Annotated in this window: 48 protein-coding genes; 19 read left to right on the forward strand and 29 right to left on the reverse strand. The window is 64.4% G+C overall.

Annotated features, from left to right (window positions below):
* The first annotated feature begins 198 nt into the window (after positions 1 to 198).
* A complete protein-coding gene (locus tag H8A92_RS12500) occupies positions 199 to 1,587 on the forward strand; it encodes a cation diffusion facilitator family transporter (protein ID WP_229196082.1) in 1,389 nt (462 codons plus the stop codon).
* A gap of 192 nt (positions 1,588 to 1,779) precedes the next feature.
* Positions 1,780 to 4,101, forward strand: coding sequence for a sensor histidine kinase (locus tag H8A92_RS12505; protein ID WP_229196083.1), 2,322 nt, complete (start codon positions 1,780 to 1,782; stop codon positions 4,099 to 4,101).
* A 9-nt stretch (positions 4,102 to 4,110) separates the two neighbouring features.
* Here the strand turns inward: H8A92_RS12505 and mdoH are convergent, their stop codons facing one another.
* The 3 genes from mdoH to H8A92_RS12520 all read right to left on the reverse strand — a co-directional run bounded on the left by mdoH (position 4,111) and on the right by H8A92_RS12520 (position 8,839).
* On the reverse strand, positions 4,111 to 6,228 hold the full coding sequence (mdoH, locus tag H8A92_RS12510; RefSeq protein WP_229196084.1) for a glucans biosynthesis glucosyltransferase MdoH: 2,118 nt from the start codon (positions 6,226 to 6,228) through the stop codon (positions 4,111 to 4,113).
* Entirely contained in the window at positions 6,216 to 7,730 is a 1,515-nt protein-coding gene (locus tag H8A92_RS12515; protein ID WP_229196085.1) for a glucan biosynthesis protein G, read from the reverse strand. Before H8A92_RS12515 ends, mdoH begins: the two co-directional genes overlap by 13 nt.
* A gap of 212 nt (positions 7,731 to 7,942) precedes the next feature.
* Positions 7,943 to 8,839, reverse strand: coding sequence for a LysR family transcriptional regulator (locus tag H8A92_RS12520; RefSeq protein ID WP_229196086.1), 897 nt, complete (start codon positions 8,837 to 8,839; stop codon positions 7,943 to 7,945).
* Positions 8,840 to 9,095: 256 nt separating this feature from the next.
* Here H8A92_RS12520 and H8A92_RS12525 point away from each other — a divergent pair, with 256 nt between their 5' ends.
* From H8A92_RS12525 to H8A92_RS12545, 5 genes are read left to right on the forward strand one after another with little or no spacing between them, the layout of a single operon-like run.
* Positions 9,096 to 9,572, forward strand: a complete 477-nt coding sequence (locus tag H8A92_RS12525; RefSeq protein ID WP_229196087.1) for a formate dehydrogenase subunit gamma — start codon at positions 9,096 to 9,098, stop codon at positions 9,570 to 9,572.
* Entirely contained in the window at positions 9,569 to 11,137 is a 1,569-nt protein-coding gene (locus H8A92_RS12530) for an NADH-ubiquinone oxidoreductase-F iron-sulfur binding region domain-containing protein (protein WP_229196088.1), read from the forward strand. The genes H8A92_RS12525 and H8A92_RS12530 overlap by 4 nt, the downstream gene beginning before the upstream one ends.
* 13 nt (positions 11,138 to 11,150) lie before the next feature.
* Positions 11,151 to 14,027, forward strand: a complete 2,877-nt coding sequence (gene fdhF / locus H8A92_RS12535) for a formate dehydrogenase subunit alpha (protein ID WP_229196089.1) — start codon at positions 11,151 to 11,153, stop codon at positions 14,025 to 14,027.
* A 2-nt stretch (positions 14,028 to 14,029) separates the two neighbouring features.
* Entirely contained in the window at positions 14,030 to 14,866 is an 837-nt protein-coding gene (fdhD, locus tag H8A92_RS12540) for a formate dehydrogenase accessory sulfurtransferase FdhD (protein WP_229196090.1), read from the forward strand.
* A complete protein-coding gene (locus H8A92_RS12545; RefSeq protein ID WP_229196091.1) occupies positions 14,850 to 15,071 on the forward strand; it encodes a formate dehydrogenase subunit delta in 222 nt (73 codons plus the stop codon). Before fdhD ends, H8A92_RS12545 begins: the two co-directional genes overlap by 17 nt.
* Positions 15,072 to 15,232: 161 nt before the next feature.
* Here the strand turns inward: H8A92_RS12545 and H8A92_RS12550 are convergent, their stop codons facing one another.
* The 8 genes from H8A92_RS12550 to ccmI form a co-directional block, all read right to left on the reverse strand.
* Positions 15,233 to 18,196, reverse strand: coding sequence for a bifunctional [glutamine synthetase] adenylyltransferase/[glutamine synthetase]-adenylyl-L-tyrosine phosphorylase (locus H8A92_RS12550; RefSeq protein WP_229196092.1), 2,964 nt, complete (start codon positions 18,194 to 18,196; stop codon positions 15,233 to 15,235).
* Complete coding sequence (locus tag H8A92_RS12555; protein WP_229196093.1) at positions 18,193 to 19,647, reverse strand: sensor histidine kinase; 1,455 nt, start codon at positions 19,645 to 19,647, stop codon at positions 18,193 to 18,195. Before H8A92_RS12555 ends, H8A92_RS12550 begins: the two co-directional genes overlap by 4 nt.
* Positions 19,631 to 20,311: a response regulator transcription factor gene (locus tag H8A92_RS12560; RefSeq protein ID WP_229181684.1), complete on the reverse strand. Its 681-nt coding sequence runs from the start codon at positions 20,309 to 20,311 to the stop codon at positions 19,631 to 19,633. The genes H8A92_RS12555 and H8A92_RS12560 overlap by 17 nt, the downstream gene beginning before the upstream one ends.
* Before the next feature lie 266 nt (positions 20,312 to 20,577).
* Positions 20,578 to 22,164, reverse strand: coding sequence for a Do family serine endopeptidase (locus H8A92_RS12565; protein WP_229196094.1), 1,587 nt, complete (start codon positions 22,162 to 22,164; stop codon positions 20,578 to 20,580).
* Positions 22,165 to 22,334: 170 nt separating this feature from the next.
* A complete protein-coding gene (locus tag H8A92_RS12570) occupies positions 22,335 to 22,841 on the reverse strand; it encodes a cytochrome c-type biogenesis protein (protein WP_229196095.1) in 507 nt (168 codons plus the stop codon).
* Entirely contained in the window at positions 22,841 to 24,826 is a 1,986-nt protein-coding gene (locus H8A92_RS12575) for a heme lyase CcmF/NrfE family subunit (RefSeq protein ID WP_229196096.1), read from the reverse strand. Before H8A92_RS12575 ends, H8A92_RS12570 begins: the two co-directional genes overlap by 1 nt.
* Positions 24,823 to 25,320, reverse strand: a complete 498-nt coding sequence (gene ccmE, locus H8A92_RS12580; protein WP_229196097.1) for a cytochrome c maturation protein CcmE — start codon at positions 25,318 to 25,320, stop codon at positions 24,823 to 24,825. The genes H8A92_RS12575 and ccmE overlap by 4 nt, the downstream gene beginning before the upstream one ends.
* A gap of 59 nt (positions 25,321 to 25,379) precedes the next feature.
* Positions 25,380 to 26,510 carry a c-type cytochrome biogenesis protein CcmI gene (gene ccmI, locus H8A92_RS12585; protein WP_229196098.1) on the reverse strand — a complete coding sequence of 377 codons (1,131 nt, stop codon included), beginning with the start codon at positions 26,508 to 26,510 and terminating at the stop codon, positions 25,380 to 25,382.
* A 464-nt stretch (positions 26,511 to 26,974) separates the two neighbouring features.
* Between ccmI and H8A92_RS12590 the strand changes: the two genes are divergently transcribed.
* Positions 26,975 to 27,640: a hypothetical protein gene (locus H8A92_RS12590; protein WP_229196099.1), complete on the forward strand. Its 666-nt coding sequence runs from the start codon at positions 26,975 to 26,977 to the stop codon at positions 27,638 to 27,640.
* A 119-nt stretch (positions 27,641 to 27,759) separates the two neighbouring features.
* On the opposite strand, the gene H8A92_RS12595 is transcribed toward H8A92_RS12590, so the two are convergent.
* Positions 27,760 to 29,154, reverse strand: coding sequence for a hypothetical protein (locus H8A92_RS12595; RefSeq protein WP_229196100.1), 1,395 nt, complete (start codon positions 29,152 to 29,154; stop codon positions 27,760 to 27,762).
* A gap of 323 nt (positions 29,155 to 29,477) precedes the next feature.
* Positions 29,478 to 30,224 carry a molybdate ABC transporter substrate-binding protein gene (gene modA / locus H8A92_RS12600; protein ID WP_229196101.1) on the reverse strand — a complete coding sequence of 249 codons (747 nt, stop codon included), beginning with the start codon at positions 30,222 to 30,224 and terminating at the stop codon, positions 29,478 to 29,480.
* A 273-nt stretch (positions 30,225 to 30,497) separates the two neighbouring features.
* On the opposite strand from modA, the gene H8A92_RS12605 reads away from it, so the two are divergent.
* Positions 30,498 to 31,208 (forward strand): hypothetical protein, encoded by a 711-nt coding sequence (locus H8A92_RS12605; RefSeq protein WP_229196102.1) that lies wholly within the window; start codon positions 30,498 to 30,500, stop codon positions 31,206 to 31,208.
* 119 nt (positions 31,209 to 31,327) lie between these two features.
* Here H8A92_RS12605 and H8A92_RS12610 read toward each other — a convergent pair whose 3' ends face one another.
* Together H8A92_RS12610 and H8A92_RS12615 are read right to left on the reverse strand one after the other, a co-directional pair.
* A complete protein-coding gene (locus H8A92_RS12610) occupies positions 31,328 to 32,704 on the reverse strand; it encodes a sensor histidine kinase (RefSeq protein ID WP_229196103.1) in 1,377 nt (458 codons plus the stop codon).
* A 218-nt stretch (positions 32,705 to 32,922) separates the two neighbouring features.
* The gene (locus H8A92_RS12615) at positions 32,923 to 33,585 is read right to left on the reverse strand and encodes a response regulator transcription factor (protein WP_163154879.1); all 663 of its coding nucleotides are present in this window, start codon (positions 33,583 to 33,585) and stop codon (positions 32,923 to 32,925) included.
* 311 nt (positions 33,586 to 33,896) lie between these two features.
* On the opposite strand from H8A92_RS12615, the gene H8A92_RS12620 reads away from it, so the two are divergent.
* Positions 33,897 to 34,055, forward strand: a complete 159-nt coding sequence (locus H8A92_RS12620) for a sigma factor-like helix-turn-helix DNA-binding protein (protein WP_229196104.1) — start codon at positions 33,897 to 33,899, stop codon at positions 34,053 to 34,055.
* A gap of 478 nt (positions 34,056 to 34,533) precedes the next feature.
* On the opposite strand, the gene H8A92_RS12625 is transcribed toward H8A92_RS12620, so the two are convergent.
* Together H8A92_RS12625 and H8A92_RS12630 are read right to left on the reverse strand one after the other, a co-directional pair.
* A complete protein-coding gene (locus H8A92_RS12625) occupies positions 34,534 to 34,728 on the reverse strand; it encodes a hypothetical protein (protein WP_229196105.1) in 195 nt (64 codons plus the stop codon).
* A gap of 125 nt (positions 34,729 to 34,853) precedes the next feature.
* A complete protein-coding gene (locus H8A92_RS12630; RefSeq protein WP_229196106.1) occupies positions 34,854 to 35,030 on the reverse strand; it encodes a hypothetical protein in 177 nt (58 codons plus the stop codon).
* A 131-nt stretch (positions 35,031 to 35,161) separates the two neighbouring features.
* On the opposite strand from H8A92_RS12630, the gene H8A92_RS12635 reads away from it, so the two are divergent.
* Positions 35,162 to 35,623, forward strand: coding sequence for a VanZ family protein (locus tag H8A92_RS12635; protein WP_229196107.1), 462 nt, complete (start codon positions 35,162 to 35,164; stop codon positions 35,621 to 35,623).
* Positions 35,624 to 35,628: 5 nt separating this feature from the next.
* Here H8A92_RS12635 and H8A92_RS12640 read toward each other — a convergent pair whose 3' ends face one another.
* From H8A92_RS12640 to H8A92_RS12650, 3 genes are read right to left on the reverse strand one after another with little or no spacing between them, the layout of a single operon-like run.
* Complete coding sequence (locus H8A92_RS12640) at positions 35,629 to 35,862, reverse strand: hypothetical protein (RefSeq protein ID WP_229196108.1); 234 nt, start codon at positions 35,860 to 35,862, stop codon at positions 35,629 to 35,631.
* On the reverse strand, positions 35,859 to 36,248 hold the full coding sequence (locus H8A92_RS12645) for a hypothetical protein (protein ID WP_229196109.1): 390 nt from the start codon (positions 36,246 to 36,248) through the stop codon (positions 35,859 to 35,861). The genes H8A92_RS12640 and H8A92_RS12645 overlap by 4 nt, the downstream gene beginning before the upstream one ends.
* A complete protein-coding gene (locus H8A92_RS12650; protein WP_229196110.1) occupies positions 36,167 to 36,961 on the reverse strand; it encodes a hypothetical protein in 795 nt (264 codons plus the stop codon). Before H8A92_RS12650 ends, H8A92_RS12645 begins: the two co-directional genes overlap by 82 nt.
* 183 nt (positions 36,962 to 37,144) lie before the next feature.
* On the opposite strand from H8A92_RS12650, the gene H8A92_RS12655 reads away from it, so the two are divergent.
* The gene (locus H8A92_RS12655; RefSeq protein ID WP_229196111.1) at positions 37,145 to 38,695 is read left to right on the forward strand and encodes a hypothetical protein; all 1,551 of its coding nucleotides are present in this window, start codon (positions 37,145 to 37,147) and stop codon (positions 38,693 to 38,695) included.
* 36 nt (positions 38,696 to 38,731) lie between these two features.
* Positions 38,732 to 39,718 (forward strand): UbiA family prenyltransferase, encoded by a 987-nt coding sequence (locus H8A92_RS12660; protein ID WP_229196112.1) that lies wholly within the window; start codon positions 38,732 to 38,734, stop codon positions 39,716 to 39,718.
* A gap of 17 nt (positions 39,719 to 39,735) precedes the next feature.
* Here the strand turns inward: H8A92_RS12660 and galE are convergent, their stop codons facing one another.
* From galE to H8A92_RS12685, 5 genes are all read right to left on the reverse strand, one after another.
* Positions 39,736 to 40,731, reverse strand: a complete 996-nt coding sequence (gene galE, locus H8A92_RS12665) for a UDP-glucose 4-epimerase GalE (RefSeq protein ID WP_229196113.1) — start codon at positions 40,729 to 40,731, stop codon at positions 39,736 to 39,738.
* A 139-nt stretch (positions 40,732 to 40,870) separates the two neighbouring features.
* Positions 40,871 to 41,128 carry a hypothetical protein gene (locus tag H8A92_RS12670; protein ID WP_229196114.1) on the reverse strand — a complete coding sequence of 86 codons (258 nt, stop codon included), beginning with the start codon at positions 41,126 to 41,128 and terminating at the stop codon, positions 40,871 to 40,873.
* 160 nt (positions 41,129 to 41,288) lie between these two features.
* Positions 41,289 to 41,918 (reverse strand): transglutaminase-like cysteine peptidase, encoded by a 630-nt coding sequence (locus H8A92_RS12675; RefSeq protein ID WP_229196115.1) that lies wholly within the window; start codon positions 41,916 to 41,918, stop codon positions 41,289 to 41,291.
* 321 nt (positions 41,919 to 42,239) lie between these two features.
* Positions 42,240 to 42,902, reverse strand: coding sequence for a ParA family protein (locus H8A92_RS12680; protein WP_229196116.1), 663 nt, complete (start codon positions 42,900 to 42,902; stop codon positions 42,240 to 42,242).
* Positions 42,903 to 42,927: 25 nt separating this feature from the next.
* The gene (locus tag H8A92_RS12685; RefSeq protein WP_229196117.1) at positions 42,928 to 44,154 is read right to left on the reverse strand and encodes a glycosyltransferase family 4 protein; all 1,227 of its coding nucleotides are present in this window, start codon (positions 44,152 to 44,154) and stop codon (positions 42,928 to 42,930) included.
* Between the two features lie 198 nt (positions 44,155 to 44,352).
* On the opposite strand from H8A92_RS12685, the gene H8A92_RS12690 reads away from it, so the two are divergent.
* Positions 44,353 to 45,339 carry a hypothetical protein gene (locus tag H8A92_RS12690; RefSeq protein WP_229196118.1) on the forward strand — a complete coding sequence of 329 codons (987 nt, stop codon included), beginning with the start codon at positions 44,353 to 44,355 and terminating at the stop codon, positions 45,337 to 45,339.
* 23 nt (positions 45,340 to 45,362) lie between these two features.
* The gene (locus H8A92_RS12695; RefSeq protein ID WP_229196119.1) at positions 45,363 to 47,915 is read left to right on the forward strand and encodes a glycosyltransferase family 2 protein; all 2,553 of its coding nucleotides are present in this window, start codon (positions 45,363 to 45,365) and stop codon (positions 47,913 to 47,915) included.
* Here the strand turns inward: H8A92_RS12695 and H8A92_RS12700 are convergent.
* Positions 47,856 to 50,027, reverse strand: a complete 2,172-nt coding sequence (locus tag H8A92_RS12700; protein WP_229196120.1) for a glycosyltransferase family 2 protein — start codon at positions 50,025 to 50,027, stop codon at positions 47,856 to 47,858. The two genes, H8A92_RS12695 and H8A92_RS12700, sit on opposite strands and share 60 nt — an antisense overlap.
* A gap of 395 nt (positions 50,028 to 50,422) precedes the next feature.
* On the opposite strand from H8A92_RS12700, the gene H8A92_RS12705 reads away from it, so the two are divergent.
* Positions 50,423 to 51,730, forward strand: coding sequence for a UDP-glucose dehydrogenase family protein (locus H8A92_RS12705; protein ID WP_229196121.1), 1,308 nt, complete (start codon positions 50,423 to 50,425; stop codon positions 51,728 to 51,730).
* A gap of 130 nt (positions 51,731 to 51,860) precedes the next feature.
* Here the strand turns inward: H8A92_RS12705 and rfbD are convergent, their stop codons facing one another.
* Together rfbD and rfbC are read right to left on the reverse strand one after the other, a co-directional pair.
* Positions 51,861 to 52,772 (reverse strand): dTDP-4-dehydrorhamnose reductase, encoded by a 912-nt coding sequence (rfbD, locus tag H8A92_RS12710; protein WP_229196122.1) that lies wholly within the window; start codon positions 52,770 to 52,772, stop codon positions 51,861 to 51,863.
* Positions 52,772 to 53,326, reverse strand: a complete 555-nt coding sequence (rfbC, locus tag H8A92_RS12715; RefSeq protein WP_229196123.1) for a dTDP-4-dehydrorhamnose 3,5-epimerase — start codon at positions 53,324 to 53,326, stop codon at positions 52,772 to 52,774. Before rfbC ends, rfbD begins: the two co-directional genes overlap by 1 nt.
* 109 nt (positions 53,327 to 53,435) lie before the next feature.
* Between rfbC and rfbA the strand changes: the two genes are divergently transcribed.
* The 3 genes from rfbA (at position 53,436) to H8A92_RS12730 (ending at position 56,137) form a co-directional block, all read left to right on the forward strand.
* The gene (gene rfbA, locus H8A92_RS12720; RefSeq protein ID WP_229196124.1) at positions 53,436 to 54,347 is read left to right on the forward strand and encodes a glucose-1-phosphate thymidylyltransferase RfbA; all 912 of its coding nucleotides are present in this window, start codon (positions 53,436 to 53,438) and stop codon (positions 54,345 to 54,347) included.
* The gene (rfbB, locus tag H8A92_RS12725) at positions 54,337 to 55,404 is read left to right on the forward strand and encodes a dTDP-glucose 4,6-dehydratase (protein ID WP_229196125.1); all 1,068 of its coding nucleotides are present in this window, start codon (positions 54,337 to 54,339) and stop codon (positions 55,402 to 55,404) included. The genes rfbA and rfbB overlap by 11 nt, the downstream gene beginning before the upstream one ends.
* A 166-nt stretch (positions 55,405 to 55,570) precedes the next feature.
* Positions 55,571 to 56,137: a hypothetical protein gene (locus tag H8A92_RS12730; RefSeq protein ID WP_229183803.1), complete on the forward strand. Its 567-nt coding sequence runs from the start codon at positions 55,571 to 55,573 to the stop codon at positions 56,135 to 56,137.
* A gap of 103 nt (positions 56,138 to 56,240) precedes the next feature.
* Here H8A92_RS12730 and H8A92_RS12735 read toward each other — a convergent pair whose 3' ends face one another.
* Positions 56,241 to 57,485: a glycosyltransferase family 92 protein gene (locus tag H8A92_RS12735; RefSeq protein ID WP_229196131.1), complete on the reverse strand. Its 1,245-nt coding sequence runs from the start codon at positions 57,483 to 57,485 to the stop codon at positions 56,241 to 56,243.
* Between the last annotated feature and the right edge of the window lie 186 nt (positions 57,486 to 57,671).

The following is a 57,671-nucleotide window of genomic DNA, read 5'->3' on the forward strand; positions in this document are numbered from 1 at the left end:
GACCCATTACCCCGAATGCGAGTCATGATGCGATACAGTTGCGGCAGCTCACTTCAACAACACAACCCTGTGGTTATGGGTCCTGGCTTTCGCCAGGACGACGGCGTGATCGGCGCAATGATGCAATTGCAAGTGAGTGGCGATTGCGCATCGTGACTGACACTTGATGTTCACAGATGGCCTGCTAAACCGCCGCCCATGAGCTCTTCCAGCACCAGCGCGCCCAACACCAAGACATCCGTCGCCGCGATCTCGATCCTCGCCAGTGGCAGCATGGCCGTGGCGAAATTCGTCGTCGGCATCGCCATCGGGTCACTGGCGTTGATCTCCGAGGCGCTGCACTCGTCGATCGACCTGGTCGCCACCATCATCACCTGGGCGGTGGTACGGGTGTCGGACCAGCCGGCAGACGCCGAGCATCATTACGGCCACGGCAAGTTCGAGAGCGTCTCGGCGCTCGGCGTCATCGCCCTGCTCTACGTGCTGGCCGGCGGCATCCTGGTGCAGGCCTACAGCCATTTGCGCGAGGGCGCGCCGCCGCCGTCGATCTCGGCCATTCCCTTCATCGTTCTCCTCCTCGATATCGGCGTCAATCTGTGGCGCGCCCGCGCGCTGCATCGTGCGGCGCGCGACACCAAGAGCCAGGCGCTGGCCGCCGACGCGCTGCATTTCGCCTCCGACGTGATGGGTTCGGCCGCCGTGATCGTCGGCCTGGTAATGGCCGGCCTCGGCTTCTGGTGGGGCGACGCCGCGGCGGCGATTGCGGTCGCCGTGATGATCGCGCTGCTCGGCCTGCGCATGGCGCGCGAGACGGTCGAGACCCTGCTCGACCGCGCGCCCGAGGGCGCGCTTGAGAAAGCCACCGCCGCCATCAAGGCGGTGCCGGGCGTGGTCGACGTCGATCGCCTGCGGGTCCGCATGGTCGGCGCAACGCATTTCATCGACGCCATCGCCGCGGTGCCGCGCACCTACCCGATCGACCGTGTCGAGGACATCAAGCGCCGGGCGCAGGAGGCGGTCACTAAAACCTTCGGCGACGCCGACCTCACCTTCACCGCGGTGCCGGTGGCGCGCGACAATGAGAGCGTGCGCGAGCGCATCATGGTGATCGCGCGCAACTCCGGCCTCGCCATCCACCACGTTACCGTTCACGACATTGGCGGCAAGCTGATCGTCAGCATCGACCTCGAGGTCGACAGCGACATGGCGCTCGACGCCGCCCACGACGTCGCCCACGAGCTCGAGCGCGCGATCCGCGAGGACTTCGGCGAGGATGTCGAGGTCGACACCCATATCGAGCCGCTCGAGCCGGAACTGCCGTGGGGAACCGACGCCGCGCCCGACCGTGTCGACGCCATCAAGACCGCGCTGACCGGATTTGCCGATGGCGGCGCGATCCATGACATCCACAATGTGCGGGTCCGCAACACCGACGCCGGCGAGATCGTCAACTTCCATTGCCGCGCCGCGCCAACGATGAGTGTGATCAAGGTGCACGAAGGCGTCGACGAGATCGAACGCAAGATGCGCCGCGCATTTCCGACCGTGAAACGTGTGATCAGTCACGCAGAGCCCGAGCGCGCGTAATTCTACGGAGCCGTTCTCCTTTCGGACTCACCTTGGGCATCCCGATTCTGTTTTTGACAAGAATTATTTCGCATTAACGAATCGTTGACTCTCGACAGTCCCGGAAATCTGGATTCAAATGATCATGATTCGGATGCATCGTGGGGAGCATCCGAACCGGGTAAAAATCAGCTTAGAGCGGGGGTCCAGGGCATGGCGCGCGCGCATGCAGCGAACGCGTGCGTCCAATCCGATTCGATCAAGGGATTGGCGCAGTCGATCGCAAAACCGGCCTATCACAGGCTCTTGACGGCCGAGCCTGCACTGCGCCGCGCTGTGCCCACTCTCATCATCGCTTTCCTCATCACGATCTGCCTCGGCGCCTTCGTCCAGGTGATCGACCAGAACCGGCAGAAGCGCGGCGCGATGAAGCGCGACCTGGCCGCGCTCTCCGACATCCTCGCCGAGCGTCTCGATCGCCTCACCTCGGTGCGGCGCGAGCGCCTCGCCAACATCGAGCGGATGCAGGAGCTGCTGCCTGATCTCATTCCGTCTTGGGGCATCGCCTACGGCCGCCACGTCATCATCACCAGCGCCGATCATCGCGTGCTGGCGCGCGTGCCGATCGACGGCACCGGGGAGACCGACCGCGTCCTCGACATCGTCTCCACGGCGCAGCTCCTGATCGCGCCGGGCCAGCAGGGCACCGTCAGCGACATGACGCTGCCGAACGGCACCGGCGCGCTGGCGATCTCTGCGCTGGTCAAGTCGCTGCCGGGCCAGGTCGTCGTCATCCAGGAGATGAACGAGCCGATCTGGGGATCGGACGGCGCGCTCTCGGTGACGCTGTCGGCGACCACGAGCTTCGTGGTGCTGATCCTCGGCTTCGCCTTCCATTGGCAATCGACCCGCGCCCGCGAAGGCGACCTGATCAATGACGCCGTGCGCGGCCGGATCGACACCGCGCTCAATCGCGGCCGTTGCGGATTGTGGGACTGGGACCTGTCGCGCGGCCGGATATTCTGGTCGCAGTCGATGTTCACCCTGCTCGGCCTCGATACCCGCAACGACCTCCTCACCTTCGGCGAGGTCAACGCGCTGGTGAATTCCGACGACATCAACCTGTTCGACATCGCCGACCAGCTGATCTCGGGCAAGATCGATCACATCGACCAGAGCTTCCGGATGCGGCATGTCGGCGGCCACTGGATTTGGCTGCGCGTGCGCTGCGAGCTGAGCCACGCCGCCGCCGACAGCGGCCTGCATCTGATCGGCATTGCGGTCGACATCACCGAGCAGAAGAGCCTCGCCGAGAAGTCGGTCGAAGCCGACCTCAGGCTGCGCGACGCGATCGAGACCATTCCGGAGGCCTTCGTGCTCTGGGATGCCGACGATCGCCTCGTGCTCTGCAACTCGCACTTCCAGCGGCTGCACAAGTTGCCTGACAGCGCCGTCAGCCCCGGCACCTCCTACGAGACCGTGATCGAGGTCGGCAGCATGCCTGAGGTGCGCACCCGCCTGCACGAAAGCGGCGTGCCGGCGCCCGGCGCCCGCACCTTCGAAGCCCAGCTCGACGACGGCAGCTGGCTGCACATCAGCGAGCGCCGCACCAAGGACGGCGGCTACGTCTCCGTCGGCACCGACATCACCCGCATCAAGGCGCACGAGCAGAAGCTGGTCGACAACGATCTGCGCCTGCGCGCCACCGTGATCGACCTGCAGAGCTCGCAATCCGAGCTGGAGCGGCAGGCCGTCGAGCTCGCCGACCTCGCCGAGAAATACTCGCAGGAAAAGACCCGCGCCGAGGACGCCAACGCCGCGAAGTCGAAATTCCTCGCCAATATGAGCCATGAGCTGCGCACGCCGCTCAACGCCATCATCGGCTTCTCCGAGATCATGGGCAGCGGTCTGTTCGGAACGCTCGGCTCGGACAAGTACGCGGAGTACTGCCACGACATCCTGACCTCGGGGAAATACCTGCTCGAGGTCATCAACGACATTCTCGACATGTCGAAGATCGAGGCCGGCCGCATGAAGTTCGACATGGAGCCGCTCGACCTCTCCGGCATCCTCGCCGAGTCGCTGCGCGTGGTCTCCGGCCGCGCCGAGCACAAGGGCCTGTCGCTGGAATCGGATATCGAAAGCACGATCTCGGTCGTCGCCGACCGCCGCTCGGTCAAGCAGATCATCGTCAACCTGCTCTCCAACGCGGTGAAGTTCACGCCGGACAACGGCCGCGTGCTGGTGCGCGGCCAGATGCTGGACGACTCGATCGTGCTGTTGATCGCCGACAGCGGCATCGGCATCGCGCCGGAATCGCTGCGGCGGCTCGGCAAGCCGTTCGAGCAGGTCGAGAGCCAGCTCACCAAGAGCTACCAGGGCTCGGGCCTCGGACTTGCGATCGCGCGCTCGCTCACCAACCTGCACGGCGGCTCGATGAAGCTGCGCTCCAAGCTCGGCGTCGGCACCGTGGTCCGCGTCACCCTGCCCCGCGATCCGCGGTCCCTGCAAACCAGACTGCCCGAAGCGGCCTGAGCCCCCACGCTACTTCGCGAGTATCCCCTCCAGCACCGCGGGATCGCCGAGCACGGCCAGCGTCTCGCGTGGCGTCAGATGCGCGAGCGCCTCGTCAAAGCTGTCGCTCGCCTCGATCCGCGCACGCGCAACCGCGAGATGAAGGTCGATCTCGCCCGGACCGCCGCGCCGCGCCGGCGGCAGCGACGCGAGATGACGCTGCAGCAGGCCGGAATCCTGCCGGAGCATTGCGAGCGCGGGGGCCGAGGCGTGGGCGGGCTGCGACGCCAGCTCGTTGGCACGGACCAGCACGCGCGGCGGCCCGCTCTCCTCCGGCGTCACGAACAGCGCGCGCGTCGCAGGCTTCGCCGTCCAGGCGCCGATCGGAATCGCAAACAACAGGCCAATGATCACCGGCGACATCCACAGCAGCAGCGGCAGCGACACCGCCCAGGCGCTGATCGCCATCGCGACACCGCAGGCGGTGGGGACACCGTACTTGCGATAGAGCTCCTGCCGCTCGACCTCGCCGTCGTCGCGCCGCTGCGTCTGCCAGCCGGCGTCGCGGCCGAGCAGGATCTCGACCACGGCAATCGACTGGAACACCATCATGACCGGCGCGATCATCGCCGAGATCAGCACCTCGGCGACGACACCCGTCAGCGCCCGAAAGCCGCCGCCGAATTGCCGGCGCACCTCCCGCCGCGTCAGCAGCAGGATGAATCCGAGCAGCTTCGGCACGATCAGGAGCGCCATCGTGAGACCAAACACCCAGGCGGCGAGCACAGGATCCTGCGCCGGCCAGTTCGGGAACAGCGAAAATCCCTTCGGAAAATATTCGGGACGAATGAAGCGCGCCTGCAACGAGATCAGGATCCCGAGCAGCAGGAAGGACAGCCACATCGGCGCGGTGATGTAGGATCCGATCCCGGTCATGAAATGTAGCCGCGAGATCCAGTGCAGGCGGCGCGTACGCAGCACGGCGAGATGTTGCAGATTGCCCTGGCACCAGCGCCGGTCGCGCGCGGCGAAATCCAGCAGCGACGGCGGCACCTCCTCGAAGCTGCCGCCGAGCATCGGCGCCATGTAGATGCCCCAGCCGGCGCGCCGCATCAGCGCCGCCTCGACAAAGTCGTGGCTCAGGATATGTCCGCCGAACGGCTTGCGTCCGGAGAGCTCGGGCAGGCCGGCCTGCTGCGCAAAAGCCTCGATCCTGATGATGGCGTTGTGTCCCCAGTAATTGCCCTCGGAGCCGTGCCACCACGCAACGCCTGCGGCGACCATCGGCCCGTAGAGCCGGCCGGCAAACTGCTGCAAGCGGCTGAACAGGCTGCGCGCGTTGACGATGACCGGCAGCGTCTGCAGCAGCGCCGCCTGCGGATTGGTCTCCATGGCATGGACCATCCGCACCATGGTGTCGCCCGACATCAGGCTGTCGGCATCGAGCACGATCATGAACTCGTAGGCGCCACCAAACCGCGTGATCCACTCGCCGACATTGCCGGCCTTGCGTGCCGTGTTGTCGGCCCGATGCCGGTAGTAGAGCCTCCCGCCGCAGGCATCGCTGAGCGCGAGGAACGCCTGCTCCTCGGCGATCCAGATATCGGGATCGCGGGTGTCGCTGAGCACAAACCAGTCGAAACGTTCGCTCTGCCCGGTCGCCTCGATGGATTCGTAGATGGCCCGGAGGCGCGCCATCAGTTGATGCGGGTTCTCATTATAGGTCGGAAGCAGCACCGCGGTCCGGCTCGCGAGCTGCGGCAGCGGACCATCCTCGCGGATCGGCAACGCGTTGCCTTTGCGCCGAAGCAGCACGAAGAAACCGGCCAGGCCCGAGGCGAAGGAAAATGCGATCCAGGCAAGCAGCGCCACGAACAGCACCAGCACCATGCCTTCCATGATCGTCACGCCGCCGACCTGGACCACCATGTACATCTCATAGGCGCCCGCGCCGGTCAGCGCCGCCGTCAGCACCAGGATGAAGGCGCGGCGCATCGACATGCCGGCGCCGACCGATACCGGCTTGCTCACTGCGCGAGGCGGCTGGCCGAGATCGGCCGCCGCCATCGCAAGCGGGCTCTCGTGCGGCAGGAAACCGTCGGCCTCAGCGGCGACGTCCGGATGTGGCGACGTGACTATGGCGCCCATCGATAAACCCAGATCTCCGAGAGCGGCTTGTCGTCTTGCGCGAGATGCGCGCGCAGCTCGATCGGCTCCTTCTTCACCGCGCACTGGAAGCTGAGCCGCCACCCACCCGTATTCGGGTTCGGCTGCGTGACGATGTTGGTGATCTCGGCCTTCTCGGCCGACACCACGCCCTTGATGCTGGCGGGATCGATCCCCTTCAGATTGTCGCCGAACAGGTCGAGCACGAACAGCTTGCTGTTCTCGCCATGCGCGCCGATGCCGCTGCGCGTGAAGCGCGCGAGCGAATGCGGCTTCGGCGCGTCAGGTCCCCAATGCAGCCGGTAGGTGAGATTGGTCTCGCTCTTGGCCTTGAACGGCGCCTTCGGCCGCCAGAACGCGGCGATGTTGTCGTGGATCTCTTCCTTGGTCGGAATCTCGAACAGGATCACCGCGCCCTCGCCCCAGTCGCCGATCGGCTCTACCCACAGGCTCGGACGCTTCTCGAAGCTCGATTCGATGTCCTGATAGGCGAAGAAATTCTTTTCCCGCTGCATCAGCCCGAAGCCGTGCGGATTGATGTCCTGGAACGTGCTGATCTGCAGGTCACGCGGATTGCTCAGCGGACGCCACAGGCTCTCGCCCTTGCCGTTGTAGATCGCAAGGCCGTCGGAATCGTGCACCGACGGCCTGAAGTCATCGACCTCGTTGCGATCATTGGGCCCGAAGAAGAACATGCTCGTCATCGGCGCGAGGCCGGCATGCTCGAGATCGGCGCGCGGATAGAGCGATGCCTCGACATCGAACACCGTGGTCTTGCCCGGCCTGATCGTGAAGCGATAGCTTGCGGCGCAGCTCTTGCTGTCGAGCAAGGCATGAACGACGAGTGAGGTCGCGTTGGGCACCGGACGTTCAAGCCAGAACGCCTTGAAGAACGGAAACTCCTCGCCCTTGGCTTCGCCGGTATCGATCGACAGGCCGCGCGCCGACAGGCCATAAGTCTCATCCTTGGCGACCGCGCGGAAATAGCTCGCGCCGAGGAAGACGCAGACCTCGTCGTAATAGTCCGGTTTGTTGATCGGCGCGTGGATCCGAAATCCCGCAAAGCCCAGATCCGCCTCGGTGAACGGAGGAACGGTCTCGCCGAACGAGAACATGTCCTTGCTGTAGCCGACCTCGCTGACCTTGCCGTCGGCGACCTCGAAAATCCTGACCTTGTTCTTGTAGAAGAAGCCGCGATGGAAGAACTGCGCCTCGAACGGCAGTTTCGCGCCACGCCACAACGCGCGCTCCGGCGCGAAGCGGATCGAACGGTACTGATCGTAGTTCAGATCGGTCAGGCCATTGGGCAGCTTCTCGTCCGGCGCCTCGAACGACTTGGCTGCGAGGTTGCGCGCGAGCTCCCTTACCATCGACGGGTTGAAAGCTGTGTCCGACGTGTTCCCTACGGCTGCGGCCTCGCGCTGCGGCAACAGCAATAGTGTCGGCAACACGGCCGATCCGTGGAGTAACTGGCGACGATTCAAAGCGGCTCCTCTCGCTGACCGGGACGCCGCAATGAAACCAGCGAGCCGCCGCTGAGTTCCACGTTATCGCGTTCACGGAACAATTGCTTCGCGGCGAACGCGCCGCTTCATCTGAATGATCGAGCGAAAATAGCAATCGCTTCGCAAGGAGCAGCCCTGCGATCGTCTCGGGCAGGAACCATGATGGAAACGCCTCGGCCGATGGCCGCTCGCTACGCGCTCTCCAGCTTCGGCGCGACCTCGCGCGCGACCTGCACCAGGGCTGCGATCAGCGGCGTCATCGGATCGCGCTGCGGGATCACCAGGCCGATGCTGTAGTCCACCACCGGATCGACGATCGGAATGCTGCGCACCGCATCGGCAAGGCCCAGCGTCTCGGCGAGCTTGGCCGGCATCACGCTGGCCCAACGTCCGGTCTTCACATGGGTGTAGAGCACCAGCAATGAATTCGACGTCAGCGTCGGCGTCGCTTCCGCGCCGACCGAGGTCAGCGCGCGATCGATGATGCGGCGGTTCTGCATGTCGGGCGTCAGCAGGCACAGCGGCACGGTGCCCACCTCCTTCCACGTCACCTGCTTGCGGTCGCCGAACATCGCATCCGGCGCGGTCAGCAGGCGATAGCTCTCGTTGTAGAGCGGGATGGTGCGAACCTTCCCGATCGGCTCGTTCTCGATGTAGGTCAGCCCGGCATCGACCTCGAGATTTTCAAGCAGGCCAAGCACGTCGGCCGACGTACAGGACTGGATCCGAAACCGCACATCGGGATGGCGCGCCCGGAACGGCGTGGTGAGCGCGGCCACCATGCCGAGCGCGGTCGGGATCGCCGCGATCCGGATCTCGCCCGACAGCTTGTCCTTGAGGCTGTTGATCTCCTGCTTCATCGCCCGCGCATCGCCAACGATGCGCCGCGCCCAGTCCAGCGTCCGCTCGCCCTCGGGCGTGAAACCCTGGAAGCGCGATCCGCGCTGCACCAGCATGACGCCGAGGATCTCCTCGAGCTGCTTGAGACTGGTCGACATGGTCGGCTGGGTAACGCCGCAGGCCTCCGCAGCCCGGCCGAAATGACGCTCCTTGGCCAGCGCCAGCAGAAGTTCCAGCTTGTCGATCAAGGTTCAAATCCCTTCGGAAAACGGCGCCCCAAGCGGCGGCCCGACGCGTCGATAGGTAGCACGATCGGGGTGCGATCCCGAAATCCAAAGCGCCCCGGAAGTGCGTGATTCCAGAACATTATTGCGATTCCGGATCGGTCCATTCGGCAACGCTATTAATCGCGTTTCGCAATCGCCGCATGAGACAGCTTTATTGATGTTTCGAAGGATTCCAATTCTCATGTGCGCAGCAAAAAACGGATCGTGAGAAGCGCTGATGACGGTGGGATACGAACCTTGGGACACGGCGCGCGGCGCTGAAATCATCGCCGAGCATGCCGGGCTGGAAGGCGCCACGCTGGTGGTCCTGCACGCGCTCCAGGAGGCCTTCGGCTACGTACCGGAGCCCGCGATCCCGATGGTCGCCGAGGCGCTCAATCTGTCCCGCGCCGAGGTGCACGGCGTGTTCACCTTCTACCACGACTTCCGAAAAGCACCCGCCGGACGCCACGTCCTCAAGCTCTGCCGCGCCGAGGCCTGCCAGGCCGCCGGCGGCGATCGGCTTGCGGAGCGTGCGGAGGCCAAGCTCGGCGTATCCCTGGGCAATACCACGGCGGACGAGCGCGTGACGCTGGAGCCGATCTACTGCCTCGGGCTCTGCGCCACCGCGCCCTCGGCGATGCTGGACGGCCGCTTGGTCGGCCGGCTCGACGAAGCGCGGATCGACGCGCTGGTCGCGGAGGCACAGCGATGACGATGCGGATCTACGTGCCCCGCGATGCCGCGGCCGTCGCCGTCGGCGCCGACGATGTCGCCCTCGCCTTCGAGCAGGCTGCGGCAGCGCGTGGCGCAGGGATCGAGATCGTCAGGAACGGCTCGCGCGGGCTGTGCTGGCTGGAGCCGATGGTCGAACTTTCGACCACGCAAGGCCGTATCGCCTTCGGCCCGGTGGCGCCGCCCGACGTGCCGTCGCTGCTCGATGCGATGGCCGGCAACGGCCAGCACGCCCTGCGGCTCGGTGTCACGGACGAGATTCCCTGGCTGAAGCGCCAGACCCGCCTGACCTTCGTCCGCTGCGGCGTGGTCGATCCGCGCTCGGTCGACGACTACCGCGCCCATGGCGGCTACAGGGGCCTGGAGCGCGCGCTGACGCTGACCTCCGACCAGATCCTTGCCGACGTCACCAGCTCGGGCCTGCGCGGCCGTGGTGGCGCCGGCTTCCCGACCGGCATCAAGTGGAAGACCGTGGCGCAGGCCAGCGCCGACCGTAAATACATCGTCTGCAACGCCGACGAAGGCGACAGCGGCACCTTCGCCGACCGCATGATCATGGAAGGCGACCCCTTCGTCGTGATCGAGGGCATGACGATCGCGGGTATCGCGGTAGGCGCGACCAAGGGCTACATCTACATCCGCTCGGAATATCCGCACGCGGTCGAGGCGATGAACGCGGCCATTGTCGCGGCCCGCAGCGCCGGCTTGCTCGGCAAGCGGATCGGCGGCTCCGCGCATGAGTTCGATCTCGAAGTACGTGTCGGCGCTGGCGCCTATGTCTGCGGCGAAGAGACCTCGCTGCTGGAGAGCCTTGAGGGCCGCCGCGGTATTGTCCGCGCAAAACCGCCGCTGCCCGCGCACAAGGGCCTGTTCGGCCGTCCGAGCGTGATCAACAACGTGCTGTCGTTCGCAGCGATCCCCTTCATCCTCGACAGCGGCGCCAAGGCCTATGCCGATTTCGGCATGGGCCGCTCGCGCGGCACGATGCCGATCCAGCTCGCCGGCAACATCAAATTCGGCGGACTGTTCGAGACCGCGTTCGGTGTCACGCTCGGCGAGCTCGTCGACGAGATCGGCGGCGGCACCTTCACCGGACGCGAAGTGCGCGCGGTGCAGGTCGGCGGCCCGCTCGGGGCCTACTTCCCCCGCGCGCTGTTCGACACGCCGTTCGACTACGAGGCATTTGCCGCGCGCGACGGCCTGATCGGCCATGGCGGCATCGTGGTGTTCGACGACACCGTCGACATGGTCAAGCAGGCACGCTTCGCCATGGAGTTCTGCGCGGTCGAATCCTGCGGCAAGTGCACGCCGTGCCGGATCGGCTCGACCCGCGGCGTCGAGACCATCAACAGGATCATCAACGGCGAGCGCGTCGCGGAAAACCTCGCCGTGATCGAAGACCTCTGCAACACGATGAAATTCGGCTCGTTGTGCGCGCTCGGCGGATTCACGCCCTACCCAGTGATGAGCGCACTGAAGCACTTCCGGGAAGATTTTGGCGGAGATTTGGGTCCCGCACCGGCCCGCCTGCAGGCCGCGGAATAGCAAGGAAATCACGATGTCGCTGATCCAGGAAATCGATTTCGGCACGCCCAAATCCAAGTCCGAAACGATGGTCACGCTGACCATCGACGGCAATCAGATCACCGTGCCCGAGGGCACCTCGATCATGCGCGCGGCGATGGAGGCCGGCACCCAGATTCCAAAACTGTGCGCGACCGACATGGTCGACGCCTTCGGTTCCTGCCGGCTCTGCCTGGTCGAGATCGAGGGCCGCGCCGGCACGCCGGCGTCCTGCACCACGCCGGCGACGAATGGCCTCGTCGTGCACACCCAGAGCGATCGGCTGAAGAAGCTGCGCAAGGGCGTGATGGAGCTCTACATCTCCGACCATCCGCTGGACTGCCTGACCTGCGCCGCGAATGGCGACTGCGAATTGCAGGACATGGCAGGCGCCGTAGGGCTGCGCGACGTGCGTTACGGTTATGAGGGCGAGAACCACGTCTTCGCCAAAGCGCACGGCTGCGAAAACGACAACTGGATGCCGAAGGACGAATCCAATCCGTACTTCACCTACGATCCCTCGAAGTGCATCGTCTGCTCGCGCTGCGTCCGCGCCTGCGAGGAGGTGCAAGGCACCTTCGCGCTGACGATCTCCGGCCGCGGCTTCGACAGCCGCGTCTCGCCGGGCATGAACGAGAGCTTCCTCGGCTCCGAATGCGTCTCCTGCGGCGCCTGCGTGCAGGCCTGTCCGACCGCGACGCTGACCGAAAAATCCGTGATCGAGATCGGCCAGCCCGAGCATTCGGTGGTCACCACCTGCGCCTATTGCGGCGTCGGTTGCGCCTTCAAGGCCGAAATGCGCGGCGAGGAAGTGGTGCGCATGGTGCCGTGGAAGGACGGCAAGGCCAATCGCGGCCATTCCTGCGTCAAGGGCCGCTTCGCATGGGGCTACACCACCCACAAGGAGCGCATCCTGAAGCCGATGATCCGCGAACGGATCGAGGACCCCTGGCAGGAAGTGTCGTGGGACGAGGCATTCAACTTCGCCGCGGCGAAGTTCAAGGGCATCCAGCAGAAGTATGGTCGCGACGCGGTCGGCGGCATCACCTCGTCACGCTGCACCAATGAAGAAACCTATCTGGTGCAGAAGCTGATCCGCGGCGGCTTCGGCAACAACAATGTCGACACCTGCGCCCGCGTCTGCCACTCGCCGACCGGCTACGGCCTGTCGCAGACCTTCGGCACCTCGGCCGGCACGCAGGATTTCGATTCGGTGGAGGACACCGACGTCGTGCTGATCATCGGCGCCAATCCCGCCTCGGCCCATCCGGTGTTCGCGTCGCGGCTGAAGAAGCGGTTGCGCCAGGGCGCCAAGCTGATCGTGGTCGATCCGCGCCGCACCGAGATGGTGGAATCGCCGCATGTGAAGGCGCTGCATCTGCCGCTGATGCCCGGCACCAACGTCGCCGTACTCACCGCGCTCGCCCATGTCATCGTCACCGAAGGGCTGGTCGACGAGGCCTTCGTCCGCGAGCGCTGCGACTGGAGCGAGTTCGAGGATTGGGCCGCCTTCGTCGCAGAGCCGAAGCACAGCCCGGAAGCGACCGCGATCATGACCGGCGTCGATCCGAAGGCCCTGCGTGAGGCGGCGCGGATCTATGCCACCGGCGGCAACGGCGCAATTTATTACGGGCTCGGCGTGACCGAGCACAGCCAGGGCTCGACCACGGTGATCGCGATCGCAAACCTCGCGATGGTGACCGGCAATATCGGCCGGCCCGGCGTCGGCGTGAACCCGCTGCGCGGCCAGAACAACGTGCAAGGCTCCTGCGACATGGGCTCGTTCCCGCACGAGTTGCCCGGCTATCGCCATATCTCGGGCGACGCCGTGCGCGAGCAGTTCGAGGCGATGTGGAACGTCAAGCTCAACAATGAGCCGGGCCTGCGCATCCCCAACATGTTCGATGCCGCGATCGAGGGCACCTTCATGGGGCTCTACGTGCAGGGCGAGGACATCCTGCAATCCGACCCCAACACCAAGCACGTGGTGGCGGCGCTGTCGGCGATGGAATGCGTCATCGTCCACGACCTGTTCCTGAACGAGACCGCGAACTACGCCCACGTCTTCCTGCCCGGCTCGACCTTCCTCGAGAAAGACGGTACCTTCACCAATGCCGAACGCCGCATCCAGCGCGTCCGCAAGGTGATGACGCCGCTCAACGGCTATGCCGACTGGGAAGTGACGATCATGCTTGGCAAGGCAATGGGCTTCGAGATGAACTACAGCCATCCGTCCGAGATCATGGACGAGATCGCCGCGCTGACGCCGACCTTCGCGGGCGTCTCCTATGCAAGGCTCGACGAACTCGGCTCGGTACAGTGGCCTTGCAACGAGAAGGCGCCGGAAGGCACGCCCGTGATGCATATCGGCGGCTTCGTACGCGGCAAAGGCAAGTTCATCATCACCGAATATATCGCGACCGACGAGCGCACCGGCCCGCGTTATCCGCTGCTGCTCACCACCGGCCGCATCCTCAGCCAGTACAATGTCGGCGCGCAGACCCGCCGCACCGAAAACGTGGTCTGGCACGCCGAGGATCGGCTCGAGATCCATCCGCACGACGCCGAACAGCGCGGCGTACGCGACGGCGACTGGGTGCGGCTGGCAAGCCGCGCCGGCGAGACCACGCTGCGCGCAGAGATCACCGACCGCGTGGCGCCGGGTGTGGTCTACACCACGTTCCATCACCCGGACACCCAGGCCAACGTCATCACGACCGACTTCTCCGACTGGGCGACCAACTGTCCCGAGTACAAGGTCACCGCCGTGCAGATCTCGCCTTCGAACGGCCCGTCCGATTGGCAGAAGTCCTATGACGAACAGGCACGCAACTCCCGCCGTATCGCGCCTATAGTGGAAGCCGCGGAGTAACGATGCGCGAACCCGTCCACAAGGCGAACCGGAAAGTCTGGCGCGACGGCGTCTTCAGCGACGGCGCGCGGCTGATCCCGGAAGAGACGCCGCTGGCGCTGACCTACAATGGCGGCACCTACGCCGTGATGATGGGCTCGCCCGAGGACCTCGCCGACTTCGCCGTCGGCTTCAGCCTGAGCGAAGGCGTCGTGCAATCGGCCGACGAGATCGAGACGCTCGACATCGTCGAGCTCGATGACGGCATTGAGCTCAGGATGTGGCTCAAGCCCGACAAGGCCGAGTGGATCGCCGAGCGGCGGCGCAACATCGCCGGCCCGACCGGCTGCGGCCTCTGCGGGTTGGACTCGATCAGCGAGGCGGTCCGGCCGGCTGCGGTGGTGCCTGCCGGCCGCGTCTTCTCCCCGCGCGAGATCATGACCGCGGTTGCAGCAGTCGCACCGCTGCAGGAGATCAATCACCAGACCCGCGCCGTACACGCCGCCGCGTTCTGGACCGCCACGCGCGACATCGTGGCGCTGCGCGAGGACGTCGGCCGCCACAACGCGCTCGACAAGCTCGCCGGTGCGCTGGCCCGCGACAAGATCGACGCGAGCGACGGCATCGTGCTGCTGACCAGCCGCGTCTCCGTCGAAATGGTGCAGAAGACCGCCGCTATCGGCGCACCGCTGATTGCTGCCGTGTCGGCGCCGACCGCGCTTGCGGTACGGATGGCAGATGCCGCCGGCATCACGCTGGCCGCGATCGCCCGCGCCGACGGATTTGAAATCTTTACCCACCCGGAACGCGTCACAGGCGCGGTGCCCGGCAAGGAGTCCCCGTATGTCGTCGTCGCCTGACAAACTGGTCTATATGGCGAACCAGATCGGAAAGTTCTTCCACAGCCAGGGCCGCGACCGCGCCGTGCAGGGCATTGCCGAGCACATCTGGAAGTTCTGGGATCCGCGGATGCGCAAGCAGATCTTCGCCCATCTCGACGCCGGCGGCGCCGGCCTTGATCCCGACGTGCTCGACGCGCTGCAGAAGCTGAAGCAGCAGGCGTAGCGGCTAGCGACAACGTGCGGCCTTCCATCACCGTCACCCTGAGGAGCGCGCACTTGCGCGCGTCTCGAAGGGTCGACGGCCCGGCTGGTGGCCGTGCATCCTTCGAGACGCCGCTACGCGGCTCCTCAGGATGACGGGATTAGCTTTAGTTCACGGTTCATCTACCCCCCGCCCACGATCGCATTGAACACGCGGCGCACCTCGCTCTGGGTCTCGCGCAGGCGGGCTTCGAGTGCGGAGAAATCCGGCGTGTCACCGGCCCGCGCCATCACACGCAGCAGATCTTCGCCCGCCGTCTCCGGATTGAACTTGCCGGTGACGCACAGCCGCAGGATCTGCGTCAGGTCATGATACAGCCGTGCCGCCGAGCGCAATATCTCGGCTTCGGACTGGCCGAGCAGGCCCAGCTTGGCGGCATGCTCGAGCACCTGCAACGTGGAGACGCTGAGGATTTCCGGCTTCGCTGACGCGTGCGCGAGTTGGAGGTATTGCGCGATGAAATCGATGTCGACGAGCCCGCCGGCGGCGAGCTTGAGGTCCCAGACGTCGTCCTCGCCCTTCTCCAGCGCAATCGCGCGCCGCATGTCGGCAACGTCGGCCGCGGTCGACGCCGCATCGCGCGGTCGCGTCAGTACGCTGCGGATGATCGCCTCGATCCTCTCGCGGAACTCCGGCGACGACGAGATCACCCGCGCGCGGGTCAGCGCCATGTGTTCCCAGGTCCACGCCTCGCGCTCCTGGTAATCGGCGAATGCGTCGATCCGCGAGGCGACCGGGCCGGCGCGCCCGGACGGACGCAACCGCATGTCGACCTCGTAGAGCACGCCATAATTGGTGCGGGTCGTGAAGGCGCTGATCAGTCGCTGGGTGAAGCGGGCGAAATATTGCGCGCCATGCAGCGAGCGCTCGCCGTCGGAGTCCGGTGCCTCGCTGTCGAAATCGTAGAGCGTGATCAGATCGAGATCGGAGGACGCCGTCATCTCGCGGCTGCCGAGCCGGCCCATCGCGACGATCGCGGTCTCCTGCCCCTTGATCCGGCCATATTGCGCGGCGAACTGATCGGTGACGAGGCCGTGCACGGTGTGCACGATGCCCTCGGCGACATCGGCAAAGGCCGTGCTGGCGTGCTGCGCCGACACCGTTCCGGACAGGATCCGCGTGCCGATCAGGAACAGGCTCTCCTGGCCGAACAATCTCAGACGATCGAGGAAGTCCTCATAGGACGAGGCATCCTGCAGCGTGGCGGCGAGCCGCTCCGACAGCTCCTTCTTGTCCGGCATCGCGCCGAAGAAGCGCGGGTCGACCAGGCCGTCCATGATCCGCGGCTGCCGCGCCAGCATGTCGCCGAGCCGTGGCGCGGCACCGAGGATCAGCGCCACCAGCGCGACGAAATCGCGGTTCTGGCTCAGCAGCGAGATCAGCCGCCCACCGCGCTGCAGCGCGGCCAGGAAGCGGTCGAACGCCGTCACCGCATCATCGGGCTCCTCGGCATGTGCGAGGCCATCGATCAGACCGGGAATGAATTCGAGGAACGCCGCCCGCGTCGCCTCCACGCGTAGCGCGCGATAATCCCCCTCGATCCACTGCTGCACGGTGCCGGCAACCATCACTGGCTTCTTGAATCCGAGGCTGGCCAGATGCTCGATCAGGCGACCGTCGTCGGGGCCGGCCCCATAGTCGATATCCGGCAGCTTCGCGCTTCCGGTCGGATCGTCGCCCTCGAACAGCTTGCCGTAGTGATTCTGCACGATTTTGAGCTGGCCGAGCAGGTCTTTGGCGAAGGCCTCGCGATTCTCGTAGCCGAAGAAACGCGCAAAGCGCTCGACGTCCTCGGGCGCTTCGGGCAGCGAGTGGGTCTGCTCGTCGGCGATCATCTGCAGCCGGTGCTCGACCCGGCGCAGGAATTCGTACGCCTTGGTCAACTCGTCGCGCGCTTCAAAGGTGATCCAGTTGCTGTCGGCGAGCACGTTGAGCGCCTCCAGCGTCGGCCGCACCCGCAACTCCGGATGGCGGCCGCCGGCGATCAGCTGCTGGGTCTGGGCGAAGAACTCGATCTCGCGGATGCCGCCGCGGCCGACCTTGACGTTGTGGCCCTCGACCGAGATCTCGCTCTGGCCACGAAAGGTCTGCATCTGCCGCTTCATGTCGTGGACGTCGGCCAGCGCGGCAAAGTCCAGATGCTTGCGCCAGACGAACGGCGCGAGCTCGGCGACCAGCGCGTCGCCGGCCTTGGGATCGCCGGCGCAGGGCCGCGCCTTGATCATCGCGGCGCGCTCCCAGGTGCGGCCCTCGCGCTCATAATAATGCAGGGCCGCGTCGGTCGAGATCGCGACCTGGGTCGAGGCCGGGTCCGGGCGCAGCCGAAGATCCACCCGGAACACGTAGCCCTCGCCAGAGCGCTGCTGGAGCATCCGCGCCATCGCCTGGGTGACGCGCACGAAAAACGGCTGCGGCTCGATGTCCTCGGCGAGCGAGGTGGTCGTGCGATCGAAGAACACGATCAGGTCGATATCGCTGGAATAGTTCAGTTCGCCCGCGCCCATCTTGCCCATCGCGAGCACGATCAGGCCGGAGCCGATCTCTGGATGTTCGGGGTCGGCGGCGGTCATGCGGCCGCGCGCGATTTCCTGCCGGAACAGATAGCGCAGCGCCGATTGCACCGAATTCACCGCAATGTCGGTCAGCGCCGCGGTCACCCGCATCACCGGCCAGACGCCCCCGATATCGCACAGCGCGATCATCAGCGCGGCCTCCGCCTTCATGCGGCGAAGCAGAACCATCACGTCGGCTTCGCTGCCGGCGGCGAGCACCTCGCGCGAGGTCGTCTCGATCAGGCCGGCAAGATGCTGTTCCGGGTCGCAAGACAGGACCCGGATCAGCCGCGCGGCATCGGCGCGCGCGAGCTCGAACAGATAGGGCGAGAACTCGGCGATGCCGCGCAGGATGTCCCGCGCAAACGGATGCCCCAGCAACGCTGCGAGCGCGGCCGATTGCGCCGGCTCGAGCTCGGCGAACCAGTCGGTCAGGCGCTGATCGGCGGATAAGGAAGCGGCGACATGCAGCCCGTCCGCGAACCGCGCGGCCAGACGATGTCGGTCCGCGTTTCCCGGCGCGGCGGCATTCATGCCGCCTTCTGTGGCACATCCTGCGTTTGAGCCGCAAGCCTGTCACTGCCGCCCGCCCGCGCCGGCAGGACCAGGGTTGCCACCAGCCCCGGATGGGCATCGCCGAGCCTGAGCTCGCCGCCATGGAGCGTGGCAACCGCCGAGGCCAGGCTGAGGCCGAGGCCGGAACCGGGTAAGGTCCGGCTCGCCTCGAGCCGGACGAAGCGCTCCACGGCATGCTTGCGGTCGCCCTCGGGGATACCGGGACCATGGTCGGTGACGCTGAGCAGGACCTGATCGCCCTCGCGCCGCGCCTCGATCAGGATCTCGCGCGCATCCGCCTTCATCGGCTCGACGCCCGCATCGGGCTTGCCATATTTGATGGCATTCTCGACCAGGTTGGCGACCGCCTGGCTGATCAATTCGCGGTTGCCGTGAATTGGCGCCGGCGCGGTCTTCACCTGCAGCGTCATACCGTCGTCCTCGGCCAGCGGCTCGTACAGTTCGTGGATGCCGTTGGCGACGTCGGCGCCGTCGAAATCGTCCATGTTGCCGCGCGCCTGGCCGGACTCGGCGCGCGCGATCATCAACAGCGCGTTGAAGGTGCGGATCAAGCCGTCGGATTCCTCGATCGTCCGCTCCAGCGCCGCGCGGTAGTCGGTCTCGGAGCCCGACCGCGCCAGTGCCTCCTCCGCGCGGTTGCGCAGCCGCGTCAGCGGGGTCTTGAGGTCGTGGGCGATGTTGTCGGAGACCTCCTTCAGCCCCGTCATCAGCGCCTCGATGCGCTCCAGCATGGCATTGAGATTTTCCGCGAGGCGGTCGAGCTCGTCGCCGCTGCGGCCGACCGGCAGCCGGCCGGACAGATCGCCCGCCATGATCCGCTTGGTGGTGCCGGTCATGGCGTCGATCCGGCGCAGCACGCGGCGGGCGACGAAGATGCCGCCGCCGATACCGAGCACGACGACGACGAGGATCGACCATTGCGCGGCCTTGGCAACGATACCGAACAGCCGCCGCCGTTCCTCGAGGTCGCGCCCGACCAGCAGGCGGAAGCCGTTATCCATCTCGGTGACCCGCACCAGCGCGCGGTGATCGGACTTGTCCTGCTCGTCGATCCGGCGATAGGCGGTCTCGGTCCAGCCCTGCATGCTCATCACGCCCGGCGCCAGCGAGCCGACATTGCCGGCCAGCGCCTGCCCATTCGGCGCGGTCAGGAGATAGAGGTTGGCGCCCGGCCGCAGCGCACGATTGCCCATGGTGGTCAGCAGCCCGTGCAGGCCGCGGCGATTATAGATGGCGGTGATCTCGCCGATCTCGACGTTGACGGTCGTCGTGATCTGCTCGGTGATCAGCCGGCGCGTGTTCCATGCGAAATAGGCCAGCAGCGAGGCGGCAAACAGCGCGAACAGGAACAGGTAGACCAGCGTCAGCCGAAACGCCGTGGTCCGGATCAGTTTACCGAATGCCGTCACGGATCATATACCCCGCGCCGCGGATGGTATGCAGCAGCGGCCGCTCGAAACCCTTGTCGATCTTGGAGCGCAGCCGCGAGATGTGGACGTCGATGACGTTGGTCTGCGGATCGAAGTGATAATCCCAGACATTCTCGAGCAGCATCGTACGCGTCACCACCTGGCCTGCATGCTTCATCAGATACTCGAGCAGGCGGAATTCGCGCGGCTGCAGGGTCAGCTCATCCTTGCCGCGGGCGACGCGGTGCGACAGCCGGTCGAGCTCGAGGTCGCCAACCTTGTAGGTAGTCTCCTCGGCCGGCCCGACATTGCGCCGCGACAGCACCTCGACGCGCGCGAGCAGTTCGGCGAAGGAATACGGCTTCGGCAGATAGTCGTCGCCGCCAGCGCGCAGGCCCTTGATGCGGTCATCGACCTGGCCGAGCGCCGAGAGGATCAGGACCGGTGTCCGGTTGCCCTTGTCGCGCAAATTGCCGATCAGCGACAGCCCGTCGCGCTTCGGCAGCATGCGATCCACGACCAGCACGTCGTAATCGCCGGATTCGGCCATCGACAGCCCCTCCTCGCCGTCGGAGGCGAGATCCGCGATATAGCCGACTTCACGGAATGCCTTGACCAGATAGTCGGCTGACTCGCGGTCGTCTTCGATGATCAGGATACGCATTTGCGGAGCGGTTGCGGTCACGGGAATGGGCCCTCTGTCAGCATGGCGCGGCCGGCCTGCACATGCAAGACGACCGCGCGTATTCTCGAATTGTTGGGAAAAAGTGGGCGGTGAAGCTGGGGGACTCCACCGCCCTGAGACCTTCCGACGGAGGGGGGCATATTCCATCGAAAGGCAACATAGGGAGCGAGCAAGGGGCCCGCCCCCCGGAAAGCGCCGTCGGCGGGGGCGACTAATGCCGGCGACGCTCTCCAACTCATAGATAGTTATCCCTTGGCCAGCGGCACTGCCACAAAGCGCGACGAACCGCCGCTCTTCACGCGCATGAGAACGCTGTTCTTGTTGTCATTGCGCGCCGAGGTGATCGCATCGCGCACCTCACCGGCGGTGCCGACGGACTTGCCGGCGACCTCGAGAATCACGTCGCCTTCCTTGAAGCCCCGCTCAGCGGCAGCACTCTTGGGATCGACTTCGGTCACGACAACGCCTTCCTTGCCGGCGCCGGCCACGCTGTTGGCAGGCGCCACGGTGAGGCCCAGCTTCGGCACGTCGGTGCCACGGGACGAATTGCCCTTGTCGCTGTTGTCGGTATCAGCCTTGGCTTCCAGGCTGTTCGGCAACTGGCCGAGCGTGATGCTGACGGTCTTGTCCTGACCCTTGTGCAGCACGTTCAGCTTCACGGCATTGCCGGGCGCGAGGCCGCCGATGGTGCGGGCGAGTTCGCGCGCATCCTTCACCGGCTCGCCATTGACGGCGGTGATGACGTCACCGGACTCGATGCCGGCCTTGGCCGCTGGGCCGTTGGCCTGCGGTTCGGCGACCAGCGCGCCTTCGGCCTTCTTCATGCCGAGGCTGTCGGCAATATCAGAGGTCACCGGCTGGATCTGGACGCCGATCCAGCCACGGCTGACCGAACCCTTGTCCTTCAGCTGGGCAACCACGCTCTTGACGGTCTGGGCCGGGATCGAGAACGCGATGCCGACGCTGCCGCCGGACGGCGAGTAGATCGCCGTATTGACGCCCATCACCTCACCGGACACGTCGAACGCCGGACCACCCGAATTGCCCTTGTTCACGGGCGCATCGATCTGGATGAAGTCGTCATACGGGCCGTTGCCGATGTCGCGGCCGGAGGCGGAGACGATGCCCGCGGTCACGGTGCCGCCGAGGCCGAAGGGATTGCCGACCGCCAGCACCCAGTCGCCGATGCGCGGCTTGCTGTCGGAGAGTTTGGCGAACTGGAAGTTCGAGCCGCCCTCGACCTTGATCAGCGCGAGGTCGGTGCGCGGATCGGTGCCGATCACCTTGGCGGAATAGGTCTTGCCGTCGTCGGTCGTGACTTCGACCTTGTCGGCGCCGTCGACGACGTGATTGTTGGTCACGGCAAAGCCGTCAGCCGAGATGAAGAAGCCGGAGCCTTGGCCCGTCACCACTCCACCGCCACGCGGTCCACCGCGCAGACCCGGGGGCAAGCCATCCGGACCGCCGAAGCGGCGGAAGAAGCGCTCCATCGGCGAACCCGGCTGGAACGGCGAATCCTCGTTATTGCCGCTGTCGTCCTTGGCGACCTTCTCGCGAATGTTGACCTTGACCGAGATCACCGACGGCTTCACGCGCTCGACGATGTCGGCAAACCCGACCGGCTGCTGAACCTTCTTGACCTCGTTGTTGACCTGCGCATGCGCAGGCGTCGAGAACAGGTCGGCGGGATTGTGGGTGGGGCTGAGGCCGTAGGTGGCGGCACCGAGGCCGGCCACAACCGACGCCATCAGCGCGAGTTTGCGGACAGAGAACAGCGAGCGCTTCGGCGCCTTGTAGGACGGCAGGGTCGAGAGGTCGGGACGGTCGGTCATGTCTTGAAATCTCCAGGGCCAGAATCATTCGGTGCGGGGCAAGCACCTGATGCGTCTGAACATGGGGTCATCAGCCTTACGGCGCGCTGGCTGCGGAATTAAACTTTGGTAATCGAGCCGACCCGGGCTGCGGCAGAATAGCGCGGGCAAATAAACGACTTAGTAAGGAACTAAAGCGGCTTGTCCGGCGCGGATTCCACCGCCAGCAGCCGTTCCAGCCGCGCCTGCTCGTCGGACGTCAATGCGGGGCTGGAATCGCCCCCGGCAGCGGCCGGATCTGCCTTGCGGCGCCCGAAGCGCCAGAGCGCAAAACCGCCCAGCAAGAGCGCCAGCGGCGGGGTCAGCCACAGCACCAGCGTATGCTCGTTGAGGCGCGGCTTCAGCAGCACGAATTCGCCGTATCTGGCCACCAGGAAATCGATCACCTGGCGGTCGCTGTCGCCGGCCGAGATGCGTTCGCGCACCAGCAGGCGGAGGTCGCGCGCCAGCGGCGCCTCCGAATCATCGATCGACTGGTTCTGGCAGACCATGCAGCGCAGCTCTTTGGAGAGCTCCCGCGCCCTCGCCTCCTTCGCCGGATCCGCCATGATCTCGTCGGGCAGCACGGCGCGGGCCGGCATCGCACCGAGCATCAGGGTTGCCGCAAGTACGGCGGCTGCAAGAGCGCGCGACCGCATCACTCGGCCGCCTGCAAGGCGCGCACGGCGGCTTTAGCCGGCTTCGGCGCGCCGACCCGCAAGCGGCGGTCGGACAACGACAGCAGGCCGCCGAACGCCATCAGCACCGGCCCCCACCAGATCATCAGCACCAGCGGCTTGTGATAGATGCGCACCGCGATGGTGCCGTCGGCCGAGGTATCACCTAACGATATGTAGAGCTGGCTGGCGCCGCGGGTCAGCAGCGCGGCCTCGGTGGTCGAGGCGCCGCGGGTAGTGAAGTTGCGCTTCGACGGGGTCATCACGCTGACCTTCTCGCCGTCACGCGTCACGGTGAATTGCGCGACCATCTCGCGGAAGTTCGGCCCCTGCCGCGGGTTCAGGCCATCGAGCCGCAGCTCGTAGCCGGCGACGCGGGCGACGTCGTCCGGCTTCATGGAGCCGATATATTCGCTGTTCCAGGTGGTCTCGCAGACGATCCCGATCAGGGCTATGCCGAGACCGGCATGCGCAAACGCCGTGCCCCAGGTGGCACGCGGCAGACCGCGGGCACGGCGCAGCGAGAGCGACAGCGGAATCCGGAACAGCGCGATGCGTTCGGCGAGATCGCACAGCGCGCCCATGATCACGAACGCCGCAAGCCCGATCGCAAGCGGCGCCAGGGTCGCGCCGCCATGGGTCCACGCAAGCACCAGCGCGATGGCAACCAGGGCGGTGATGCCGGCGACCATCAGCCGCTGCGCCGCGCCGAGCAGGTCGCCGCGCTTCCAGGCCAGCAGCGGCCCGAACGGCACCGCGAGCAGCAGCGGCACGAACAACGGCGCAAAGGTGAAATTGAAGAACGGCGCGCCGACCGAGATCTTCTCGCCGGTCAGGACCTCGAGCGCCAGCGGATACAGCGTGCCGATGAACACCGTCGCGCACGCCGTGGTCAGCAGCAGATTGTTGAGCACCAGCGCGCCTTCACGCGAGATCGGCGCGAACAGCCCGCCCTGCTTCAGCGCCGGCGCGCGCCAGGCATAGAGCGACAGGCTGCCGCCAATGAAGACGAACAGGATCAGCAGAATGAACACGCCGCGCGTCGGATCGGTGGCGAAGGCGTGAACCGACGTCAGCACGCCGGAGCGCACCAGGAAGGTGCCGAGCAGCGACAGCGAGAAGGTCAGGATCGACAGCAGGACGGTCCAGACCTTCAGCGCGCTGCGCTTCTCCATCACCAGCGCCGAATGCAACAGCGCAGTGCCGGCCAGCCACGGCATCAGCGAGGCGTTCTCGACCGGATCCCAGAACCACCAGCCGCCCCAGCCGAGCTCGTAATAGGCCCAGTAGGAGCCCATCGCGATGCCGAGCGTCAGGAAGATCCACGCCATCAGCGTCCACGGCCGCACCCAGCGCGCCCAGGCGGCGTCGATCCGCCCTTCCAGCAGCGCCGCTACCGCGAACGAGAACGAGATCGAGAAGCCGACATAGCCGAGATAGAGCATCGGCGGATGCACCGCGAGGCCGATGTCCTGCAGCACCGGATTGAGGTCGCGTCCCTCGATCGGCGGATTGGCGATACGCAGGAACGGATTCGAGGTGATCAGGATGAACAGATAGAAGGCGCTGGCGACCCAGGCCTGCACCGCCAGCACATGCGCGCGCAGCGACAGCGGCAGATTGTTGCCGAAGGCGGCGACCAGGCCGCCGAACAGCGCCAGGATCGACACCCACAGCAGCATCGAGCCTTCATGGTTTCCCCACACGCCGGTGATCTTGTAGAGCAGCGGCTTCAGCGAATGCGAATTCTCGTAGACATTGGCGACCGAGAAATCCGAGGTGACGTGCACGGTCACCAGCGCGGCGAACGAGGCCGCGACGAACAGCAATTGGGCGAGCGCGGTCGAGCGCGCGACGTTCATCAGCGCCGCATCGCGCCAGCGCGCGCCGACGATCGGCACGATGGACTGGATCAGCGCAAGCGCGAGAGCGAGCACCAGGGCATAATGTCCGCTTTCGGCGATCACCGCATGGCTCCCTGGGTCGGCGCCGCAGAGGCGCTCGGCATATCGCCCGGCTTCTTGCCGTAATCGTCCTTCCAGTGGCCCTGCTTCTTCAGTGCATCGGCGACGTCCTTCGGCATGTAGGTCTCGTCATGCTTGGCGAGCACGGTGTCGGCGCGGAACACGCCCGACGCATCGAGCGCGCCTTCCGCAATGACGCCCTGCCCCTCGCGGAACAGGTCCGGCAGGATGCCCTTATAGGCGACCGGCAACGTCGCGCCGCCGTCGCCGACGGTGAAGGTCACCGCGAGGTTGTCGCCGCGCTTGAGCGAGCCTTGTTCGACCAGGCCGCCGAGGCGGAAGCGCTTGCCCGGACCGAGATGCTTTTCGGCGACCATCGACGGCGTCGAGAAGAACACGATGGAATCGCGTAGCGCGTTCAGCACCAGGCCCGCGGCGATCGCGAGCACGACGAGCGCGCAGCCGATCAGTGTCAAACGCCGTTGCTTCCTGGTCATGGTCTATCCTTGCGCATGACGTCATCCGAAAACCGCGGTGCACTTTTCGGCGTCATGCTCTATCCATCCAACCCGAGATTCTTCAGCCCTTCATTGAGCTGACGCAATCGGTCCGCATCGTTGGCGACAGCCTGACGGGCATCGGCGAGCGCGCTCATCGCCTTGTCGCGCTCCCCCATCACGAGATAGGCGCGGACCAGCCGCAGCCAGCCTTCGACGTCGTCGCCGTTGGTCTTCAGCCGCGTCGCCAGCCGATCGACCATGCCCTTGATCATGGTGCCGCGATCGGCCTCGCTCATGTCCTTGGCCGCCGCCACCGCGCCGTCAGGCAGCCTCGGCGCGCTGACGCCCGGTGGGACGTCTGGCACGCTGCCGCCGACCCGAACCAGCGCGGCCTGTACCAGAGGCCGCCACGGCGCGTCGGATGGCCCCTTCGCCAGCATCTTCTGCCAGAGCGCCGCGGCGTCGGCCTTGCGGCCGTCCTGCTCGGCGGCGAGGCCGAGGAAATAGTTCGCCTTGGCATCGTCGCCATTCAGCGCGACCGCGCGCTCGAACTCCGCTTTGGCCTCCGCGGTGACGACGCCGCCGGCGCTCCCCATCAAGGCCTCGCCGAGATCGGCGCGGCGATCGGCGCTGTCGCCGGCATAGGTGATGGCGTTGCGATAGGCGCGCACCGCGTCATCGTAGCGGCCGAGCCGCGACAGCACCGGCGCCAGCACCGTCCAGCCGCGGCCATCGGTCGGGTTCTTCTCCAGATGGGCCTCGACCTGCGCGACCAGATTGGTGAGCGGCTGGTTGGCATCGGCCACCCGGCTGCGCTCGGCCAGCGGAAAGTCGCCGAGGCGTGGCGAGCCAAGCGCGAGATAGAAACCCGACGCAATCACCGGCAATCCGACCAGCGCGACGATCGCGGCAGTCCGTCGCAGGTTGAGACTGCCCTGCACCGGCTCTTCACGTCCGCTCTGGTCGGCGGCGGCAAGCAACCGGCGGCTGATCTCGATCCGCGCAGCATCAGCCTCGGCGGCGCCGATGATCCCTGAGGCCATGTCGCGATCGATTTCGGCGAGCTGGTCCCGGTAGACCACGACCTCGCTGCCGCCCGAGTCCGCCCGCTCGCGGCGGCTGAGCGGCCACAGCACGGCAAAGATCGCCGCGACCGTCATCAGCGCGAACACAAACCACAGCGTCATCAAGCGGTTCCCGGATGGAACGGCGGCTTCCGGCAAGCCACCTTAGAATCGCTTTACACCACCGGCGGCGAGCCCGGCAATTGACAATTACTGGATCGACCGAAGGTCGAAATCGGGCGATTTTCCGGTGCCGTCCCGGCGGTATTGCACCGGTGTCTCGGAGCGAAGGCGCGCGCCACCAAAATATCGAAAACAACCCCATGCACAGTAGCCGACTGGCGCCGGCGCTCGATTGACGGTTGACACGTCGGGCAACTCAAGTGCACACTTCCATTATTCCGAAATATCGCAAAGGGTTGTCGTCCCGCCTTGGCGGGGTCGTTGGTTCGCGTTGAAATGCTCGCGAACTAGGGTGCATCTAATTGTTGACCCATGGGATTGTCCGGCGGTGCTTCCCCTCAGGGCGCGACTTTGCAATTAAATGAACTGTCACCGTGATCGGACAACAACTGAAGACGTCGCCGATGAAATCGAGAGTCGTTGAATTTCGGACCGCGTTCGAGGCCCTTGGATATCGGAGAACGCCTGAGTACGAGGTCTTTGGCAAAGGTGATCTTTGGTACATTTTTGACGGAAGCACGTCGGGGGTCACCCATGTCGCTTACTTGGCATACAAGCCTGCACTGCGTGCGTATGCTCCCCAGTTCGGGGTGTTCAACGCTGCCTCGCGGACGAAAGTCATGGCTGCATTGCCGGCGATTTTTCCGTATCTCCACCCGACGTTTGGAAACGATACTTGGCCCTTAAGTCGGCGGCCGTGCTGGACCCTTTTTGACGCGGCACGCCAACTTGGCTGGCAGAGAATGTGTGTGCCAGACCCTCAGGCTCCGGATAGTTGGCCAATCCGTCTGAACGAAATGGTGGAGGAGCTTCTCAAGCCGACATTCTGGTCAATCGAAACCCCATCCGGAATCAAGGCTTTGCTCCTGAAAGGAAAAAAGAAGTTCGAATGGACCGTTAGCTACTCAGTGTTGCGCGTTGCAGAAATTGTCGCACTCGCCAAGTCTTTATCGTGCGATGAGAACTCCATCAGAAAGAGACTGGCGGAGCACGAGTCCAATATCGTACGGGATATGTATGGGTCGAAAGACTTTAATGAAATGCTCGGTAGGTTCCTGCGTACGATATAGTGTGACTTGAATTCGGAGATGGCCCCGGAATCCTGCACAGGACGACAGGTGGAAATTGCGGTGATTGGCCATCACTGCAATTCCTTGTTCTTTCCCGCCCGTTATTGTCCGCGGAACTGCTACCCCGCCCGCGACGACTTCCGCTCGCCGGTCACGGCATTCTCCGCCGCCCGGTTCATCAACGAGGCGTAGTCGTGGCCGAACAGCACCTCGCAGAAGCGGATCGCGGCCTTGACCTGCTGCTGGCGGAAGGCGCGGACCCGGGCGTCGCCGCCGCGCAGTGACTGCACCAGGCCCTCGGTCGACTGCTCGACGTAATGTTGCAGGTCGGAGAAGGTCCGCAGCGTCACCTCGTTGATGGCGAGCTCGCTGGCATAGGTGCGGCACACCGCGACGAAATCGATCAGGGCGGCGGCGTCCTCGACCTCGGACGCATCGATCTTGGCGCCGGCCGTGATGTCCTTGTCGGCACGCTGGCGCAGGATGCGGCGGACCCGGCCCGGCACGCTGTCGATCTCCGATTGCAGCGCGTTCGAGGTGTCGGCGCGAACCGAGGTCAGCTGGCGGCCCCAGGTGGAATCGTTGCGCAGGTCGAGCTCGGTGCGCAAGCCGCGGACACCGTCATGCAGGGTCTTGAGCTGCTCGCCGACATAGTCGAAATGTCCGCGCCTGATGTCGGTGCGCAGACAGGCCGCGACGAACGACAAATCATGCAGCGCGATGGTGACGGCAATGCCATAGGGCGTTGCCGCAACCCGCAACTCGTCGTCGGAGGCCGCCATCTTGATGGCGAGGCGAATGATCTGCCAGGGCGCAGCGAGCCGCTGCGCGATCAATGACAACGCGAACGGCAGCAGCTGCGGCGTCTGGAGCGACGGCAGCTTGAGCGCCTCCATCGCGGAGGCGATCTGGGAATCGGCAAACACCCGGATCTGACTCGGCAGCCGGCTGCCGAGGGTTTCCAGGGCTTCACGGGCCTGCAGCACAAGACCGATCGGCAGCAGGTCCTCGACCACGCTCGGCGGACCGACGCGCGACAGTGCGCGCTGACGGTCGTCCTGCGAAGGCCCGGCGATCTTGAGGATGGCTTCCGCAGCCGCCAGCTGGAACTTGCGCGCGGCGATCTCGATCGGCCCGCTCTCGGTGGCCGCCGCCAGCGCCGCCTCGAATTGACGGGCCGCCTCGGGCGCGCCCTCGCGGGCCAGCCACTGCCAGATCGGCAGCAACGAGGCACGCCGGAGCTGGCCGGGGCGGGTCGGGAAATTGGTCTCGGCAAGGAACGGCTCCAGCGGCCGGAACAGCAGCCGCGCCGGATCGTCGCTGCGCGGCTCGATCTGCTCGTCCGCCTCTGCCCCGCGCACGATCTTGCGCAGCTGCTCCAGCACCAGATTGGCGATCGCGACATCATCGCCGCGTTCGACGGCGCGCTCCAGCTCCCGCATCAGCAACGCCTGCGATTGCGGCGGAAGCTGCGCGAGATAATCCCTCAGCCGCTCGATCGATTTCTGGCTCATGCGCCCGGTCGTGAAAGCTTGGTGCCCGGCAAACGCCGCAGCCCGTCCGCCCGCGATGATAGAGGTCGGCGCGTTAAGAAGCCGTTTAGGAATGATGGCGGCGCCGAAGCGAGTGCCAGGGCGCGTACTGGGACGCCCGCTTTCAGGGGCGAAGCAGACACGCGACCTGATGTCCAGGGATATCGGCTTGTGACCCCATCGCGACAAATCCAGCAGGGCTCGCATAGGTCTCATCTCTGAGGCAGAGCCGACGTGATTTGCTCACCGCAAGTATTACGGCTCGTGACCCTTAAGCGACATCGCGTCGAAATAACGGGAAGCGATCAGCCTGGCTCTAGGCCATGCTTCTTGATGATCGGTGCAGCGGCCGGTGCGGTGAGGAATTTAACCAACGCCGTAGCGGCGTCCGCCTCCTTCGTCGCACTATGAATGCCGCCCGAATATACGGTAATGTTCTGGATCTCTGCCGGGAGCGGTCCAAGAATTTGGATGCCCTTCACGGGAATGAGCTCACTCACCTGGTGAAATCCGATCTCGGCCTCGCCACGCGCGACCACTTCACCCACCGGTTCACCCGGCTTCACCGTGGCAATTTTCGATTCGACCTGGTCGGAGATGCCGAGCTTCTGAAACATGCTGACGAGATAGATGCCGCTCGCTCCGGCAGAGTAGGCGACGGATTTTGCTGCGAGCACTGACCGTTTCACGGCGTCTGCGGAGCTGATATCGGGCCTAGGTGTACCAGCGCGCACCGCAACTCCGATGCCCGATTTCGCGAAATTGACGCGACTGTTGGCGACAAGTTTACCTTGCTTGATCAGCTCTTCAGTTCCGCTGTCGCCCAAGATGATCAAATCGGCGGCTTCGCCGGCCGCAATGCGTTTCTGGACATCGGGGGTGCTTGACCACGCCACAGAGACCTTGTGACCTGTCGCCTTCTCGAACTCGGGGATCAATTCGAGATACGCATCCTTCATTGCAACGGAGGCAAGGAGTTTGATTTCGGAAGCTTGGGATATATTCGGTAGGAGCAGAGTTGCTGCCACGGCGACAATAAATCGCGCTTTCATGATCGTCCTCCCTGTGAGACTACTTCCCCGGCTAACCGAGCATTGACCGTACATCATCGTGGCGCCTATCTCGACTGGCTTCTTGAACACGTCATCAGCCCGGGTTGATTTCCGCTGTTGGCCCCAAGCGGACAGTCTCGCGGTCAGCCGCCGTTGTCGCCTTTTGACCCGTAGCGGACATCGATGATCAGGCAACTTTGAGTTGATCGATTAACTCCAGTAGAAGGGATTGTCTGTCATCACGACGGCCCACTTAATGGCCTGGGCTCTGCAATGAAGTTGGTTCTCGCACAGTCGGCAATTGCCGCAGCGGCGGCATGTCTCTTGATCGGTGCGGCAGCATTCGCCGACGTTCCCTATTCCTTTTCCGATCATCCATCGCAGGACGGCCGGTGCATCGGCGACCATGGCGTAGGCGATATTGATCGCTCGGAGAAAGCGTGTCTGGAACAGGTTGGCGAACTGGCCCGGCGCATTGGTCCCGGTTTGCAGTTGACGTTTAGGAACGGGAGGACGCGTACTTATCTCAACGAAGAAGCGAAGTGTCAGAGCAGTGACGCTGACGGGTGCGTAAAATATCAACTTGTCGGCTATTTTCCTGAGCACGATCTTATTTTGATCGAGATCGATTATTGGGAAGGTGTCAGCTATCGTCTTGTATGGGCTGACGCGGGCAACGATACGAGCATCGTTGCACCTCCGCACTATTCACCGGATAAGCATTGGCTGGCATCCGTCGCCTCGGGTGAGGGGCCTTCGGGCCCTCCTAACGGAATGGATATAGTTCCGAGCAAGCCAAGCTCATCTCTTAATGAGTGGCACTATCGCACTCCGGATGACGGTAAATGGCTCTATGAATTTACTGGTTGGGACGGAAACGCCCGCGTCAACCTTCTTGCCTCGTCGTTGGGAGCGCCACAACGAAGCACTCCGACCTCTATCGAGCGCCGAAAGGGTGATTGGCACCTAAGGGAACCGCAGTGAGAGACACGTTGGCCGACTTCCGCTATTGGCCCTTAGCCGACATGACTAAGCGCGCCTCTCTTGTCCGCTTCTAACGATAATGCGGATGTCGTTCGGCGGGCGGATTTATGGGTACACGCCTAAACCGCCGGCAGGACCAGCTCGGCCCGCAAGCCGCCGATCGGCGCGTCGTTCAGGGTGAGATTGCCGCCATAGAGGCCGGCGAGATCGGTCACAATCGACAGGCCGAGCCCCGAACCGGGCTTCGATTCGTCGAGCCGTTGGCCGCGCCGCGACACCTGGGCGCGCTCGGCCTCCGACAGGCCCCGCCCGTCGTCGTCGACCACGATGCGTAGCCTGGGTCCGGCGCCCGAGGCCTGCGGCGGAACCACGGCGACCTCGATGAACACTTGCGAAGCCGCCCATTTGCAGGCGTTGTCGACGAGATTGCCGACCATTTCCTCCAGATCCTGCCGCTCGCCGCGAAACCGCGCCGCCGGATCGGCCTTCGCCTCGATCGAGAGATCGCGATCGCGATGGATCTTCTCCATGGTCCGGCGCAGCGCCTCGATCACGGGCGCAACGTCGGTGATGGTGCTGACGATGGTGGCACGGGCGGCGATCCGCGCCCGCTCGAGGTGATGGGCGACCTGGTCACGCATCACGCCGGCCTGCTCCAGCACCTTGCTGGCGAAGGGATCGGCGGCATGCGCGGCCGCCTCGTTCACGATCACCGACAGCGGCGTCTTGATCGCGTGCGCGAGATTGCCGACATGGGTGCGCGAACGCTCGACGATCTCACGGTTGGCGTCGATCAGCGCATTGGTCTCGCGCGCGAGCGGCGCGATCTCGACCGGGAACCGACCCTCCAGCCGCTCGGCGCGGCCGGAGCGGATATCGGCAATCGAATCCGAGATGCGCTTGAGCGGCGCCAGGCCGTAGCGCACCTGGAAGATCGTGGTCAGCAGCAGCACGATGCCGAGGGCTGCGAAGGTGCCGCCGAGGTAGTAATCGAAGCTGCGGGTCTCATCGAAGATCTCGGTGGCGTCGCCGGCGACGCTGACCAGGAACTTGCCGTCGGCGCCGAGATCGACCGGCCGCTCCACCACGCGCAGGCTCTGACCCTCGGGCCCGTCGACATAGCCGAGGCGGACGCCGGCGGCGGTCAGCTCGGCGCCGTGCTCCTCTAGCTTCGGCAGCTTCTTGTCCCACAGCGAACGTGAGGCGCGGGTCTCGCCCTTTTCGGTGTCGGTGCGGGTGATCTGCCAATACCAGCCCGACAGCGGCAGGTCGAACAATGGCTCGCCGAGCGACTGGAACTGGCGGTCGGCCGGCTCGTCCGGCGTTGCCACTTCAGCGATCAGGGTGCGCAGATAGAGATTGAGCCGGCGGTCGAAGGCGCGCTCGGTGGCGTCGCGATAGACCGACGACAGGATGACGCCCGTGATCGCCAAGATCACCACCACCCAGGCGGTCGCCGAGACGAACAGGCGTGTCGCAAGTGAGCTGCCGCCCATCAGGGCACGCGCTCGAACAGCGTGTCGGCGGCAACAGACATCAGGGATTCAGACATCAGCGAATCCAGTCCTCCCGGCGCGGATCATGACAATGCCCGTGTCCACCAATCAAGCACTCCAAGAGCATGATCCGATTGTACAGGATATGCCCTCATCCTGTTGTTTGGCCGCGTTTTCCTTACGTGAGCGACGGGGTATCCGCGTCGCTCGAAAACGCTTTAAGTGGGCGGCGACAGCATGTAGCCGAGGCCGCGAACCGTCTGGATGATATCGACTTCCAGCTTCTTGCGGATGCGGCCGACGAACACCTCGATGGTATTGGAGTCGCGATCGAAGTCCTGGTCGTAGAGATGCTCGACCAGCTCGGTGCGCGACACCACCCGTCCGGTGTGGTGCATCAGATAGTCGAGCAGATTGTATTCGTGCGAGGTCAGCTTGATCGGGTTGCCGTTGACGGTGACCCGCTTGGTGCGGGTGTTCAGTGCCACCGGACCGCAGACCAGCTCGACCTGGGCATGCCCGGTGGCGCGGCGCAGCAGCGCGCGGATGCGCGCCAGCACCTCCTCGAGATGGAACGGTTTTGCGACATAGTCGTCGGCGCCGGCATCGAAGCCCTGCACCTTGTCGCTCCAGCGGTCGCGCGCGGTGAGGATCAGCACCGGCATCACCCGCTTGTTGCGCCGCCAGGCCTCGAGCACCGAGATACCGTCCATCTTCGGCAGGCCGATATCCAGCACGACCGCGTCGTAGGGCTCGCTATCGCCAAGGAAATGCCCCTCCTCGCCGTCGAACGCGCGATCGACCACATAGCCGGCGTCCGTCAGCGCGGTGGTGAGCTGGCGGTTCAAATCCGGGTCATCCTCAACGACGAGCAGACGCACTTTGGCCTCCGAGAGTGAGCATTGCGATATTCCGGCATCAAATGAGGCTTCCGGCCGTGAACGGCCTATGAATGGATTCGCAAGGCAAAGCTTATTTTTTCGTCAGGTGCACCATCCCGGGAACCCGCGCAAGCGCGACTGGTTCCCGCGAATATACGCGCGCCGGATCGGGTCGGGTTTCAATTTTGAGTATCGAGGTACCTAATATCCTGAAGCAATGCCGGGTTTACCGGGAAACACCGGACAGACAGGGTTCTCGGAGTTTGCAATCTCTAGCTGGCATTTCATGACTGATAGCTTTGGAGAATGCGTTGCCGGCCTGGATGGAAGAGGAAGAACAGCGCCTGCTGCGGATGATCCGCGAAACTGGCCTTACGCAGCGCGAGATCGCTCAGAAGCTCGGCCGCACCGAAGCCGCCGTGAGCGCACGGCTAACGATAATCAGAAAGCGCCTCGCAGAGGGAAACTAGGATCGCCCGTTAAGCATGCGGACGATTTGTTTTACCTTTGATTCACACAGGTTAATTGACCAGCTCACACTTTGATTCGATGATCCAGCCACTGGGTCGGGCTGTTTCATTAAGTTCAAGTTTTAAGCCCAGAGGGGCCGTCTATTATCGGCAAGCGGCGGTTCGGCGTGAGAATGGGAATAAAGAGCGGCCCCGGCATTGACCCTCCAAGGGTGCCGGGGCCGCATCTTTTTGCAGGAACCACCGTCGCGACATCCGGTTGACCAGCGGTCCCGGTGCCTAAGACGGACAGCACTTGGACGCGGCCTCAGCGTTTCCCCGGCGCTGGGGCCGTCTCTTTCGAATGAGCCCTATGGTTCACCGCATAACCAGCCAGGCCACGCTTGCGGCCAGGACCAGCAACGACACTGTCGCAGCGCAGACAAAGGCGATCCCGACGCTGTCGATGCGATGATGGTGTGCATGCATGACAGACCTCCTAAGTGGAGCCGGGCGAGCGTAACCACTCGCTCATGCTTGCCCCGGCGTCGGCCTGCCGGGCCAGCTCGAGTATAGCCTCTTTCTCGGTGCCCGGGGCCAGCGCTGCGGCCTGTTCGCGCAGGCTCTCGGCTCTCGCGATAAGACGCTCTTCGAGCGAATTGGTTTGCTTGACGCGGTTGCGTCGCTTCGTCATGTGCGGCTCCGTTGCCATTCAGAAGGCCAGAGCGCCACACGCGATCCAATCGCCGGGTGCCAAAGGTGATGCGCGGCGACCACGGTCAATTGTCAGGTTGGCGTAATGTTCCTAAATCGAAACCATCAACCCGGCCCGGGCTCGCCCATGGCTTTCTCGACTTCGGCAGCCAGCGCGCGGTGATGCGCAGCGAGCTTGGCGAACAGCTCTTTCTTGGTCGGATTGGTCGCCAGCTTGCTGATCAGCTCGCACTCTTCCGCCTCGACACGAAGCTTCTCCAGGTGCGCTTGCATGTCCTTCATTGGATGAACTCCCCCGAGACCAAAGTGAGATCATCATACATGGAACTCGCGGGGCAATAACCTGAGCGGGCTTTTTTGAACTCCGTTCCCACGCGGCGCCCCCGGCAAGTTAACCTTCGGCGGGTATTTAATTGTCGCTGACCGGAGCGATGCGCTATTCCAGCGACCGCGCGCCTTGGGGCATTGGGACTGGGAAGAAATTGTTGCCTGTTTCGAAGATAAAGACATTCGGTGTGATTGCGGGCTGGCTTGCGCTTGCCTTCATCGCCTTCGTGACGCTGTCCCCCATTCAGGACCGCCCCTCGCTTTTTCATCCGCAGGCCGAGCATTTCGCGGCATTTGCCGTGATGGCGCTGGCTTTCGTACTGGGTTACCCGCGGCGCACCGCGCTGATCGTGCTCTTTGTTGTCTTCAGCGCATTCTCGCTCGAAGCGATGCAGTTGCTGACGCCTGACCGCCACGGCCGCCTGATCGACGCCATCGTCAAGGTGGCGGGAGGCCTCGCCGGCATCGGCACGGGTCGCCTCATGCTGTTCATGGTGCGCAGCCAGTTCGGCCGGCTGAGGTCGCCTGCGGAACATTCTGCGAGCTGAGCGGTTCAATCGCGCTTCGGCGCTTCCGCTGACTTCCTGCCGTCCTGCGTCATACACTGCTGAAAGAAATGCAGCCGGTCGCCATTCATCGGCGCGACACCCGGTCGCTTGTAGGGATAGATCAGATAGGCCGCGCGCAAGCACCGCTTCGCCGTCTCGGCGTCAGGTGCTGCGATGGCGGCGGTCGACGACAGCAACAGCGCCAGCACGGCGCTGAACCGGACCGGCGCGCCACTCACGGCTTGTCGCATTCCGAGTAGAACACGCCGTTCGCAGCCGCCAGCCGTTGCAGGCAATGCCGCTTGTCGGTCACCGCACCCTCGACGGTGAAGTCGTAGGCCTGCGCCTTCAGGATCAGCGCATAGCGTCCCGGCGACAGCGGCGCGTCGTCGCGCGGCTGGACCTCGAACATCTGCGGATACTCGCTGAGCGGCGCTGCGCGGAACGGGATCGAGATGTTGCGGATCACCCAGCTGTCGTCACCCGACGAGACCACCGGCTTGCCGGCCGCGTCGAACGTGGTCTGCTGGCCCACATGCGCGATCAGGCGCACATCGATCGGGTCGGAGGCGCCGCCGGCGCCCTCGCGGCGGAACACGATGAAGCGGAGATGTCCGTCGGGCAATATGGTCTCGCTCGGCCGCGTGATCGCCGCCGAAATCGCCACCCGCGGATCCGGCGCGCGCGGCCCTGGATCAGTTGCAACTCGTAGAGCTTGCCGCCGCTCTCGGCATAAACGCCGTAGGCGGTCGGCAACGGCCGTCTCGGTGCCGGCGGCTCGACGGGCGCGGCCGGCGCAGGCACCGCGGCGACCACCGCAGGCCGTTGGCTTTCAACCGCCGCCGGTACGGGCGTTCCCGCGATCATCGCGCGCGCCGCGGCCAATGACACGTCGCGTTGCTGCAGCAGGACAATTGCCGCGATCATTGCAAAGAGAGCCAGCATGGCAACGTAGCGCAGCGGCGGCGACGACGACCATCGCGGCCGGCGCGGCAGCTCGGCCGGCTCGACAGGATCGAGCGTCCTAACGAATGCGTCCGCGGCATCAATCCGCCGTGGCGCCTCGATCCGTCGCGCGGCGCCGGCCGCCGCCAGGAATTCCGGCAGCGCCCGCGCCGGCGGCACCGAAAACGTCTCGACCAGATCATTCCTGGTGTGCGCCTCGACGCCCTCGATCGCCACCTCCAGCGCCTGCATCAGACGCGCTTTTTCCCGGGGATCCTCATGCGCGAGCTGTTGCAGCTTCTGCCGCGCGAGCTCGTAGACCGCGCTGCGCAGCTGCTGCGGGTCGGAACGCACGGAATCGATCGTCCGCGACAGCACCAGCGCGAACTCCATTTCGGGGTGCGCAGGGCTGCTACCCCTGACCGTCCTCTGGGCCGGCGTCGGCGTCATAAATGTTAGTCTGGTTTGCCCATAATGTTACAACATTGTAGGCGGCTTTTACTGTTAACACAAATGACGAAGGCCGCGGATGACGCCGTGGTTTGACGTGACCGATCCGAGCAGCAGCAGGGTTCATTGAGCCGATCTTTGCAAATCCTGGACGACTGGTTGTTCGCGCCGAAGCGGGACCGCCGCTCCTGGCCGGACCTCCTGCTGTTGGCGGGATGGATCGCGCTGGCGGGCTTCCAGATCGCCCGTCACGTGATGTGGCGCGACGAAGTCCGCGCGCTCACCATCGCCCTGTACGGCGACGATGTGATCGCCATGCTGAGAGGGCTGCACGGCGAGGGCCACCCTGCCCTTTGGTATCTCCTGCTGCGCGGCGCGCACGCTGTGTTCGACCGGGTCGAGGTGCTCCCCGGCATCGGCTTCGCGGTCGGGCTCGTCACGGTCGCGCTGCTGATCTTCCGATCGCCATTCCCGCGGCCGCTGGTCCTGCTGCTGATCACGGGTCACGCATTGCTGTTCGAATATGTCGTGATGGCCAGGAATTACGGCATCTCGGCCCTGTTCCTGTTTGCGATCGCGGCCTGCTATCCGGCGCACCGCGACCGCGGCGTCCTGCTCGGCGTGCTGCTGTCGCTGCTGGCCAACACCAATGTCGTCGGCGCGATCATGGCCGGCGCCTTCCTGCTGTTCTGGCTGCTCGACCTGCTCGAGGCTAACGGGTGGCGCTGGACGCCGCAACTGACCAATTTCGCGATCAATGCGATCATTGCGACGATCGGCGTCGCGATCTGCGCGGTAACAATGCTGCCGACCTACAATGATGCGGCGGCGCGGGACTGGTCGCACGCGTCACCGCTGACGGCTGCGATCCTGTCGCTGGTGAACCCCGGCGCGACGTCGCTGGGCGCGCTGTTTGCCAATCTGCTGCCGGGGATCGCAGGATCAGTGCTGCTGTTCGCCGCGACGCTCGGGCTGCTGCCGCGGCGTCCGGCGTTTCTCGCCGCCATCGCCGCGCTGCTGCTGACGTCGCTGTTCTTCGCGGTCGCAGCCAACGGTGCCTACCGTCATGCCGCCGTCTGGCTGTGTTTCCTGATCGCGCTCTACTGGATCGGCTGGAGCAAGGTCGCCACCGCATCCGACGGACTGCTGCCGGCGATCGGGCGCGTGTCGCTCCTGCTGGTGCTCGCGATCCAGGCCGCCGCAGGCATCAACGATCTGCGCAATGCCGCGACCGGCGCGGTCGCGAGCCGCAGCGCCGATCTCGGCCGCCTGATCGCCTCACGCGCCGATCTCGCCAATGCGGTCATCCTCAGCGAGCCGGAATATCTGGTCGAGGCGCTCCCCTACTACGTCAGGAACCCGGTCTTTCTCGCGCGCGACCACAGGTTCGGCAGCGTCGTGATCTTCTCGCGCAAGGGCAGGATGGACAGCGATCTCGGCGAGACGCTGCGCCTGGCGCGCGAACTCCGAGAGACCTCCGGCGCGCCCGTCATCATCCTGCTGGCCTACCGCCTCGATGAGATCACGCCGGACCAGATCTACGACGAAGGCAAGGACTGGCGGACGTTCCGTGCCTCGGCCGCGCAGATCCGCAAATTCCGCGAAGCGACCACTTTAATCCGCCGCTTCGGCCTCGCCAGGACCGACGAGAGTTTCGACGCCTACCTTCTCAACTAGGCGATCGATCGAGGGCAACAGGAAAAGGACCGCGCGATGGCGCTGATGGACAGCAAGGTCGAAGCCCGCAAGCCGCCTGCCGCAAGCATCCGGCAGTACCTTGCGATCCTCAGGCTCGATCACAGCACCAAGCACATCTTCATCGTTCCCGGAATCATTCTCGCCTGGCTGCTCCGCGGCGCGCGAGGCGATCATCTCGTCACCTCCATCGTCCTCGGCCTGCTGGCCGCGATCTGCATCGCGTCGGCCAACTACGTCATCAATGAATGGTTCGACCGCGACTTCGACCGGCATCATCCGACCAAGTCGCAGCGCTCGGCGGTGCAGAGCGCCATGGACGGCAGGATCATCGGGCTGGAGTGGCTGCTGCTGGTCGCGCTCGGCCTCGTCTGCGCATCCGCCAGCAACCGCCTGATGCTGTTCGCAACCGGCATCTTTGCCTTGCAGGGCATCGTCTATAACGTCCCGCCGCTTCGCAGCAAGGACAAGGCCTATTTCGACGTCATCTCGGAGTCCGTCAACAATCCGCTGCGGCTGTTGATCGGCTGGGCGATGATCGACCCGACCTCGCTGCCGCCCGGTTCGGTGATCCTGTGCTATTGGTTCGGCGGCGCGTTCCTGATGGCCGCCAAGCGGCTGTCCGAATATCGCGAGATTGCCGCGTCCCACGGCAGAGAGCTCTTGGCGCGCTACCGCGCGAGCTTTGCCGACTATACCGAGGTATCGCTGACCGCTTCCTGCCTCAGCTATTCGCTGTTCTCGGTGCTCTTCCTCTCGGTGTTTCTGGTGAAGTACCGCATCGAGTACATCCTCGCGATGCCGCTGGTGGTGATGCTGTTCACCACCTACTTTTCGATGTCGACGTCACCGGGATCGTCGGCGCAGAAGCCCGAGAAGCTCTATGGCGAGCGCGGCCTGATGCTGACCGTGCTGGCGCTGGTCGCCGTCTTCCTGGTGACAAGCTTCGTCGACATGCCGTTCCTCGCCCGCCTGGCGGAGCAGCACTACATCACCCTGGATTGAGGTCGAGCCTTGTTTGGTTAGCGCCGGCGCGGATGCGCCTTCTGGTGCCACGCCCAGGCCGAGCGGATGATGTGGCCGAGATCGGACCGGCTCGCCTTGAAGCCGAGGCCGCTCTCCGACTTGGAGGGATCAGCGACCAGGATCGGCGGATCGCCAGCCCGGCGTTCGCGCACCACGCTCGGCACCGCTTCACCGGTCACGGCGCGGATCGCGTCGAGCACCTTGCGCACCGAATAGCCGGTGCCGGTGCCGAGATTGAACACGCCGCCGGCATCACCCTTCAACAGCAGCTCGAGCGCGGCGATATGAGCGGCGGCGAGATCGTCGACATGGATGTAGTCGCGCACCGCGGTGCCGTCAGGCGTCTCGTAATCCTCGCCGAAGATCGCAAAGTCCGGCACGTGCCCCAACAGCGCCATCAGTGCGCGCGGAATGAGGTGCGTCTCGGGGTCGCGCAACTCGCCAATGGTGCCGGAGGCATCGGCGCCGCAGGCATTGAAGTAGCGCAGGCAGACCGATTTGAACTGATACGCCGCACGATAATCGGCAAGCAGCTGCTCGATCATGTATTTGGAGCGGCCGTAGGGATTGACGGTCGGCCCTGCGGCGCTCTCGGGAATCGGATCGCGCCCGGCATTGCCATAGACGGCGCCGGTAGATGAGAACACCAGCCGGTCGCAGCCCGCCTCCCGCATGCCGCGCAGCAGGCCGAGCGTGCCGGCAACATTGTTGGTGTAGTATTTCTGCGGATCGGCGACGGACTCGCCGACCGCACTGAATGCCGCGAAATGCATCACGGCGAGCGCATTGTGCTCGCGGATGGTGGCGGTGATCCTGTCGTGCTCGGCGACGTCGCCGACGACGAGCGGTCCCCATTGCACGAAGTTGCGATGGCCGGTGGACAAATTGTCGTAGACGACCGGGAGAAATCCGGCCTCGGCGACCGCCTTGGCGCAATGGGACCCGATATATCCCGCGCCGCCCGTGATGAGTATAGAACCCCTGCTCGCCATTGCGAATATCGTCCCTGCACGGACCAAACCTGCGTCTCGACAGACGCAGCAACTGCATGGGTACGACATTCCATCCCGCGCGGCAAAACGGCGATGGGAATAGCGTTAAGACTGAACGGATGCGCCGCTGACGTAACGGTTAACGCGAGCCCAGCGGGACGTTGGTCTGCTGCCCGACCGGCGGCCCGTGGCGTGACGGCCTGCCGTAAGGATAAACCGGTGTTGCCGGCGGGACCGGCCGGGTCGCCTGCGGCCGCGATGTCGGGACGCCGCCGCCAGGGCCATCGATCGAATAGCGGGTTGTGCCCTGCGCGGTCTGCCCGGTGCCCTGTGCAAGCACCGGCGCGGCGGCGGCGACGACCAGCACCGCTGTTGTGACAAGGCCGGCCAACTTCATCTCGATGCCTCGGCGAGTAAGATCGGGATCAACCGTTCATGCCTGCAATCGTTCCGGCGCGCCGGCACAACGCTCCTGCGGTCTCCATCATCCATACGAAAAGTGGCGCGGCGGAATGTCTCGCCGCGCCATCTTCAATCGATAGGACCAATTCAGAAGTTCAGGCGCCGACCTGCGCGATGGCGGCCCAGTGATCGGGGTTCGCCGGGGTCTGCATCCTGACCCAGCGATAACGCGCCTGCGACCAGGTGCGGATCTGCGCGTTCATATTGTCGAGCACGACATCGCCGCCCTCAACGCGGACCACCAGCACGAGATGATGCTCGCCCCAGGACGTCACCACCTCGCTCAGCAACAGATTGCGCATCGGCCAGCCGCGCGCCAAGAGTTCATGGCGCTTGCTGACCGCATAGTCGTTGCAGTCGCCGCGCGCCGGATTGATCAGCCATTCCTCGCCGGCGAGGCCGCGTTCGTTGCGCTGTGGCGCGATGCTGCGGTTGACCGAGGCGTTGACCTCGATCAAGTCGGCGATGAGTTGCTTGGTCAGACGGGTGGCGCCACCGCGGAACACCATGCGGGCGCGGGCCTTCGGCTTGCATTCGTCAGCGTAGCGCATGCAGAACATGGTGTAGGCCATCGGCGCCAGGGTCGGCTCGCTGAAGCGGATCTTCTCGACCACACCGCGCAGCGGCAGCGGGAAGCCGATCATTCCGGCCTGGGCGTTCTGCGCGCTTGTCCCGAGCGCGACCATGGCCAGAACCAGGGCCATCACTCGCTTGACGTTGTACATTCTTCACTCCCCACAGTGACGGGAAGCATCTACGGGAAATGTCTTGAGTTAAGGCTCAGGCGCGCGGCGGCATTTACTTCAAATGCTCGGATCCGCGCGAGCGGTCCGTTAACCAAGCAAGGCTCCCCGCACCGACAGGCTTTTCGGTCCCGAATGATAACGCGCGTGAGGGCCGACAGATCGCGGCTTTATTGCCTTTTGGAGCTTTTTCCCGCGGCTTCTGCGGACGCCGCCGTCAGATGCAGGACTAGTTGCAAGTGCGGGATTTCTTGTTCCCGTGCGGGCATGGTTAGTCTGACGTGAACCAGCCGGCGCGCTCTGTTATACCGATACGCGTTGCCTGGGCGCGATCCCGCACCAGCTCATGACCAGATCGGCGAGCATCTTGATCTCGAGATCTGCGGGCGTACCGCCGGCGAAATCGGCCACCGATTGTCCCAATGCGACGGCGCGAACATAGGCCGAGCGGCTTCCGATCATTGGCCCGATCTCCTCGTCGAGCGTATCCAGTTCCTCGATCAGTTGCTGGCCTTCGAGCGTGCGCTGGTCGACGCGGTTCGGCACGATCATGGCGCGGAGCGCCGTTCGCCGCGCTGCTCGCACCTCCCGCACGATGTCGATCGTCCGCGCGGTGGCCTCGATATCGAGCCCGGACGGCGTGCACGGCATCAGCACGATATTGGCGACCGCGAGCACGGCGCCCAGCACCCGATCGTTGGGCGCGGAGTCCACGACGATGATCTGATGCGGAATCTGGCGCATCAGCTTGGCCCATTCGGCCACGGGGCGGGTCTCCGGATCAAGCTGGTAGACGGGGAACGACAAATTGCCGGGCTCGGCCCAGTGACAGGCGGAGGCCTGCGAGTCGGCGTCGACCAGTCCCACCACGCCCGTGCGCCGATCCAGTTCTGCGGCCAGCAGGACCGCAAGAGTCGTCTTACCGACCCCGCCCTTGCGCTGGGCAACCGAGATGACAAGCGGCATCGCAAACTCCTGGCGTTATCCCCCGTTACGTGTGCGGGAGGACACCTTCATCAACGAGCGTCAGCATCCGGGGCAGACAGACCCGCTTTGCGTCGTAATTGTCCCTCACAAAGCTCCTCGCCTTCATCCGCATCTTCTTGAAGGCCTTGGGCCGTGTCAGCACCGAGATTACCTGATCCGACAGCGCATCAATATCAAAAAACGGCGCCAGCAGGCCGTTGCCGTCCGAGATGATGTCGCGCAGCGGGGCGGTGTCGGACGCCACCACCGCACATCCCGCGCTCATCGCCTCCAGCAGCGACCACGACAGCACGAAGGGATAGGTCAGGTAGACGTGCACCGAGGAAATCTGCAGCAGTTCGAGATATTGTCCCCGAGGAATTCGGCCGAGGAAATGCACGCGGCGAAGGTCGATGTCCGACCTGATCTCGTCCAGGAACATCGACTGCCAGCTCGAACCCTCCGGCGGATTCGCGCCGTACGACGTCCCGCTGCCGCCGACGATCACCACCTGTGCATTCGGCCGCGCAGCCATGATCCTCGGCAGCGATCGCATGAAGATATGGAATCCGCGCACCGGCTCCAGGTTGCGCGAGACATAGGTGATCACTTCGTCGTCGGCCGACAACGTCGCGCCGTTCGGAAGCTGAAACCGCGCGACCGGATTGGGCTTCACCTCGTCGGTGTCGACGCCCTCGTGGATCACCTCGATCTTGCTCTGAAACTCGCGCGGAAAGGTCGACCTCTGCCACGGCGTCGGCGAAACGCCGGTATCGCATTCCGTGAGCGCCAGCAGCGTGGTCGCATTTTTCAGATGGAGCGCGACATTGCCGTCAAGGCCCGTCATGGGAAACTCGGGATCGAAGCCGACGTCCCGGCCCTCCGAACCGTAATAGAATTCGCAATAGAGGATGATCCGCGCGCGCGGAAACATCGTGCGCAACGGCAGCGTCTCGCCCCAACCGGGATGCGCGAAGATCAGGTCGGGCACGAAGCCCTGCCCCGACAGCGACGACAGCGCATACAGCACCTCTTCGGCACGCCGCGCTTCGACATCGAAGCGGCGGGCAAAGGGATGCACCAGCGCGGAGTCCGACTTGGTCGTCGAATATTTGAGCAGCCGGATATCGCGCGTCGTGCTCGCGGTCGATGAACCGACCGCAACGACCTTGTTTCCGGGCTGCTCCGCGAGCGCACGCGCAATGTGGCGGTACTGCGCCGGAAAGTTATTGTGGACGAAGAGGACGTTCATTGGCGGGCGGGCGCGCCCCCCGGCCGCGCGGTCTTCGATTGGGGTCAGGGTTTGCATCATGACCGGCAGGGTGTCTTCGATCTGCACGTGTGAAACTATCTCACCGGATTAACATTAAGCCCCCTTCTATCACACAGATTTTTGGGGCACACTGTGTGAGAGACATATCGATCCATTCCGTTAGGCTCGCAGGCGACGATGAACGAACAGATTCAGCAGAAAACCATTGACCTGGCACGAGGTCTTTTCCTGGTTCGGTACAATGGCGCGGAAGATAAGACATCACCTCCGGTGGTGCGCGTTTATGCAGATCGCGCCAGCCTTAACAATTGTAATATCATTACCGGACCCGACGTGGTCAATGGAACCCTGTTTGCGCCGGAAAGCGCGCTGGTCGTGTCGGTCGCGCGGCCAAGCCGCCTGATCGTCGAGGTCACGGCGGGGCGCGCCGGCGGATCGACTGCCGCCAATATCAAGATCGAGCCGCTGACCCAGGGCCATCAGGCCCAGGGCCAGCATGCGCAAGGCCAGCAGTTCCAAGGGCAGCAGCCCAAGGGGCAGCCGGCCGGCCAGCCATTCGATACGTTCGAGGCTGACGCGGGCCTCGATGGGGCAGGTGTTGGCGAGTTGAGCGACCTCAAGCTGCTCGCCCATGTCGCAGGTCTGGGCGATGTGACGGTCGGCACGAATACCTGGATTGCCGGACCGTCCGCTCCGGCACGAATCGAGGGCATTTCCCTCGACTGGCCGAACAAGCCGCACGACCTCGACCTGCAATATGCGGTCAAGTTCGCGAGGCCGCAGCGGGGCGACAACCAGTTCGTTCCGCTCGGAACCTTTGCCGGAACCAGGGGACGCGCTTTGGCCATCACAGGGTTCTCGCTGGAGGCCACAGGCCCCAGCGTCGATCGCTATCTCATTTCGGCCGAGACGATATTCCTTGGGGCGCCCGCCCTGCGGGTCACCGGGAACCGGATCGTGGTGTCGGGCCCGTCGGGCCGGGAACCATTGGTAGGCCTCAAGCTCAACCTCGAAGAACGCCGCGTGCAGGCAGCGCCCCTCGCGCCTCAGCAACCGAGGCGCGCTGAACCCGTCAATCCGGCGCCGCGCCTGGGCGGAGCGCGCCTCGAGGGGCGAGTGCGCGTGTTCCGGAGCCGGCATAGCGCCGTAAAGACGACGGGCTGACTGCGGCCAGATAAGGGCGACATTTGACCGCCGACGCGCGCAGGATCGCCTTCACATCCAGAACGCTCCATCACGTCGATCTGGAGCGAGCCGCCGTCGGCGCGCTCGAGGCGCGTAATTTTCGTAGGGCGTTCGCGCTCGCCGACCGCCGCTGCCGGATCCTGCCGCATCCGGGCGCCCGCGCTCACCTGCTGCGCGCAGAGGCGCTGTTTCACCTCGATCTCAGGGACGCCGCCCTCGCCTGTGTGGCAAGGGCAATCGAGCTCGAACCGGACGATCTGGTCGCGGCGCGGCGAATGATGGCCTGGGGTGACGGCCCGCAGCAGATCGAAGCGGCACGGAGCGTGGCGCGACGCGACGACGATCCGGATTCGGTCAGGAGCGCCCTCCTGCTGCTCGAACAGAGCGGTCAGGACAGTTGCGCCCGTGTCGACTTCCTGGATGAAGAGGTGAAGGGCTGGGTGACGTGGCGGGGGGCTGATGACCCGCACCTTTCGCTGGCGCAGGCGAATCAATCCAGCACGATCCAGCTTCCCGCCGATCCCCGCCACGGATTCGCGCTCGATGGACGACGCGCCGCGAGCTTCCGCCTGATACGGCCGGCATCGGCGACCTCGCAACGCCTCGAGATCACGCAGGCTGACCGGGTCATCGCGAGCATTCAACTGCCGGCCAATCGCGCTCCGGATCGCCGGAGCACACCACAACGGCCGGCGCGCGCCCGAAACGGCGAAACTCCCCCGCTCACCGTCATCATCCCGGTCTACCGCGATCTGGCTGCAACGCGCGCCTGCATCGAGAGCGCATTGACGGCCGTCGCCTGCACGCCCGGCTCGACCATCCTGGTCGTGGACGATGCGACGCCCGAGCCCGACATCAAGCGTCTGCTCGGCGGGCTTGCGGCAGAGCTCCGCATCCGGCTGCTGACCAATGAGCACAATCTCGGCTTTGTCGGCGCGGTCAACCGGGCGCTCGGTGCGACGGGCGCCGGCGACGTCGTGCTGCTGAACTCGGACACGATCGTGCCGAAATATGCGCTGCAACGCTTGCGAAGCGCCGTGCAATCGACACCGCGCGTGGGGACGGCGACCCCGCTCTCGAACAACGGCGAATACACCAGCTTTCCGGTCCCGAACCGCTCAAATCCGCTGCCTTCACCCAGCGAGATAGAATTACTGGACGAACTTGCAGGTCGAGCGAATTCAGGGATCGCCATCGACATCCCCAACGGCATCGGGTTTTGCCTCTACATTACCCGCGAATGCCTCGACGCGGTGCGTGAGCTGTCCGACGACTTCTATCGCGGCTATCTCGAAGACGTCGACTTCTGTCTGCGCGCCGCGGAGGCCGGCTTCCGCAACGTTTGCATCCCCTCGGTCTTTGTCGGACACGAGGGCTCGCGCTCCTTCCTCGGCGAGAAGCGTTCGCTGGTGCTGCGCAATCTGCGCGTTCTCGAGCACCGCTACCGGCGCTATGCAACGGAGTGCGCCGCGTTTTTGCTTGCCGATCCGCTGCGCGATTGCCGTGCGGCGCTCGAGCTCAAGCTGCTCTCGAACGAACCGCGCGGCGACGGGCCACACGTCATTGTCTGCGGCTCCTCCGTCGGCCGCGAGATCGCCATCAGGCGGTGCAGGCAACTCGCGAAGGACGATCAACGTGGCCTGGTCGTGCACGTCCGCTCCGAGGGACAACGCCAGCCGGCTGCGATCTTCGATCCGGATGGCGGCGTTCCGCAATCGATCGCGCTCGACGTTGCGACCGATGAGGGCCGCGAGACTCTTCTGACGCTTCTCACCGATCTCAAAGTCCGATTGCTCGAGATTGCAGAGCCGAACCGCCTGCCCGCCGCAGGCCTGGCGCTGCTCACGCAGCGTTTCGCCTACGACCTCCTGATCACCGACACCGCACTTGCCACCCGCGCCGCGATCGGATCAGGCAGCGATCCGGACTGGACAGACCTGATCGCGGGGGCTCGACGCATGGCAGTGATAGGTGACGATGGAGCCGCGTTCTCCGGAGCGGTTCTCGGCCTGCAAGCGGTCAGGCTGAGCGACACGCCCGCACCGCCCACGCAGCATCACGCCGTGGATGGCCCGGCGCGTCTCGGCCTGCTTGCCCTGCACGCCGGCGCCGCGGAATTCCGCTTCATCAGAGCCTTGAGCGATCACATGGCCGCCGCCGACGAAGACGCCGAGATCACCGTGCTGGGTACCACGCTCGACGATCTCAAGCTGATGCAGCGGACGAATGTCGTGGTCGCCGGCGACGTCACCGTCGACGAAATTGCCACACTCATCGAGGGGCACGGCATCACCAAACTGGTTCTCGACATCGGTCAACCGGCATTCGGGCATCCGCTGGTGGACGCACTGCTGGCAACCGGGCTACCGGCCGCCGCGACGGAGTGGATCGCGACACCATCGCGCAGCCGAACAGCAGACCTGAAACTGCAACCAGGGTCTGACGCCGATGCAACGATTGCGGCCGTGCTCGACTGGGTGGTCGAGGACGTCCTGCTACATCCCGATCGGAGGAACGGTCGGCACCGGCGGCAGGTTGGCGCGCGGCTTCCATGATCGCGGCGGCCACGCAAGCGAAGAGAACGGCGTCGAGTCCAATCCCAGCAGCGGGCTGTAATAGGGATCGTCGAGCAGCACCTCTCCCCACTTCGCGCGCAGCATCGACAGTTCGCGCTTGAAGCGCGCTTTGCGATCCGGCATGGAATCGCGGCCCCGGCTTGCCGACTCCAGATGAACCAGCTTGGCATCCGGCGTGAAGACGATGCGCTTTCCAAGCTGGCGCAGCTTCAGGCACAAATCGATGTCGTTGAAGCTGATCGGAAAGCGGATCTCGTCCATGCCGCCGACAGCCACGAAATCGCGCTTGCGCATCAAGAGGCATGCTGCCGTCAGCGCCGAACATTCGTGCGCCACCTGGAGAAGATCGCCGTAACCGGGATCGCCGTCCATCCGGTCGTTGAAGGCGTGCGCGGCCGAGAAATTGGCCCCCAGCACCACCCCGCCATGCTGCACGACGCTGCTCGGCCAAAGCAGCTTTGCGCCGACGGCTCCGACATCGGGGGCAGCGAGCCGCCAAAGCAGCTCCGCCAGCCACCCGTCGTCGAGCGCCTCGACGTCGTTGTTGAGGAAGCAGATGTTCTCGGTGTCGACGCAATCGACCGCGGCGTTGTTGATCAATGCGAAGTTGAAGGGACCTTCGACCGAGATGACGTCGATTTCGTCCGAGGAAAGGCTCTCCAGATAGTCCAGCGTTTCAGGCTCGGTCGAGCTGTTATCGACGACCAGAATCCGTGCGTTCGTCTCATTCGCTGCCGGCATCACCGTCTCGATGCATCGCTTGAGCAGTTCAACGCGATTTCTGGTCGGGATGATGATGGTGGTGCGCTCGTTCCAATCGACCGCGCGCTTGACCTGGACGGCTGGAAGAAGACCGGCCTTTCGCGGCTCGACACTCACCTCGATACTGGCTCTGGCAAAATAGGCCTTGCTCGCAGCGACCAGTTCGGCGGTTGCCGCCGCGGCATCGATCCGCGGCAAAGCCGCAACCGATCCCGGAAGATGATAGGTTCGACCAGGCTCCGCGCAGGACAGGAAGATGTCGTAGAGCGACGTCGCCGATCGCAGCGCTTGCAGGGCACGTTCACGGCGCACCGCAAAGCAATACGCCCCGTAGCCCTGCTCGAGCGCGCGTTCAAGATCGAATGCCGAAAACGCCAGCGGCCAGACCGCGCCGGCGCCCGCCGAGACCTCGACGTCGCCATAGACGAGATCGCAGTCCGGTTCGGACGCGAAGAGGTCGGCAAAGCGCAGCAGGGCATCTTCCGCGAGAATCGTCCCGCTCAGGCAGAAGACAAAGAATTCGCTGTCGGCGGCATCGCCATCGACGAACTCGCGCGCCGCCTTGGGATCGAACTGACTGAACCCCTGCGTCGGCAGGCACACCGCCGACCAGGCCGGGTGCCGCTGGGCCTCGAGGCTTTCAATGCTTTCGTCCACCCTGACGTCGCCGATCAGGACAACGGCTGCCTCCGAACGAACATCGGACTGGATCGTCGGCGAAAAGCGCTCTTTCCAGCTGCGATAGGCGTGAAACGGCATCGAGGCCGGCAGCACCCGGTCGAACAGCTGTCCGCGAAGACGCTCGCTTTCCCAGCGCCCGAGATCGGCAAGCGTCTGCTCCAGTCCGCGATCGAAAGCGACGAATGCAACCGGCTCCGGTATCAGGCTTCGTCCCGAAATCGTCCGCGCGGAAAGTCCGCGCATGCGACCATCCGCAAAATGCTCGGGCAGATGAAAATCGATCCGGCGGCCGACGCCGAACTCGCCTCCCCGCGCAACGTTGGTCCACCCGGTCGGCTTCACCGTCATCACCGGCCGCTCCGCGATCAGGATCTCGATGTCCTCATCGATGTCCTGGGAAAGCCAGCCCTCGAAGCGTAAACCTCCGACCCATTCGATATCGCCGATCCGGTGCCACCGCGCTTGCTGTGCAGCGACATCGCAACGAATCGGAACGCCGACGGGATCTCCGATATTTGCCAGTCTTGCCTCGATGATCCCGGCATCCGAGGCGACCTGGTCCTGCACGTTGAAGGTAAAGCCAAATCGGCCGTCGCCGATCCCGGCGTCGGCGAGCTCTGTTACAAACTCGTCACATAATGATGACATGTATGGCTCGCCGTCGACGAGCAGCTCAACGGTGTAGCGCCGGCCGAGATCGGCGCGATCATAGACAAATCCAGAAAACGTCGTGCGATCGTATCTGGAGAATTGCGTTTGTAACGACGCGTGTTCAGCTCCTGAGGGCCTCTGCTTGCCAATCGTCATCGTACTCATGTCCACCCCTCAAACGGCGGCTCGATTGTCAGTCGATTTCAAGTTGAGAATGTGTCCACGGCGTGCCCAAGGTGATTAGCGCGCACTCAACTGCACTGAGGCAATCACCGTTTGCACAAAAAGCCGCCGAGCTCCAACACAAACTGTACGTTATAAAACTTGGCGTTATCGGCGCCAATTGTGCTAGTGCTAACTCCTCCTCTCCACACTGATCGACGAGCGGATTCATGAAGATTGCAATGGTTGGAACGGGATATGTAGGTCTCGTCTCAGGAGCGTGTTTTGCCGATTTCGGCCATCAGGTCGTTTGCGTCGACAAGGACGCCGGCAAGATCGAAGCCCTGAAACGCGGCAAGATCCCGATCTACGAAACTGACCTCGATAAGCTCGTCGAGACCAACTCCGCCTCCGGACGGCTCACCTTCACGACGGAGCTCACCGGCGCCGTCGCCGACGCTGATGCCGTGTTCATCGCGGTCGGAACGCCCTCGCGGCGCGGCGACGGCCATGCAGATCTGAGCTACGTCTATGCTGCCGCCAAGGAGATCGGCGCAGCGCTCACGAAGTTCACCGTGGTGGTGACGAAGTCGACCGTGCCCGTGGGCACCGGCGACGAGGTTGAACGCCTGATCCGCGAGACCAATCCGGACGCCGATTTCGCCGTGGCTTCGAACCCCGAATTCCTGCGCGAGGGCGCCGCGATCCAGGATTTCCGCCATCCCGACCGGATCGTCGTCGGCACCGAAGACGAGCGGGCCAAGCGGGTGATGGGCGAAGTCTATCGTCCGCTCTATTTGAACCAGGCACCGATCCTCTATACCGCGCGACGCACGGCGGAACTGATCAAATACGCCGCAAATGCCTTCCTCGCGACCAAGATCACCTTCATCAACGAGATCGCCGATCTCTCCGAGAAGGTCGGCGCCAACGTGCAGGAAGTCGCGCGCGGCATCGGGCTCGACAACCGGATCGGGACCAAGTTCCTGCATGCCGGCGCGGGCTACGGCGGCTCGTGCTTCCCGAAGGACACCCGTGCACTGTTCAAGACGGCGCTCGATCACGACGTCCAGCTGAAGATCGTCGAAGCGACGCTGACCGCCAACGACAACCGCAAGCGCGCGATGGCACGCAAGGTCGCCAACGTGCTCGGCGGCGAGCTGCGCGGCAAGACGATCGGCGTGCTTGGCCTGACCTTCAAGCCCGACACCGACGACATGCGCGAGGCGCCCTCGATCCCGCTGATCAACGGCCTGATCGACTTCGGCGCCAAGGTCCGCGCCTACGATCCGATCGGCATGGAGCAGGCCCGCAAGGAATTGCCCGAGATCGACTACTGCAAGGATGCCTATGAATGCGCCCACCAGGCGGATGCGCTCGTCATCGTGACCGAGTGGCGCCAGTTCCGCGCGCTCGATCTCAAGCGCATCAAGCAGGAGATGAAGCATCCGGTCGTCGTCGACCTGCGCAACATCTACCGCCCCGACGAGATGGCCGCGCACGGCTTCACCTACGACAGCATCGGCCGGCCGCGCTGAGCGGCTGCAACTGACCGGCGACGATCGCTCCAGCTCAATCCCAAGGCCCCGTTTCAATCGGAACGGGGCCTTGATTTTTGTCCGACGCGCCCGCTTAAGCCGCGCCGATACCAGCTCGCTCCAACATTCTCTACGCGTGGGCGGGCGCGCTGAGCTGGACGAATGCATCCAGCTCGCGCGCGAGCGCTTCCTGCCATGTCGGCATCGCCACCCCGAACTGTGCCTTCAAACGCGACAGATCCAGCCGCGAGTTGCCCGGTCGCACGGCCTTGGTGGGGAAATCGGCCGTTGCGATCGGAACGATATTGTCGACCGCCAGCGTGACGCCGCGAGACCGCAGCCCACCGACAATGGCCGTTGCAAATCCGTGCCAGCTGGTTTCGCCGGCGCAAACCAGATTGACGACACCGCCCCGGCGCGCGAGCTGATCGTGCAACGTGGTGGGGTTCGGCAGAACGATGCCGGCCACCGCGCTGGCGATCGCTTGTGCCGTCGTCGGCGCACCGATCTGGTCGGCCACGATCCGCAGCTCCTTACGCTCGCCGGCGAGCCGCGCGATGGTGCGCAGGAAATTGGTGCCCTTTGCAGAATAGACCCATGAGGTGCGCACGATCAGATGCGCCCCGCCCGCCGCCTGAACCGCGACATCGCCGGCCAGCTTGCTGGCGCCGTAGGCCGACAACGGTTCGGTTGCGCTGTCCTCGCGCCACGGCACGTCGCCTGAACCGTTGAACACGTAGTCCGTGGAGAAATGCACCAGCGGCACATGGTTCGTCGCAGCCCATTTGGCGAGTGCTTCCGGCCCCTTCGCGTTGACCAGGAACGCCTGCTCACGCTCGTCCTCGGCGCGATCCACCGCGGTATAGGCGGCCGGATTGATGATGAGGTCGGGCTTCAGACTGTCGAGCTGGCCCGCCAGCAGCTCCGGCTTCGACAGATCGAACTCCGCCGTCGGCGGCGCGACGATGGTGCCGTGGCTTTCCAGCAGTGGCTTGAGTGCGCCGCCAACCTGGCCGCGCGTTCCCGTCAACAAGATCCGCATCAGATTTGTCCATAGGTCGGAAGGTTGCGGGCATCGGCGAGCAGCGGCGCGTCTGCATCCTTCGCCGACAGCTGCGGCTTATCGACCCCCCACTTGATCCCGATCGCCGGATCATTCCAGCGGATCGAGAGCTCGTCCTTGGGGCTGTAGAAGTCGTCGCATTTGTAGAAGAAGTCGGCGGTCTCCGAGAGCACCACGAAGCCGTGGGCAAAGCCGCGCGGCACCCATAACTGCCGGCGGTTGTCCTCGCTCAATTCCACCGCGACATGCCTGCCGAAATTCGGGCTGCCGACACGCACGTCGACGGCAACGTCCAGCACCTTGCCGCGCAACACGGTGACGAGCTTGCCCTGGGTGAGCGGGTTTTGCAGATGCAGCCCGCGCAGCACGCCATAGGCCGAGCGGGACATGTTGTCCTGCACGAAGGGACGCGCGATGCCGTGCTCGACATAACGGGGCGACTGGTAGGTCTCGAGGAAGAAGCCGCGCTGGTCGCCGAACAGCTTCGGCTCGACGATCAGGACTTCAGGAAGCTCGGTCTTGATGACGTTCATTTAACATTTGTTCCAGTTTGATGCGCTCAAAATGTTAGTTTTCCTCTCATAACAAACTTGTGCGGCGCACGCTATCTGTTATGTTTTGATAGTCAAATTGTGAGGGACCATGAAAGGCATTATCCTTGCCGGTGGCACCGGCTCGCGCCTCTATCCGGTGACCACTGTCGTCTCCAAGCAGCTGCTGCCTGTGTTCGACAAGCCGATGATCTACTATCCGCTGTCGACGCTGATGCTCGGTGGAATCCGCGATATCCTGATCATCTCCACGCCGCAGGACAAGCCGCTGTTCCAGCGCCTGCTCGGCGACGGCACCGAGATGGGTGTCCGCTTCGCCTATGCCACGCAGGAAACTCCGCGGGGTCTCGCCGACGCCTTCATCGTCGGACGCGAGTTCATCGGTGATGACTCCGTTGCCCTTGTGTTAGGCGATAACATTTTCTACGGCCACGGCCTGCCGAGCATGCTGTCGGCCGCCTCGGTGCGCCGGAAGGGCGCCACCGTGTTCGGCTACGTCGTCAACGCGCCCGAACAGTACGGCGTGATCGAGCTCGACGGCACCGGGCGGGCGCTGTCGATCGAGGAGAAGCCGAAACGGCCGAAGTCCAATGTCGCCGTCACCGGCCTCTATTTCTACGACAACGACGTAGTCGACATCGCCGCCGGCATCAGGCCGTCCCCGCGCGGTGAGATCGAGATCACCGACGTGAACAAGGCCTATCTCGAGCGCGGCGACCTCTATGTCGAAGTGCTCGGCCGCGGCTTTGCCTGGCTCGACACCGGCACCCACTCCTCGCTGGTCGAGGCCAGTCATTTCGTCCAGATCCTCGAGCAGCGCCAGGGCCTGCGCATCGCCTGTCCCGAGGAGATCGCGCTGCGCCAGGGTTACATCTCGCTCGAAGCCTTCGCGAAGGTGGCGCAGAAGACCGCCAAGAGCAGCTACGGCGAGTATCTGCTGTCGGTCTACCGCTCGTTCCAGGGGCAGCCCCGCACGGCGGAGGTATTCAAACATGCGGTTTAAGGGATCGACGATCTTCGTCACCGGCGGAGCGGGTTTCATCGGCTCCGCCGTGGTCCGTCATTTGCTGCGAGACACCCACGCCCGCGTCGTCAACATCGACAAGCTGACCTATGCGGCGAACCTGGCCTCCCTGCCCGGCTCCGCCGAGAGCCTGAACTATACGTTCGAAAAGGCCTGCATCTGCGAGGCCCAGGCCCTGCGCCGGCTGTTCGAGAAATATCAGCCCGATGCGGTGATGAACCTCGCGGCAGAGAGCCATGTCGATCGCTCGATCGACGGTCCCGGCGAATTCATCCAGACCAACATCGTCGGCACCTTCACGATCCTGCAGGAGACGTTGCGTCACTGGCGGACGCTCTCGCCCGAGAAGCGCGACCAGTTCCGCTTCCTGCATATCTCGACCGACGAGGTGTTCGGTTCGCTCGGCGACGAGGGGCTGTTCACCGAGACCACGGCCTATGCGCCGAACTCGCCCTATTCGGCCAGCAAGGCATCATCGGATCATCTGGTCCGCGCCTGGCGTGAGACCTACGAGCTGCCGACCCTGGTGACCAACTGCTCGAACAATTACGGCCCCTATCATTTCCCGGAAAAGCTGATCCCGCACATGATCATCAAGGGGCTCGCCGGCGAGCCGCTGCCGGTCTACGGCGACGGCCAGAACGTCCGTGACTGGCTGTTCGTCGAGGACCACGCCAAAGCACTGACCTTGGTGCTGGAGCGCGGCGAGGTCGGCGAGACCTACAATGTCGGCGGCCGCAACGAACGCACCAATTTGCACGTCGTGGAAAGCATCTGCGACCTGCTCGACGAGGTCGTGCCGGCAGCGGCAGGCCCGCGGCGCCAGCTGATCAACTTCGTCGCCGACCGTCCCGGCCATGACCGCCGCTACGCCATCGACGCCACCAAGCTCGAAACCGAGCTCGGCTGGCGCGCCGAGGAGAATTTCGAGACCGGCATCGCCAAGACGGTGCGCTGGTATGTCGACGAGCAACCCTGGTGGCGCGCGATCCTGGAGCGCGGCTACAAGGTGGAGCGCGTCGGGCTGAACCAATAACCGCCGATCTCTCCAGATCGCCGGCGTGGCTAGCCAACAGGAAACCGAGAAGCGCGACGACGATTCAACCGGATCTCATCGCGACTTGGCGAGCCACGACCGCCTTCCGACGGTGGATTGGCATCCACCAGCCAGACAGCAAATCGAGAAACCACGGGGTCCCGCCATGAAAATCGCAATGGACGCTCAGGAATTGACACTGTTCAAGAGCTTCCTGGATCTCTCGACACGTTTCCTTGAATTTGGGTCGGGAGGAAGCACCTGGCTCGCGTGTCAGACCAAGAAGGACTGGGTCATCTCGATCGATTCCTCCCTGGAATGGCTCAACAATGTCGGCGACGCCACGCGTGATGCGAGCACCAGGCCGCAGCTGCTGCATGTCGATATCGGCAAGCTGCGCGAGTGGGGTTATCCGATCGAGAAGGAAAAGGAGAGCTCCTGGCCCGACTATCACGAGCGCATCTGGGAGCGTCCGGAAGCCAAGACCGCCGACCTGTATTTCGTTGACGGCCGGTTTCGCGTGGCGTGCTTCGTGCAGTGCGTGCTTCACGGCGCGCCGGGCGCCTTCATCGCAATCCACGACTTCGAGAACCGTCCCCACTACCATTCGGTGCGGACGGTCGCGCGCGAGATCGCCCGCGCCAACAACATGTCGGTCTTCCAGAGGCCGGCAAGGATCGACGTCGATGCCGCACAAGCCTTGCTGGCGAAATACCGGCTGGAGCCGCTGTAGCTGACCAGAACCTATGTAGCCGGTCGCGACAGTCAACGATCACGTCACTGCACGAAACAACAAGGGCGCGCCGATCGGCGCGCCCTTGTTATTTTTCCCGGATTCAGCCCTGGACCAGCTTCTTCAGGTCGGGAACAAACCGCTGAATCGTCGCATCTTCCAGATCGTTGCGATCGCGTAGCGTGAAGAACTCCATGGCCCGGATCTTTTCAGGATCTCCATCGGCCAGCGGCCGGCCGCGCTCGCGCTTCTTCAGCAATTGCTGCCGTGACTTGGTATAGTAGTGATTGATCACGAGCTTGTTGCGCTTGGGAGCCGTGCAGCGTCCGCCGATCGGGAAAACCGGCGTGCCGTCTTCCGCGACGTAGCAGCCCAGAACAAGCGATTGGTGGGGATGCAGATAGGACACGATGGTGTCCGGCCGCACGATCGACTTCATGATGAAATGATCGGGGAAGTCGTCCGGAGCGCGACGCGTGAAGGACTCGATGCACAGGCCGGCCGGCCTCGCGTCGTGACCGTTCGACCCGAAATTCAGCCAATGCACCGCCACCGCCGGCGCGGCGCCGACTTCGGCCAGAACGTCCTTGATGCTGCCGGCCTCGGTCGGAAACAGGTATTCGTCGGCGTCGATGAAGGCGCACCATTCCGCACAATTGCGATAGCTGTCGATCGCATGCGAGAAGGCGCGCATCTGGCCGAATTCCCCTTCCACGAAATGATAGGTGATCATTTCGGGCCACGGGAAGGACTCGATCACGGCGCGCGTGTCGTCGGTGCTGCCGTTGTCGTAGAGGTAGAAGTGATCAACCCCGACCAGCCTGTGAAAGTGCAGCCATTCCAGGAGATCGTCGCCCTCGTTCTTGACGGCGCAGACGACGGTCAGGCCGTGCTTCTTCCGGTCGACCCCGCGATAGAGCTTCTTCGCCTCCATCACGCGGAGGAGGCCGGCGAACTCCCGGCGCAGGTTTTCGCTCTGCGGGGCCGCAACGAGCGCGGAAAGATAGACGTCCTGCGCTTCTTGTGCGGACCCCATATTGAGATCCGCGATTGCAAGGCGATGCAATACCCGTGAGTCCGACGGCAGCTGCTTGACGAGGTCGAGCAGGATTGCGCGCGCTCCGGCGAAATCACAGGCCTGCACAAGCGCCGCCGCCTTGGCAAACTGGAATTCCTTATAATCACCGAATTGCTCTTCCAACTGCTTGACCGATTGGATGAGCTCGTCGGGCTTCGGATTTGCGATCCGCCCGGAAAAGAAATCTCTGAGCCGTGTCTCGATCTCACTTGCTGGAAGCGTATCGAGATTCACGCCTGAGCTGAAACTAGACAGTGCCGGGATTTCCATGTCCAACCTGAGCCGCTCCCCACAAGATCAACAAGCAATTGCCATTGGTTTGCACCACGAATTCCCTGTTAGCGCACTTATCCTACAAGAATAAGGCTATAACACGCAGCGCTCACATTTAACTGTTGTAAGGTTATTTCGAGGGAAATCAATACAATAGAGTACGGCGCTCGATGTCATTTGCAT

This window comes from Bradyrhizobium acaciae (assembly GCF_020889785.1).
Taxonomy (GTDB): Bacteria; Pseudomonadota; Alphaproteobacteria; order Rhizobiales; family Xanthobacteraceae; genus Bradyrhizobium; species Bradyrhizobium acaciae.

Coding starts and splice junctions, on each gene's coding strand:
- rfbB (WP_229196125.1), top strand. CDS start 54,337: ATGCGGTTTAAGGGATCGACGATCTTCGTCACCGGCGGAGCGGGTTTC.
- H8A92_RS12670 (WP_229196114.1), bottom strand. CDS start 41,128: ATGAAGTTGGCCGGCCTTGTCACAACAGCGGTGCTGGTCGTCGCCGCC.
- H8A92_RS12525 (WP_229196087.1), top strand. CDS start 9,096: ATGACGGTGGGATACGAACCTTGGGACACGGCGCGCGGCGCTGAAATC.
- modA (WP_229196101.1), bottom strand. CDS start 30,224: ATGAAAGCGCGATTTATTGTCGCCGTGGCAGCAACTCTGCTCCTACCG.
- H8A92_RS12700 (WP_229196120.1), bottom strand. CDS start 50,027: ATGTCATCATTATGTGACGAGTTTGTAACAGAGCTCGCCGACGCCGGG.
- H8A92_RS12545 (WP_229196091.1), top strand. CDS start 14,850: ATGTCGTCGTCGCCTGACAAACTGGTCTATATGGCGAACCAGATCGGA.
- ccmE (WP_229196097.1), bottom strand. CDS start 25,320: ATGACCAGGAAGCAACGGCGTTTGACACTGATCGGCTGCGCGCTCGTC.
- H8A92_RS12565 (WP_229196094.1), bottom strand. CDS start 22,164: ATGACCGACCGTCCCGACCTCTCGACCCTGCCGTCCTACAAGGCGCCG.
- H8A92_RS12570 (WP_229196095.1), bottom strand. CDS start 22,841: ATGCGGTCGCGCGCTCTTGCAGCCGCCGTACTTGCGGCAACCCTGATG.
- fdhF (WP_229196089.1), top strand. CDS start 11,151: ATGTCGCTGATCCAGGAAATCGATTTCGGCACGCCCAAATCCAAGTCC.
- H8A92_RS12650 (WP_229196110.1), bottom strand. CDS start 36,961: ATGGAGTTCGCGCTGGTGCTGTCGCGGACGATCGATTCCGTGCGTTCC.
- H8A92_RS12685 (WP_229196117.1), bottom strand. CDS start 44,154: ATGAACGTCCTCTTCGTCCACAATAACTTTCCGGCGCAGTACCGCCAC.
- rfbA (WP_229196124.1), top strand. CDS start 53,436: ATGAAAGGCATTATCCTTGCCGGTGGCACCGGCTCGCGCCTCTATCCG.
- rfbD (WP_229196122.1), bottom strand. CDS start 52,772: ATGCGGATCTTGTTGACGGGAACGCGCGGCCAGGTTGGCGGCGCACTC.
- H8A92_RS12660 (WP_229196112.1), top strand. CDS start 38,732: ATGGCGCTGATGGACAGCAAGGTCGAAGCCCGCAAGCCGCCTGCCGCA.
- H8A92_RS12550 (WP_229196092.1), bottom strand. CDS start 18,196: ATGAATGCCGCCGCGCCGGGAAACGCGGACCGACATCGTCTGGCCGCG.
- H8A92_RS12730 (WP_229183803.1), top strand. CDS start 55,571: ATGAAAATCGCAATGGACGCTCAGGAATTGACACTGTTCAAGAGCTTC.
- H8A92_RS12705 (WP_229196121.1), top strand. CDS start 50,423: ATGAAGATTGCAATGGTTGGAACGGGATATGTAGGTCTCGTCTCAGGA.
- H8A92_RS12675 (WP_229196115.1), bottom strand. CDS start 41,918: ATGTACAACGTCAAGCGAGTGATGGCCCTGGTTCTGGCCATGGTCGCG.
- mdoH (WP_229196084.1), bottom strand. CDS start 6,228: ATGGGCGCCATAGTCACGTCGCCACATCCGGACGTCGCCGCTGAGGCC.
- H8A92_RS12625 (WP_229196105.1), bottom strand. CDS start 34,728: ATGACGAAGCGACGCAACCGCGTCAAGCAAACCAATTCGCTCGAAGAG.
- galE (WP_229196113.1), bottom strand. CDS start 40,731: ATGGCGAGCAGGGGTTCTATACTCATCACGGGCGGCGCGGGATATATC.
- fdhD (WP_229196090.1), top strand. CDS start 14,030: ATGCGCGAACCCGTCCACAAGGCGAACCGGAAAGTCTGGCGCGACGGC.
- rfbC (WP_229196123.1), bottom strand. CDS start 53,326: ATGAACGTCATCAAGACCGAGCTTCCTGAAGTCCTGATCGTCGAGCCG.
- H8A92_RS12610 (WP_229196103.1), bottom strand. CDS start 32,704: ATGGGCGGCAGCTCACTTGCGACACGCCTGTTCGTCTCGGCGACCGCC.
- H8A92_RS12590 (WP_229196099.1), top strand. CDS start 26,975: ATGAAATCGAGAGTCGTTGAATTTCGGACCGCGTTCGAGGCCCTTGGA.
- H8A92_RS12680 (WP_229196116.1), bottom strand. CDS start 42,902: ATGCCGCTTGTCATCTCGGTTGCCCAGCGCAAGGGCGGGGTCGGTAAG.
- H8A92_RS12690 (WP_229196118.1), top strand. CDS start 44,353: ATGAACGAACAGATTCAGCAGAAAACCATTGACCTGGCACGAGGTCTT.
- H8A92_RS12560 (WP_229181684.1), bottom strand. CDS start 20,311: ATGCGTATCCTGATCATCGAAGACGACCGCGAGTCAGCCGACTATCTG.
- H8A92_RS12595 (WP_229196100.1), bottom strand. CDS start 29,154: ATGAGCCAGAAATCGATCGAGCGGCTGAGGGATTATCTCGCGCAGCTT.
- H8A92_RS12735 (WP_229196131.1), bottom strand. CDS start 57,485: ATGGAAATCCCGGCACTGTCTAGTTTCAGCTCAGGCGTGAATCTCGAT.
- H8A92_RS12500 (WP_229196082.1), top strand. CDS start 199: ATGAGCTCTTCCAGCACCAGCGCGCCCAACACCAAGACATCCGTCGCC.
- H8A92_RS12505 (WP_229196083.1), top strand. CDS start 1,780: ATGGCGCGCGCGCATGCAGCGAACGCGTGCGTCCAATCCGATTCGATC.
- ccmI (WP_229196098.1), bottom strand. CDS start 26,510: ATGACGCTGTGGTTTGTGTTCGCGCTGATGACGGTCGCGGCGATCTTT.
- H8A92_RS12605 (WP_229196102.1), top strand. CDS start 30,498: ATGAAGTTGGTTCTCGCACAGTCGGCAATTGCCGCAGCGGCGGCATGT.
- H8A92_RS12530 (WP_229196088.1), top strand. CDS start 9,569: ATGACGATGCGGATCTACGTGCCCCGCGATGCCGCGGCCGTCGCCGTC.
- H8A92_RS12630 (WP_229196106.1), bottom strand. CDS start 35,030: ATGAAGGACATGCAAGCGCACCTGGAGAAGCTTCGTGTCGAGGCGGAA.